The following is a 54,331-nucleotide window of genomic DNA, read 5'->3' as shown; positions in this document are numbered from 1 at the left end:
ACCCCGCGCCAGCGGCGTTCGAGCGTATAGCCGCCGCCTTCGACGGCCTCGACAGTCCACACCGCCTCGGCGCCGCCGGTCAGTGCACGCTCGGCGGCATTGAGCCACGTCGCGGCGGTCGCGGCGGCGCTGTGGCGGCCCGCCGTGTCGAGTTCGGGGTCGAGTGCGCCGGTGAGTGCGAGCGCCTCGACGAGCCCGTGATTGAGGTTGCGCGGGACGTAGCGCATCAGCGCGCGCAGGCGTCGGCCATGGTCGATCAGCCCGCGCAGATCCTGTCCCGACCGAGCGCCGCCCGGCGTTTCGAGCAGCAGCGCGTCGATGCCGGCATCGACGAGGTAATTTTCGAGCGCGGTATCGTCCTTCAGATAGACCTCGCTCCGCCCCTTCGCGACCTTGTAGAGCGGCGGCTGGGCGATGTAGAGATGGCCCGCCTCGATGATTTCGGGCATCTGGCGATAGAAGAAGGTGAGCAGCAGCGTGCGGATATGCGCGCCGTCGACGTCTGCGTCGGTCATGATCACGATCTTGTGGTAGCGCAGCTTTTCGAGGTTGAACTCGTCGCGGATACCCGTGCCGAGCGCCTGGATCAGCGTGCCGACTTCCTTCGACGAAATGATGCGGTCGAAGCGTGCGCGCTCGACGTTCAAAATCTTGCCCTTCAAGGGCAGGATCGCCTGTACGTGCCGGTCGCGGCCCTGCTTCGCCGATCCGCCTGCCGAGTCACCCTCGACGAGGAAGAGTTCGCACTTCGAGGGATCGCGTTCCTGGCAGTCGGCGAGCTTGCCGGGCAGGCTCGCGATATCCATCGCGCCCTTGCGCCGCGTCAGTTCGCGCGCCTTCTTCGCGGCTTCGCGCGCCGCGGCGGCGTCGATCACCTTCTGGATCACCGCTTTCGCATTTGCGGGATTTTCCTCGAGCCATTCGGTCATCCGGTCGGCCATCAGGCTTTCGAGCGGCTGGCGGACTTCGGAGGAAACCAGCTTGTCCTTGGTCTGCGAACTGAACTTGGGATCGGGAAGCTTGACTGAAACGATCGCGGTCAGCCCTTCGCGCATATCCTCGCCGGTCAGCGAGACCTTTTCCTTCTTCAGCATCCCCGACTTTTCGCCATAGCCGTTCAATGTGCGCGTCAGCGCGGCGCGGAAGGCCGCGAGGTGCGTGCCGCCGTCGCGCTGCGGGATGTTGTTCGTGAAGCAGAGGACGTTTTCATAATAGCTGTCGTTCCACTCGAGCGCGACATCGATGCCGATGCCGTCGCGCTCGCTGCTGATCGCGATCGGATCGGGCAGCAGCGCATTCTTGTTGCGGTCGAGATATTTGACGAACGCCGCGATCCCGCCCTCGTAAAAGAGATCATGGCTTTCATGCTCGGCGTGGCGCGCATCGACGAGCTTGATGCGGACGCCCGAATTGAGGAAGGCGAGCTCGCGGTACCGATGCTCGAGCTTTTCGAAATCGAATTCGGTGACATTCTTGAACGTCTCGGTCGATGCCATGAAGGTCACACGCGTGCCCTTCTTGCCCGCGGGCGCGGGACCGTTGACCTTCAGCGGCGCAACCGAATCGCCATGTTCGAAGCGCATCCAATGCTCTTCGCCGTCGCGCCAGATCGTGAGTTCGAGCCATTCGCTGAGCGCGTTGACGACCGAGACGCCCACGCCGTGCAGGCCGCCCGAAACCTTGTACGCATTGTCGTCGCTGGTGTTCTCGAACTTGCCGCCCGCGTGGAGCTGGGTCATGATGACCTCGGCGGCCGAAATGCCTTCCTCGGCGTGGATTCCCGTCGGGATGCCGCGGCCATTGTCCTCGACGCTGACCGATCCGTCGCTGTTGAGCGTGATCAGGACGAGGTCGCAATGCCCCGCGAGGGCTTCGTCGATCGCATTGTCCGACACCTCGAACACCATGTGGTGCAGGCCCGACCCGTCGTCGGTGTCACCGATATACATGCCCGGCCGTTTGCGCACGGCGTCGAGGCCCTTCAGGACCTTGATCGAATCGGCGCCATAGGCGTTGGTGTTGGGCTGATTTGCGGGCGCAACCGGCGCCGTATTTTCTGGGGTGTCCGTCATAGCGATTATATAGGGTCGAAGGCCGCAAAACCCAAGCGAAAATGCGGCTCTCGGCTATCTGGCGACGAACGTTGCGCCGTCGCGCCACGGCGGCTAGTTTCCTGTCCATGAAACATCGTATCGCTTTGCCTTTCGTCGCCCTTTCCGTTGCCGCGCTCACGGCTTGCAGCCAGCCCGCACCGCCCGCCGACAATGCGCCGGCGCTCGCCGGCGAGCCCATCGCAACGCGCGCGGTGATGATCGGAACCGAAGGGCCGAGCCTGCCCGCCTGTTCGAGCATCAGCCGCGTCAAGGCGGGCGGCACCGACGTTTATTGGGCGCCGGGCGAGGCGCGCGCGGTCAAGGCGAAGCTCGCCGGCGGAGCGCGCGTCTCGCTGTGCGAGGCGGCCGACAATGACGCCTGGTTCGGTATCGTCTTCGCGGCGCCGGGAACCGATCCCGACATGTGTGGCGTCGGCAAGTCGGTGCAGAACGTCCGCGAATATCAGGGCCCCTGCCGCTGGGGCTGGATCAAGGGCGGGACGGTCCAACTGGGCGGTTAAAGCCACAAAAGCCCCGCATGCGCCTGTCAGGTTTGTCTCCTTTGTGGCCTTAAGGCGACAAAGGATACGGACAAGCGCGCCGAAACTGTCTCCTTTGTCGCTTTAGGGGCGATGGGGAAGCGCGCCGCTGGCGGATGATAATCGACGATCCAAAGAGCCAGCGGTCAGGCTGACACAGCTGGATAATGTAGGAAAGCACTCTTTCTTTCGTCGCCCCGAGATAAGATGGGGGGTGACGAATGACTGGAAACGAGCGGAAGCTGACCTCTCCACCGTCGTCACCCCGGACTTGATCCGGGGCCTGCCTTCTTGAAGGCAAAGGCGGATCCCGGGTCAAGCCCGGGATGACGGAGAGAGGGAAGCGGCCGATAGAGATGTGAACCCCGGCGAAAGCCGGGGCCCGGTAGCGCCGTGGGAAGATGGGCCCCGGCTTTCGCCGGGGTGCACATAAGAGCTGCGGACGGCAGCTTTCCACCCCTAAGCCGACATCCCGTCTATCGGCAATCCTCGATCACGCGCCCGATTTCCGACTGCACCGGTAGCGTCAGCGCGCTGCCGCCCGGCGTTTCGAGCGCAAAGCGGCCGCGGCTGAACGCGATGCGGTCGAGCCGCGGATCGCGGTTGGTGAGGCTCGCGCTGCCGCCGTCGAACCGGATCTGGTCGGTACCCGCGCTCGTGCGCAGGCTGACATTGCCCGAGAGCGACGAGGTCATGCGGATGCCGCCGCCGTCACACGACATGCTGAGCAGCGGGTTCGCGCTGCCGGTCGGGATGAAAGCGGCGGTGCGGCTGCCCGCGTCATAACGCCAGGCGCCGCGATCGACCGCACGGTCTTCCCATCCTGCGGTCGGGGTCGGCAGCGGTGCGGGCGTCGGCGCCGGGGCGACCGGGCGCGGCGCGGGCGGGGGCGGTGCCTCCGGCGTCGGGATCGCGGTGCAGCCCGCGACGGCCAGCGTCAGCGTCGCTGCCATCGCAAAGCGAAACCCGGACTTGCTCATCCCCTAAAATCCCTTCCAGTCGATCACTTCATCGAGCGGCGCGCGCGGCACCGCCCACTGGTTCACCGCAGCGTCGGTATCGGCATAGCCGATCGCGAGCCCGGTGAACAAAATCTGCCCGTCGTCCAGCCCTAGCGTTCGGCGGATCGTCGCGCCGTACATTGCCCAGCATTCCTGCGGGCAGCTGGCGAGGCCATGTTCGACGAGCAGCAACATCACCGATTGCAGCCACATGCCCATGTCCGACCATTGCGGCGGGCCCATGATGCGCGAGCAATGGAGGAAAAGCATCACCGGTGCGTCGAAACCCCGGTAATTGTCCATGAACCGAGCGAGCCGCCCCGCCTTGTCCTCGCGCGGAATGCCGAGCGACGCGTAGAGCGCCTCGCCGACCCCGAACCGCCGGTCGGTCCAGGGTTCGGTCAGTGCGCGCGGGTAGATGTCATATTCGGGTTCCTGCCCTTCGCGCCCCATCGCGATCCGTGCGGCGACCGCATCCTTGACCGCCTGCCAGGGTTCTCCGGTCAGCACCGTCACCTGCCAGGGCTGCAGATTGCCCCCCGACGGCGCGCGCTGTGCCGTGGCGAAAATCTCTTTCAGCAGCGCGGGGTCAACCGGCCGGTCGGTGAAAGCGCGCACCGACCGGCGCGCGTGAAGGGCCCCGGTAACGCTCGTATCAGTCGCTGGCATATTTATCCTCTCGACGCTTGCCGAACAGCAATTTGCGTTCGAGCCGGGCCTTCAGCTGGCGGTAATAGGAAAGGAGGAAGACGTCATCCTCTTCGGCGACGGGACGGCCGATCTTCGCGCGGATCGTATCGGCGACTTCGCGCATTGCGCGTGGGTCGCGGCTGCGCAGCACGCGTTCGAGCTCCTGCAGTTCGAAAATACCGTAAACCGACAGCTCGGCTTCGGTAAAGGCCATCGCCTCGCCTGCGGCGTCGACCCCGATATCGGCGTCGAGTTTCGCGCGCCGGGCCATTACCACCCAGGTCCCGGCGATCAGGTCGCCCATCCGCATCCGGTCGCGATTGAACAGCAGGAACAGGCTGAGCGTCAGCGACCAGGCGATGCCCGCGACGATCGTCCACGCCGACGCCATGTCTTCGGCCGCAGCGGTGCCCATCATCATCAGCGGCAGGAAGAGTTCGAGTTCGCGGATCAGGTTGCGCGCGACGACGGCATCGGCGGTCAGACGGCCGCCGTCGCGTGCGACGACGCGAATGCCCATCAATCTTTTGCCCGGCGTCGCTGCGCGAGAGCCCAGTTCGAACCCGATGAACCAGAAGGTCCGCAGCACAAAGGCGCCGAGCATCCAGATGACGACGGTAACGTCCGATCCGGAGCCGACGCCGATCCAGATCATCAGCAGGGTGAAGAGGATCAGCGCCACGAGGATCAGGACGACATCGACTATCAGCGCGCCGAAACGCAGACCCGAACTTGCGATCTTCAGTTCGAGGTCGACACCTTCGGGGGTGATGAACTGGCGGATCTTTTTCGCCCCGGCGGCGCGCTGTTTCGCATTGGTGGTAGCAGCGGTCACGTCACATCCTCGCGCCGCGGGATGTAATAATAGGCGAGCCAGAACAGCAGCATCAGCGATCCGATCGCATAGCGCAGCATCGTATCGGTAATGAGCTGGCGCCCGAATCCTTCGAGCAGCCCGGCGACGAACAGCATCAATATGACCCCGACCATCACCTTGCCCGCGGTCCGCCCGGCATCGGCCGCCGCCTGCAGCCGTCCGCGCGCGCCGGGAAAAACCACCGCAGTGCCGATGCGCAGCCCCGCCGCGCCCGACAGCGCGGCGGCGAACAGCTCGGTCGTCCCGTGGATGAACAACCAGCCGCCGAAATCGAATCCGAGACCCTTGGCGGAAAAGACCGCGATCATCGCGCCGAGCCCGATCCCCTGATAATATTCGAGCATCATCGTCGGCACGCCGAACGCGAAGCCGAGCGCGAAGGACAGGATCGACACGCGGCTGTTGTGTGTGAACAAATAGGTCGCGAACACGTGCAGCCCGCTTTCCTTCTCGTCGGTCGCCGCCTTTCCATGGCCGAGCGTCGATTGCAGATATTCGGCGGTCGCGCGCGGATCGCGCCCGCCCGACATCTCTTCGTCGACGAAATTGAAATACCATTCGGGATTGTTCGCGACGAGCGAGTAGCTGGTCAGTGCGCCGAGCAGGATGATCAGCGAAATGACGATCGTTTCCTTCCACACCGACCGTATCGCGGCGGGCCAGTCGTAGAGGAAGAAACGGCGGATTCGGTTCCAGCGGCTTTCGCGCACGCCATAGACGAGGAAATAGCCGCGGATCGACAGCGCTTCGAGATGATCGAGCAGCGCCTTGTCGAGACTCGTCGCGCGCGCGATCGACAGCGACGACAGCGTCGCACGATAGAGCAGGGGCAATTGCAACAGCTCGTCGCTGGTGAGCGCCGTCGCGCCTTTCTTCTCGAGCTTGGTCAGCAGCAGGTCGAAGACGATCCAGTCGGCTTCGCGTTCGGCGCGAAAGCGGCCGCTCGAAAAGCTGGGCGCTTCGATCGTACGGGCGGTGGCGGCGGGCGGGATCACAGGCTGCCCGCCCTTTTGATGCCGAGATAGGCCTCGACCGCGGTTGCCCCCATTGCGTCGGCCGGGACCTCGATGACATCCGCCCCCAAACGCTGGAGCCGCGCGATCACGAGCTGGCGGTCGCGTAGCATCGCCGCGGCGACGTTCGACCGCGTGACGTCGGCACCGGTTTCGGGGCGTCGCCGTTCTTCGCTCTCAAGCTCTTCGTCGCGGATCACGACGAACAGCAACCGGTGCTTCTTCACCAGCCGCCCGGCCGCCCGGATCATCAGGTCGGCGCTCGTCGCATCGGTGAATTCGGTGAACAGGATGATCAGCGACCGGCGGTTGAGCTGCGCGCTCAATGTGGTGAGCGCGAGGGTGAAATTGCTTTCGACATGCGCATAGTCGATCAGGCTGGCGGCGCGCTGCAGCGCTGGGAAATCCTGCGTGTGCATATAGGCGGGAGTCAGCGTGTGCGGCTTGGCGGCGAAGGAGAAGAGGCTGATCCGGTCGTTCAATTTGAGCCCGACATAGGCAAGCAGCAGCGCCGCCGAGACGGCGCGGTCGACGCGCGGCATGCCGCCGACGGGCTCGGCCATCGTGCGTCCGCCGTCGATCGCGAGGACGACGCGATTGTCGCGCTCGACGCGATATTCCTTGGCGAGCAATTTGACGTGGCGCGCCGACGCGTTCCAGTCGATCGCGCGCCGGTCCATCCCCGGCTGAAATTCGGCAAGCGCCTCATATTCGCTGCCCTCGCCGCGAAGGCGCTGCTGGCGAAGCCCGAACCAGCTGTTGCGCTGGAACAAGCGGCTGCCCTCTTCGGTCACCGCGCGCAGGCTGGGGACGACATTGATCGCACCGTCGATTACGAACTTTCGCTGTTTCCACAGGAGGCCGAGCGGCCCGGCCCAGCGAATCCACAGCGCCTCGATCTGCGCCTGTCCGCGCCGCGACGCGGCGAGCGGGATCGTGCGCAGCAGCATGTCGCCGGCGTCGGTCCGGCGCATGTCGCCGGCAAGGCGACCGCCCTCGGCCAGCCGCTCGTCGAGCGCGAGCGCGATCTCGGCACGCGGCGGGATCGCGCTGCCACCGGCCGCGAGTGACAGGTCGAAGCCGTCGCCGACACCTACCTGGTGTGGAAAGCGCGCGTCGAGGCTGAGCCGGCGCGGGCTCGACCCCGCGATGGCGTCGAGGAACAGGCAGGCGAGGATGACGGCGATCCAGCCCGGCGCGACGAGCCACAGCTCGGGCCGCACGAGCCCGAGCGCGAGCGCCATCGGGGCGCCCAGCAGCAGCAGATATATCGCGCGCCGCGTCGGATAGATCACCGCGGGACTTCCTCGCGTTCGAGCAGTGCCGCGACGATCTGCTCGACATTGCGTCCCTCGATCTCGGCCGCCGCCGACAGGATGACGCGGTGGCGCAGCACCCCGGCAGCGAGGCGCTGGATATCGTCGGGGATCACATAGTCGCGCCCGTCGAGCGCCGCCGCGGCGCAGGCAGCGCGCGCCAGCAACGTCGCGGCGCGCGGGCTGGCGCCGCACTCGAGGTCGGCGCTCTCGCGCGTCGCGCGGACGAGGCGGACGATATAATCGACGATCTCCTCGGCGAGCCGGACATTCGCGATCGTGTCGATCGCGGCTTCGATCGTCTTCGCATCGGCGACCTGCGTGACCCCGAAATCGCCGACCACCGGGCTTTTGAAGCGGCCGCCATGGTCGGCGACGATGCGGCGTTCCTCGGCGGCGTCGGGATAGTCGACGACGAGTTTGAACAGGAAGCGGTCGAGCTGCGCTTCGGGCAGCGGATAGACGCCCTGCTGTTCGATCGGGTTCTGCGTCGCGAGCACAGTGAAGCGCGGGCTCATCGCGTGCGGCTCGCCGTTGATCGTCACGCGCCGTTCCTGCATCGCCTCGAGCAGCGCCGCCTGCGTCTTCGGCGGGGTGCGGTTGATTTCGTCGGCGAGCAGCAGCTCGGTGAAGATCGGCCCCTTGGTCAGGCTGAAGCTCGACGTCTGGAAGTTGAACAGGTTCGACCCCAGGATATCGCCGGGCATCAGGTCGGGGGTGAACTGGATGCGCCCGAAATCGAGCCCGACCGCGCGGGCAAAAGCCTGTGCCAGCAGGGTCTTCGCGGTTCCCGGCGGGCCTTCGAGAAGGACATGCCCGCCCGCGAGCAGCGCGATCGTCACCATGCGGGTCAGCGGCCCCTGCCCGAACACGACCTTGGCGACTTCGCCTTCGATCGCGGCACCGAGCGCCTGGACGCTCGCGACCCCTTGCGGGGCGGGATTAGTTGTCACGGAGCAGATCCTTCCTGATGTCGTGCAGCGCCTGTGCGTCTGCAAGGAATTCATGGGTGTTGCGCGCGAGCGGCAGGCGCCGCGCAAGGCTGGAGAAAAGCTCGCTTCCCGCACGCAAATGCCGGTCGATCCAGCGATCGGTCGCGGCATCGTCGAGCCCCGCGGGGGCGTGCAGCCGCCGCGCGATCGCTGTGCGCTGGCTCTTCACATACGCATCGGCGCCGTCGAGTTCGCGCCGCGCCTGCTTGATCAGGTCGGCGCTGTTCGCGATCAGCGCCGCCTTCGACACGGGGATGGCGCGCCCCGGTTTCAGCGCCGGACCAAAGCGCATCCACGCCTGCCACAACGCCAGCAGCCCGGCCGCGATCAGGCAGAGCGTGATGCCGATGAAGGGCGGGACAAAGGCGAAGCGGAGCAGCGAGCGCCCTCCGCCGAAACCGTTGAGCGTCAGGTCGAAGGCGAGACCGCTGGCGTCGGCGTCCTCGCCGACGGCATCGACAAGCATCACCGCGGCACGCGCCTTGTCGCGCGATGCAAAAGCGAAATTGTTGATCAGGTCCGGATCGGCGAGAATATAGATATCGCGGTCCTGCAGGCGCGCCAGCACCGCGCCGCCCTGCGGGCCAGCGATCAGCGTTTCGAGCCGGTCGCCTTCGACTGTCTGGATCTTGTCGGGAAGGATGGCGGTAAAACGGTGGCTCGCGATATCCACGGGCAAGGGTTGTGCCTTGCTGGCCGCCGCTTTCACCGCGACGGTGCCGAAATAGTCGGTCGGTAGGAGGCTGCCGGGAGGAGTCGTCGCGAAACCGCCCGCGACCCATCCCGGTTTGACGTCCGCGTTCGGAACGCGCGCGGTGACCCATTTGGGCAGCACGACGAGAATCCGGCCCTCCTGCGCCGCGAGCAGCTCGGCGAGTTCGCTCGCCTTGGTCCGGTGCGTCGGCGTCAATACCAATAGCGGTTCATATGCCTCGTAAACGACGGGCGTGGTGGTGCGTCGCAGCTCGACCGTCGCGCCCGAACGCTCGACCAGGTCGACGATGCCGGCATAACCGGGCGCGGCCTTCGACAGCGCGTGGCCGCCGCCGTCATTGCCGCTCGAAAGCTGTGGGCCAAGCGCGATCAGCGCCCAGAGTGCGATGAAGGCGATGACGCCGACCGCCACCAGCCCGGCCATCAGGCGCGGGTTGAAGCCATGATCGCTGGCGTCCGCATGGTTCATGCCCGCGCCCAATTCTTCGGTACCGTCATTTCGGCATAGGCCGCGCGGCACTGGTCCCATGCGCCGCTGTCGATCGCGCGGCCGCCGAACAGGCTGATTTCGACGGCGCGCGCGATGCGGCTGAACGCGTCGCGCGCGACCGAGGGCAGGTCGCGCGCTTCGGCAAGGTCGCGCGATGTCATCGCGGGTTTCACCAGCCCCGGGCGCCGGCCTTCGATATCCTCGACGCTGCGATAGAGCAGCAGGTGGACCGCTTCGGCAAAGCGCCCTTCGGCGGCGAGGGCATCGGCCTCGGCAAGCAGCGCGCGCGCGGCGCCCGCTTCGACCAGGCCGATCCCGTCGTGGGCCTCGTCATCGTCGGCCTTGCGCCGAAACCGCAGATTGTCGACCCAGCGCGCAAAGGGTGGCACGAAGAAATAGAGGAGCAGGAGTATGATGACCGCAACGGCGATCCAGAGCAGCGGTGTCGCCGCAGGCGCGCTCCATCTGAAAAAACTGGCGATCGCCTCGGCCAGCGATTTCAACCATTCGGGCGTCTGTGGAACCGGTGGCGGTGGGGGGAAGGCGGTCTGGATCTGGCCGCCGGCGATCGTCTGGCTATAGCCGGGGTCGACGAGCTCGGGATCGACCAGCCAGCCCTCGCGGGGCGGGTCGGATGCGGCCGAGGCTTGTGCAATCCACAAGGATATCATGTTGAAATTGTGGCCCCGCCCCGGTCGTTCATCGTTTATGGTGGTAGCGCGAGCGGGTGAGGCAAGGCAAGAGATGCTTGCGCGCCGGACGGCCCCGTTATAGCGCGCGGCGAAATCGGCCGGTTCGTTACGTTCGTAACCAGGGCTGCGAGACAGGAGAGACAGGTGGACGCGGCGCAAGCGGTACATGAAAAATTCCTCGCGGCGCTGGCACAGGGAAGTTTGCCCGACCGGGCCGACGCGCCCGATCCGGCGACCGCGGGCCTGTCGCGCGCGGACGCCACCGACATCTTCCTGTCGCAGCTCACAAGCCGCCAGATGGACCGATTGTCGCGCCATCTGCAGGCGCGCGGCGAGGGTTTCTATACGATCGGATCGTCGGGGCACGAAGGCAATGCCGCGGTCGCGGCGGCGCTGCGCGTCACCGACATGGCCTTCCTCCACTATCGCTCGAACGCCTTCCAGCTTCACCGCGCGCGCCAGCTGCCCGGGCAGAATCCGACGTGGGACATGCTGCTGAGCTTCGCCGCGTCGAGCGAAGACCCGATTTCGGGCGGGCGGCACAAGGTGATCGGCTCGAAGCCGCTCGCCATCCCGCCGCAAACCTCGACCATCGCCTCGCATCTTCCCAAGGCGGTCGGCGCGGCCTTCTCGATCGGCATCGCGCGCCGGCAGGGGATGAAGGACTTGCCGCTTCCCGACGATGCGGTGGTGCTGACCAGCTTCGGCGATGCGTCGGCGAACCATTCGACCGCGCAGGGCGCGTTCAATACCGCGGGCTGGGCGGCGTTCCAGGGCTCGCCGATGCCGCTCATCTTCCTGTGCGAGGATAATGGCATCGGCATTTCGACGCGCACGCCCACGGGCTGGATCGAGGCGCAGTTCCGCCACCGCGCGGGGCTCCACTATATCAAATGCGATGGCACCGACCTCGTCTCGGCCTATGCCGGGGCGTGCGAAGCCGCCGACTATGCGCGCCGCTATCGCAAACCCGTCTTCCTCCACATGGGTACGGTGCGGCTGTATGGCCACGCCGGGTCCGACGTGCAGGGCGCCTATCTGCCCAAGGCGCTGATCGAGGCCGACGAGGCGCGCGACCCGCTGCTCGCCGGCGCGGCGCTGATGGCCGAACAGGGCTGGATGACGCGCGCCGAGATCGCCGAGGCCTATGAAGAGATCGGCGCTACCCTCGCGCGGCAGGCCGAGGCGGCGATCCTGCGCCCGAAGATCACGACGCCGGCGCATGTGATGCAGAGCCTGATCCCGCCGAAGCGCGAGGTGGCGCGCGTCAACACGCCGTCGGACGAGGATCGCAAGGCGATGTTCGGCAGCGACGCGGGACAGATGGACAAGCCGATGCACATGGCGCGGCTTTTGAGCTGGGCGCTCGCCGACCTGATGCTCGCGCACAAGGAAATCGTCGTTGCCGGCGAGGATGTCGGGCCGAAGGGCGGCGTCTACAACGTCACCGCCAAGCTGCACCAGCGCTTCGGGTCGGCGCGCGTCGTCAACACGCTGCTCGACGAACAGGCGATCCTCGGGCTCGCGATCGGCATGGCGCACAACGGCTTCCTGCCGATGCCGGAGATTCAGTTCCTCGCCTATGTCCACAATGCCGAAGACCAGATCCGCGGCGAGGCCGCGACATTGAGCTTCTTCTCGGACGGCCAATATACCAACCCGATGGTGCTCCGCATCGCGGGGCTCGGTTACCAGAAGGGGTTCGGCGGGCATTTCCACAACGACAACAGCCTTGCGGTCTTCCGCGACATTCCGGGCGTCATCCTCGCGGTGCCGTCGAACGGGCGCGATGCGGTCGCGATGCTCCGCGAATGCGTGCGTCTCGCGCGCGAGGAACAGCGCGTCGTCGTCTTCGTCGAACCGATCGCGCTCTACATGACGCGCGACCTGCACGAAGAGGGCGATGGCCTGTGGACCAGCGTCTATGAAGCGCCCGGCTCGGAAACGCCGATCCGCTTCGGCGACGTGGGAGTCCATGGCGCTGGCACCGACCTCGCGATCGTCACCTATGGCAACGGCTTTTATCTTTCGCGCCAGGCCGAGAAGTTGCTCGCCGCCGATGGCGTCAAGGCGCGCGTGATCGACCTGCGCTGGCTCGGCCCCGTCGACGAGGACAAGCTCGTCGCCGCGGTCGGCGATGCGAAACGCATCCTGATCGTCGACGAATGCCGCATCACCGGCTCGCAGAGCGAAGCGCTGATGGCGACTTTCGTCGAGCGCACGCCGGACAAGAAGCTGAAGCGCATCGCCGCCGACGACAGCTTCATCCCGCTGGGCAGGGCGGCGACGCTGACATTGCCGAGCCGCGATTCGATCTATGCCGCCGCGAAGGAGCTTCTGGCATGAGCGCGCGTAAGACCGCACTCGTCGTCGCGCCCGGCCGAGGCACTTATGGCAAGGGCGAGCTTGGCAGCATTGCGCGCCTCCACGGTGTGCACTTCGCCGACCGGATCGCGAATTTCGACGCGCAGCGCCGCGAGCGCGGCCAGCCGACGGTCAGCGAACTCGACGGCGCCGACCGCTTCAGCGTCGCGACCCATATGCGCGGCGATGTCGCGGCGCCTTTGATCTACACCGCCACCGCGCTCGACTGGCTCAGCATCGACCGCGACAAATATGACGTCGTCGCCGTCGCGGGCAATTCGATGGGCTGGTACAGCGCGCTCGCGCTCGGCGGCGCGGTGTCGGTCGAGGATGGCTTCCGCATTTCGAACGCGATGGGGCTCAACAGCCAGACGCACGGCCCCGGCGGGCAGATATTGCTGCAGGTGGTCGACGAGGACTGGCGCCCCGTTGCGGGGCTGCGCGAAAATCTGTTCGACCTTGTCGCCGACATCGGCACGCGTCCCGGCCATGCGCTCGCACTGTCGATCGACCTCGCCGGCATGCTCGTGTTCGCGGGCAATGAAGAGGGCCTTGCGGCCTTGCTCGCCGAAGCGCCGCCGACCCCCGGACGCGACCCGCTGCGCCTCGCGGGCCACGGCCCGTTCCACACGCCGTTGATGTTCGGCAGCTCGGACAAGGCAAAGGCCGAACTCCCCGCCTCGCTCTTCTCCGGCCCTGCCATCCCGATGGTCGACGGCCGCGGCCATATCTGGCGCCGCTTCTCGTCCGATCCGGCCGCGGTGTGGGACTATAGCTTCGGCCACCAGATCCTCGCGCCCTATGATTTCGCGTTGTCGGTGCAGGTGGCGATGCGCGAATATGCGCCCGACGTCGTCATCCTGCCCGGCCCCGGCGACACGTTGGGCGGCGCGATCGCGCAGTCGCTGATCGGCATCGGCTGGCAGGGCATCGCCGGCAAGGCCGACTTCGCGGCACGGCAGGCGGCCGATCCCATCCTGCTTTCGATGGCGCGCGCCGAACAGCGCGCGATCGTCGCCGGACCGCAATAGGGCCGACGAAGAGGAACGTCTCCGCCGGCCCTGTCGTTTGCGCGGGGTCAGGTGGGGTTGACCCCGCGCGGATGAACGGCAGCGCCCATGGGGACCAACTCAGGGGCGGTACGCCGTTCATCATCCTTATAGGCAACGCGCGGCATCGCTGGCCGGTATCGGCGACGATCATGCACCGAAACGGACCGGATCGGGCGGCACCGTGCCCGCATAGGCCGCGACGAAATGCAGGTGCAGCAGCTCGGCGACATTGCCCGCGCCCGCGCGGCGCATGATATTGGCGCGGTGCACCTCGACCGTTCGCGGGCTGAGGTCGAGCCGCCGCGCGATCGCCTTGTTGCCGAGCCCTGCCGCGATCGCGTCCAATATGTCGCGTTCGCGCGGCGTCAGCGTCGCCAGCCGTTCCTCGGCCTCGCGATGCCATTGCAGCCTGTCGCGGCGGAGGCGCCAGTCGCCCAGCGACTGGTCGATCGCCCGGCGGACGAGGTGCGGATCGAGCGGCGCGGGCAGCAGGTCGCGCGCACCGCCGCGCAGGATCGCGCGCGTTTCTGCGATATCGAGCCGCTCCGCGGCAACGAAAATCGTCGTTCCCGCGCGTCCCGCGACCCGGTCGAGCAAGGCCGCGCCGCTCGTCGCGCCGGGCTGGCGCCAGTGAAAGAGCAGGATGCCGCCGTCGCGATCGGCATCGGCGGCTATCCAGTCGTCGGCAGACGCGAAACTGCGGACGACTGCATGCCCGGCGCCCGCAAGCACGCGAAAACAGGCCGCGCGCTCGATGGGGTCGGGCAGGACGAGATGGATATGGCTCCCGGCGTCATTCACCCGGCGATGCTGCCGCGCGCCGCGCGGCAGGCCCAGCGCAGGCCGGTCGGTTTTCGCGTCATTGCGGAGGCAAGGATGCTGGCTTGACCAAAATCGTATACGATGTACTAAGGCGCTCCCGCACGAACAGCCGAGACGCCCCTTGACCCCGGATTCGCACGAAACGCCTGCAAACCCGCTCGCCACCGCGGACATCCTGCTGGTTGGCTGCGGCAATATGGGCGGCGCGATGCTCGCGGGCTGGCTGCGCAGCGGCATTCCCGCTGCGTCGGTAACGGTGATCGACCCCTCGCTCGCGCAGGGTCCGGCCGGGGTGCGGTTGTCGCGGTCGCTTTCGCCGGACATCGCACCCCCGACCGTGCTGGTGCTGGCGGTGAAGCCGCAAAAGCTTGCCGACATCGCGCCGTCGCTCGCTGCGCTGGCAGGCGCCGATACGATGATCGTCTCGGTGCTCGCGGCGGTCGAGTTCGCGACGCTCCGGCATCAATTCCCTGCGGCAGGGTCGCTGGTGCGCGCGGTGCCCAATCTGCCGGCGGCGATCGGGCGCGGGATCACCACGCTCGTCGGCGAAGACATCGACGATGCAGCGCGGGGGCAGGCCGAAACGCTGTTTACTCCGCTTGGCGTGGTCGAGTGGATGGAGGATGAGGGGCTTTGCGCCCTCGCGACGACGGTCTCGGGCGCGACGCCCGCCTTCTTCTTCCGGATTGCCGACGCGATGGCGCAGGCGGCGGAGGCGCAGGGGATGGACCGCACCCGGGCCCTCCGGCTGATCGCCGAAACGATGGCCGGATCGGCGGCGATGCTGGCCGAGGCCGGGGCGGACCCCGCCGACATCGCGCGCCGCGTCGCCAGCCCCGGCGGCGTCACGCTTGCGGGCCTCGCCATGCTCGACGAAGGCGGCGCGCTCGTCCGGCTGATGGCCGACACCATCGCCGCATCGGCGGCGCGCAACGACGAAATGACCCGGGCTTTCCGGCCCGACGCCCTCTCCCAGGAACAACGAAGGATAACCGAATGATAGCTGGTACGATTCTTGTCGGCGCGGCCGAAGACAGTGCAAGCGAGACCTTCCTCGCGATCGACCCTTCGACTGGGCAGACGATCGAACCGCCGTTCGGTGTTGCGGACGCGCGCCATGTCGACCGCGCCTGCGCGCTGGCCGATGCCGCCTTTGCCAGCTTTTCCGAAACCACGCTCGAAGCGCGGGCGGCCTTTCTCGACGCGATCGCCGATGGCATCGCCGCGATCGGCGACGATCTGATCGAGCGCGCGATGGCCGAAAGCGGCCTGCCGCGCGCGCGGCTGGAGGGCGAGCGTGGGCGCACGATCGGCCAGCTGCGCATGTTCGCCGCCTTCGTTCGCGCGGGCGACTGGCTGCACGCGACGATCGATCCCGCCATGCCCGACCGTGCGCCGCTGCCGCGCCCCGACCTCCGCCGCCGCCACGTCGCGCTTGGGCCTGTTGCGGTGTTCGGCGCGAGCAACTTCCCGCTCGCCTTCTCGGTCGCCGGCGGCGACACGGCGTCGGCGTTCGCGGCAGGCTGTCCCGTCGTCGTCAAGGGCCATCCCGCGCACCCGGGGACGGGCGAACTGGTGGCGCGTGCGATTCAGGCGGCGGTGAAGTCGTGCGGGCTCCACGAGGGCGTCTTTTCCTATCTTCCCGGCCCGTCGAATGCGCTCGGCGGCGCGCTCGTCGCCGATTCGCGGATCAAGGCGGTCGGTTTCACCGGCTCGCGCGGCGGCGGCCTCGCGCTGATGCAGATCGCGGCGGCGCGCGCCGAACCGATCCCCGTCTATGCCGAGATGAGCAGCATCAACCCCGTTCTCCTCTTCCCCGCGGCGCTCCGGAACCGGGCCGACGCGCTCGGCGAGGCGTTCGCCCAGTCGCTGACGATGGGCGCCGGACAATTTTGCACCAACCCCGGGCTGCTGATCGCGCTGGAAGGCCCCGATCTCGACCGCTTCGCCGCCGCGGCGGGCGCGGCGCTGTCGGCGATTGCGCCGGCAACGATGCTGACGCCGGCTATCCACAAAAGCTTCGAAAGCGGCGTCGATGCGTTCGAGCGGCACGCGGCGACGCAGCTCGTCGCGCGCGGTGCCGAAGGGCCGGGCGGCTGCGCCGCGCGGGGGGCGCTGTTCATCACCGATGCGGCGGATTTCCTCGCCGACGCGGCGCTCGGGCATGAGCTGTTCGGTTCGTCATCGGTGATCGTCCGCTGCCGCGATATCGACGAGGTCGCGGCGCTGATCGCCGGGCTCGAGGGACAACTCACCGCGACGCTCCAGATCGACGCCGAGGACGAGGCGCTCGCCGCGCGGCTGCTGCCGCTGATCGAACGCAAGGTCGGACGTATCCTCGCCAATGGCTGGCCGACCGGAGTCGAGGTGTGCCACGCGATGGTGCATGGCGGGCCCTATCCGTCGACCTCGGACGGACGCAGCACGTCGGTCGGCACGCTCGCGATCGAGCGTTTCTTGCGTCCCGTCAGCTACCAGAATTTGCCCGAAAGCCTGCTTCCGGCGGCGCTGAAGCCCGCCAATCCATGGGGGATCGCGCGGCGCGTTGAAGGCGCGCTTGTGGCGGCCGATTGACAAGGCGGCGCTCGCGCCCGGCGGTGGGCGCGAGCACTGTCTCCCCCTGTTCAGTTGCCTCCGCTCGCGCTGTCGTAAAAGGCGTCGAGGTCCTTCTTGAACTGCCCGATGACCGCCGGGTTGATGTACACCATGTGGCCCGATTCATAATAATGATAGGTCAGGTTCTGGCGCAGCGACGGGTCGATCTGCATATGCTTCAGATCATATTCGGCACCGAAGAACGGCGTCGCCATGTCGTAATAGCCGTTGAGTGACAGCACTTTGAGATAGGGGTTCTGGCGCATCGCCGCCGACAGGTCGAGCGCGGTGTTGGCGAGCGCCATCTGTGCGCCGCCCTGCCGACCGCCCGGCGCGCGGTGGCGCTGGTCCCAGTTGCCGCCGCCGATCTTGACGTAATAATTGGGGCGGTAAGCAAGTTTGGTTTTATAGCCGAGCGTGCCGAACAGATATTTGTTGAGTGCGCCCACATAAGGACCGCTGATCGCAGCGTCGGTGGTGTCGAACTCGGGGCCTTCGCCCGCCGCGTCGACGTCGATGCCGACGAAACGCGAATCGAGTCGGCCGACCGTGCGTTTCTGGTCGCGCATCAATTCCTTGCGGAAGCGCGACAGCTCGACGCGCAGGTCGGCGTCGAGGATATATTTGACCGACAGCCCGGTATAGGCGCTCATCTGCTGCGCGACGGCGTTGCGTTCCTCATCGCCGAGATCGGAGCCCTTGGCGAGCGCCGAAGCATAGGGACCCGTCGTCCATTGCCGCACTTCGGTCAGGAAGGGCTCGAGCGCCGCGGGCTTGTTCGGCAAGCGGTTATGATACCAGGCGGTCGCGGCATAGCTCGGCAGATAGGTAAGGTGGATCTGGTCATACCCCGGCTGGCGCACACCATAGTTGAGGATCGACGACAGCAGCACGACGCCGTTCATCTGTACCCCGCGCTGCTGGAGCGCATAGACGAGCCCCGCGCCGCGCAGCGTGCCATAGCTTTCGCCGAACAGGAATTTGGGGCTGTCCCAGCGGTCGTTGATCGTGAGGTAGCGCATGATCGCGCGCGAAAAGGCATCGATGTCCTGATCGACGCCCCAGAATTCGGGCCCCTTCGACTTGCCGATCGGGCGCGACAGGCCGGTACCGATCGCGTCGAGGAAGACGATGTCGGTCTTGTCGAGCATCGTCTCGGGATTGCTGCGGATGCGGTACGGCGCGGGGGCGGTGCTGCCCGCGGTCGGGGTTTCGACGAGCACGGGGCCGATCGACCCCATGTGCAGCCACATGCTTGACGATCCCGGTCCGCCGTTGAAGGTGAAGGTCACCGGACGCGGTGCGCTGCCTTTGGGGCGGTCGGCGACATAGGCGACATAGAACATGCTCGCGACCGCCTCGCCGTCGTCGTCACGGATGGTGAGCGTGCCGGGGGTTGCGGTATAGGCGATCGTCCGCCCCTTGACCGTCACGCTGCCGCGTTTGGGCTGCGCGTCCTCCTCGGCGCTGGCGCGTGCAATATCCTCTTCGGGTTCGTTCGCGTCGGCCCTTGCGCTCTCGCTCTTGCCGGTTTCGGCTTTCTTCTCCTGCGCGGCGACGGGCAGGACGAGTGCTGCGGCGAGCGCGATGACCATCGGGGTGCGGTTGGTACGCATAGTCTCTCCTGGGGATGTCTGTTCGGAAGGAAATCAGGGAGCGACGGCATTCGGTCCTTCGCCGCCGTCGGCGATGAATTTTTCGAGCTGCTGTTCGAGCACCGGCAGTGGCACCGACCCCAACGCGAGGAAGGTGTCGTGGAATTTGCGCTGGTCGAACTTCGGTCCCAGCTCGGTCTCGGCCTTGGCGCGCAGCCGCCGGATCGTGATCTCGCCGAGCTTGTAGGCGAGCGCCTGTCCGGGCCAGCTGATATAGCGGTCGATCTCGGTCTCGACATCATGCTGCGCCAGCGCGGTGTGGCTCGCCAGATAGTCGATCGCCTTTTCGCGGCTCCAGCCATAATGGTGGACGCCGGTGTCGACGACCAGCCGCGACGCGCGCCACATCTCGAACGACAGCCGCCCGAAATCCTCGTACGGCGTGCGATAGATGCCCATCTTGGTCCCCAGCCATTCGGTATAGAGTCCCCATCCCTCGCCATAGCCCGAGAAATAGGTCTGGCGGCGGAACGCCGGCCATTTCACCGTCTCGAGCGCGACCGCAGCCTGGAAACTGTGCCCGGGAACGCATTCGTGGAGCGTCAATGCGGGGATCTGGTAGAGCGGCCGCGACGGCAGGTCATAGGTGTTCATCAGGCACGCATCGAGCCCGCCGCGCCCCGCGGTGTAGGTCGGCGCGATCGCGTCGGGCACCGGCAGGATCGTGAAGCGGTAGCGCGGCAGGAAGCCGATCGTATATTTGAGCTGGCCGTCGGCGCGCTTCGCGACGAGCGCCGAGAAGGCGAGCAGTTCCTCGGGGGTCTTCGCATAAAATTGCGGGTCGGTGCGCAGGAAGTGAATGAAGGCGGCGAGGTCGCCCTTGAAGCCTGCCTTCTCCTTCACCTGCTCCATCTCGGCGGTGATCCGCGCGACCTCCTTGAGGCCGATCTGGTGGATCTCTTCGGCGGTCAGCGCGGTCGTCGTATATTCGCGGATCTGCGCCTGATAAAAGGCCTTGCCGTCGGGCATCGCCTCGGCCGCCAGCGTCGTACGCGCCTTCGGCAGATATTCTTGGCTGAAGAAGGTCAGCAGCTTCGCATAAGCTGGCGCGACCGTTCCCGAAATCACCTGCTGCGCTTCGGCGCGCAGCCGCTCCTGATCGGCCGCGGGAACCGCCGGCGGCATTTTGACGAAGGCGCTATAGAAGGGGTTCTTCGCCGGATCGGTGTCGACATAGGCGGCGATCGTCGCGTCGCGTCCTTCGAGCGAGGCGCGCGGCACGCTGAACCCGCGCTTGAGCCCGGCGCGCATATTGACGATCTGTTCGTCGAAATAGCGCGGGATGTCGCGCATCCGGCCGAGGTAGCGTTCATATTCGGCAATCGAGGGCAAGCTGTCGCGCGCGCTCAGCCCCGACCAGAACTGGCTGTCGGCGTTGAACGGCATTTCCCACATCCGGTACTTGCCCTCGGCGACGAAGGCCTCGAGGCTGGTGCGGAAGACCGCGGCGTTGATCTTTTCATTCTCCGAAAGCTGGTCGACGGGAATGGCGTCGAGCGCCGCCAGCGTCTTTTGCCAATAGGCCTGCCGCGCCGCCTGCGTCGCCGCATCGACGCGCGGCAGATGGTCGGCCGATGCGGTAAAGGGCGGGTCGCCGACGCGGCGCGCAAACTCTGTCTGCCGCCAGGCCCATTCCTCTTCGTAAAGCGCTTTCAATCGGGCGTCGGCACTACCCGGCGTGGCCGCCGCGGCCGAAGGGGCAGCCGCGGCGGGCGCCTCTGCCGCAGCGGGCGCCAGCGGCAGGAAGGCAAGGGTCGAAAACAGGATCGTGCGGGTGAGCAATTCTTCTCTCCTCATCGGAAAAATCAGGCGGCGGGTTCGGGGTTCGGGTTCTTGCCCCCGCCCGCGATCCATTCGTCCAATACACGTTCGAGCGTCGGCAGCGGCACCGATCCCAGTCCAAGCAGCGTATCGTGGAACCAGCGCTGGTCGAAATTGGCGCCGAGCTTGGCTTCGGCCTCGGCGCGCTTGCGGCGGATCAGCATCTCGCCGAGCTTGTACGCGAGCGCCTGCCCCGGATCGTTGATATAACGATCGACCTCGATCGTGACCTCATGATCCGACAATGCGGTATGCGCCTTCATGAAATCGAGCGCCTGCTGGCGCGTCCAGCCCTTGTGGTGCAGCCCGGTGTCGACGACGAGCCGCGCGGCACGCCACATCTCATACGTCTCGCGGCCGAACTCGTCATAGGGCGTCTCGTAAATGCCCATCTGGATGCCGAGCCATTCGGTGTAGAGCCCCCAGCCCTCGCCATAGCCCGAGAAATAGGTGGTGCGGCGGATCTGCGGCCGGTCGGGTGCTTCGAGCGCGAGCGCGGCCTGAAAGCTGTGCCCCGGCGCGCATTCGTGCGCGGTGAGCGGCGGGATCGTATAGAGCGGGCGCGCGGGCAGATTATAGGTGTTCATCAAACAGCTCTCGAGCCCGCCGTTGCCGCCGGTCGCGAAGGGCGCGATATTGTCGGGCGTCTGGCGGATCGTGAAGCGATAGCGCGGCAGATGGCCGACGAGGAATTTGAGCTGGCCGTTGATCTTGTTCGCGACATAGGCCGACTTCGCCATCAGCTCGTACGGTGACTTGGCGGTGAATTGCGGATCGGTCTTGAGGAAGTGGAGGAAGCCGGGGAAATCGCCCGTCCATCCCGCCTTCTTCATCGTCGCCTGCATGTCGGCGTCGATCCGCGCGACCTCCTTGACCCCGATTTCGTGGATCTGCTCGGGCGTCAGGTCGAGCGTCGTATATTGGCGGATCTTGGCGGCATAATAGGCCTTGCCGTCAGGCAGCGCCTCGCCGGCGATCGGCACGCGCGCGTTCGGGATATATTCGTCGCGCACGAAGGCGCGCAGCTTGGCGAAGGCGGGTGCGGCGGCGGCGACCGCGGCGCGGCCCTCGGCGACGAGCGCGGCGCGCTCGCTTTCGGGGATATTGCCGGGGATCGCCGCGAAGCTGATGAAGAGCGGATTCTTGTCGACATTCGCCTCGGCGAGCGGCGCGATCGGCGCGTCGCGGCCCGCAAGCGACACGCGCGGTTTGGTGAAGCCGCGCTTCAGCCCGGCGCGCATATTGACGATCTGCTGATCGATATAGCGCGGCATATCGCCCAGCCGCTTGATATAGTTGCGATACGCCTGCGCACCCGACAGCCCGCCGCGCGGTGCGATCCACGTCCAGAAACCGAAGGGATCCTCATATTCGCGATATTTCTGCTCGACGCCGAATTCCTCGAGCGCGGTCTTGAACACTTCGGCGTTGATCTGTTCCTCGGGCGAGAGCTGGTCGAAGGGGATCTTGTTCAGTTCGGTCAGCGCGTTGTTCCAATAGGCGGCGCGGCGCGCCTGGCTTGCCGCGTCAACGCTCGGCAGCCGGTCGCTGCCTTCGCGTTCACCGTCGGAATCGAGCGCAAGTTCCTGCGTGCGCCATTGCCATTCGGCGTCATAGAGCGCCTTCAGCCGCGCGTCGGCCGATTGTGCGACCGATTGCGGAGCTTGCGCGAAAGCGGGGGCGGCGAGGGCGATGGCCGAGGCGGCCAGCAGCGCGGGAGCGAGATATCGCATCGAAATTCCTCTCTGTTGATCAGTAACCGGCGGCGAGGCCGGCGCGGCGGGGATCGGCGACGCCGGTCAGGCTGCCGTCGGGATTGCGCTGGATCGCCTGGATCGATCCGAAGTGCCAATTATAGGGCGCGGTCGGGCGGACATTGACCCCGTACCGCGTCTTGAGTTCGTCGCGCACGGCCTGGCTGACGCGGCTTTCGACCACCATCGGCACGCCCGCCTGCGATCCCTGAAAGCGCGGCGCGTCGACCGCCTGTTCGAGCGGCATGCCGTAACCGAGCAGGTTGATCAGCGTGATCGTTACCGCGCGCGACGACAGGCCCGGCGACCCGATCGTCATCCACGGCTTGCCATCCTTTGCGACCATCGTCGGCGGGAAGGGCGAGATGACGCGGCGGCCGGGCCCCGCGGTGTTGCCGGGGAAATTATTGCCGCTGTTCATCGCGATCCCGTCGACGACCATGCCGGTCGCGAAGGTGCTGCCGTAAACCGAGTGGGTGACCGAGGCCATATTGCCCTGTGCGTCGACCGCGACGAGATGGTTGGTGTCGGTCGAGTGGCGGTCGTGCGTGCTGAAATCGGCCGCGAGTTCGAGCGCGCTTCCCGGTGCCGTTGCCGCCTGCGGCGCTACCGCGGGTTTGGGCAGACTCGCGGTCACCTGCGCCGCGTAGCGTTTCGCATTGTCTTTCGACAGCAGCATCTCGGTTGGCACGTCATAGCTGAGCGGATCGCGAACGAACTCGTCGGTCGCGGTCTCGGCATAGCCGAAGGCGCGGCGGATCAGTTCGAGCGCTTCGGCCGACTGCGAATAATGCGGGCGCGCCTTGAGATCGTAATTTTCGGCGACGTTGAGGGTCATCGAGATGAGCGTGCCCGCGGTCGACGGCGGCGGTGCGCCGATGATCTCGTAACCGTTGTACGTCGAGCGCAGCGGGGTTTCCCAGCGCGGCTTGTAGGCGGCCAGTTCTTCGGCGGTCAGCCCGCCGCCGGTCGCGCGCACCGCGGCGACGAAGCGCTGCGCCCATTCGCCGGTATAGATATAGGCCGGCCCCTCGGCCGAAATGCGGCGCATCGCCTGTGCGAGGCGCGGATGCTTCACGATCGTCCCGACTGGCGGGACATAGCCCTGCGGCAAATATTCCTCGCGCCCCGACGGGTAAGCCGAAAGCCGCGTCAGCGCCGCCTCGGCGAGTTCGCCATAGAGGAAGCTGTACATCGGGTAGCCGTCGTCGGCGAGCTTGATCGCGGGCGCGAAATAGTCGGCCCATTTGAGCGTGCCGAAGCGATCAGCCGCCGCCTTCAGCCCCGCGACGGTGCCGGGAATGCCGATGCGCTTGCCCGACGTATCGGGCAGCCGTTCGCCGCCGCCACCGGTATATTGCGCCCAGCCGCCGCCGACCTGCGCGTCCTTTGTATGGTCGAGCTCGGCGTCGAGATAATGATATTCGCCGGTCTTCGCGTCATAATAGAGGATCGACACGCCGCCCGCGAGCGTCGTCATCTGCGGTTCGATCACCGCCTGCATCGGGACCGCGGTCAGCACGGCGTCGAGCGCGGTTCCGCCCTTCTTCATCACCTCGACCATCGCCTTGGTCACGGTCGGGTTCGACGAGGACGCCATCGCCGATTTGGCGTGGACCGCGGGCTTGGCGCCCTGTTCCTGCGCGAGCGCCGGCTGCGCAAATATCACAAGCCCGAGCGTCACCAGCAATCGATAGCGTCTGTCCATTTTGCGACCCCCTGTTTCATTGTCGGATTAGGCGTGCGTCAAACCGTCCCTTTGGCTGTTTCGGCGGCCGAAGCGGGTGTGAAGATGCGGACGCCGAAAACGGGGCCGCAGCGCGTCGTGTCATTGGCCGGCTGGAAGCGGACGATGACGCTGTCCTTGCCGCGGGTCAGTTCGGCGGGGATCGCGTAATCGATTTCGAAGAATTCGCCGGGATGGCCGCCGTCGAGCGCCTGCGTCGCGATTTTCGTCCCGTCGATCAGGATGTCGAACAGCTTGTTCCGCTCTTCGCCCCAATAGCTCGCCTGCAGCACTAGCGATCCCGGGCGCACCTTCGCCCGATATTCGAAAAAGCCGAAGGTCCGCGCGTCGCGCCCGTGGCGCCCGCGATAGGTGACGGCATAGCTGTTCTTCGCGGTCAGCCCATGGTCGCGTTCGGGCTGCATCTCGCCCAAATTCATGACATCGACCGAGCGGCGCGCGAGGTCCTGCTGCCGCGCCTGTTCGGCGGCGAAGGCGACCTGCTCGCGTGCCCAGCCGGCGTCGTCGAAGCTTTTGAAATAGACGGCGGTGCGACGATCGCGCTGCTGGAAGAAGGGCGCGAAGCGGAGGTCGGCGGGGCGTGCGATGCCGGTGGTGCGGAACGTCCCCGCCGCCGCGTCGACGGGTACGAAGCCCGCGAGCAGGTCGGATGCGACCAGCGCGGGGGCGGGGCCCTCGAACGGCCGGTCGGCGGGGCCGAGGTCGGCGGCAAGCACGACCGGGCCATGCAGCAAGGCGACGGTCGACGGATCGTCGTTCGCGCTTTCGGTGCGCAGCCGCATCGGCAGGGTGAGCGCGATCCGGTCGCCTTTCGCCCAGCGGCGGCGGATCACCGCATAATCGCCGGGGGAGCCCGCGGGCGCCGGCTTGCCGTTCACCGTCAACGCCGCGCCCTCACACCATCCGGGAATGCGCAACGCGACCGCGAAGTCGCGCGGGCGGTCCAGCGTCTCGAGCGTCAGATCGACCCGGTCGCCGAACGGATAGGCGGTTTCCATCCGGAAACCGGCGTGCTGGCTTTCCCACGTAGCGGTCGACGCGATGTAAAGGTTCACCAGCAGCGTATCGCCGCTCTGCCACCACACCGAATCGCCGTGCTTGGCGTGGCTTTCCATCCCCGACCCGACGCAGCACCAGAAATCGTCGAAGGGTTTCGAAAATTTGCGCGCCGTTCCCGACATCAGCGGGACCATATAGGCGAACATCCCTGTCGCCGGGTCCTGATGCGCGAGGATATGGTTGGTGTGTGCGCGCTCATAATAATCGAACAGCCGCGCCTCGGGCCGCCAGCCGTAAAGGTGGCGGGTGAGCTTGAGCATATTATAGCTGTTGCAGCTCTCGCACGTCTGCTCGGTGATATGTTTCGAGATCGTCCGCGGTGCGGGGAAATATTCGCGGTCGGCATTGCCGCCGATGACATAGGTATAATCGCGGACGACGGTTTCCCAGAAGAAGCGAGCCGCATCGGCGTCGCCCGCCTTCCCGGTCAGCTCGTGCAGCCGGGCCAGCCCGATGATCTTCGGGATCTGCGTATTGGCATGGATCCATGGCAGCGAATCCCGGCCCTCGCTCAGTGGGTCGAGTATCGTGCGATGACGCAGCCGTTCGGCGAGGCGCAGCCAGCGCGGGTCTTTCGTCCGCGCATGAAGTTCGGCGAAGCTTTCGTTTATCCCGCCATGTTCGCAGTCGAGCACCTGCTGGACCTGCGCGTCGTCCAGTGCCGCGAACACATCGTCGATATAGGCGCCGAGGCTGACCGCGACGGGCAGCGCCTGCGCATTGCCGCAAAGTTCCTGCGCATCGAACAGGCCAGCGAACAATTTGTGCCAGTTGTAGAAGGGAACCCAGCAGCCGTTGAGGTCGAATCCCATCGAGCGGATGTCGCCGCGCTTCAGCTCGGCGAACAGCAGCTTGCCATCCTCGACGACATCGCCGCGCTTGCGCGTGAAGCCCGCGACATAACCGTCGCCATGCGCGGCCTGCGCTGCGGCAAGTTCATCAACGATATAGTCGGCGCGCCGCTTGCACTCGGCATCGCCGGTCTGCGCATGCATCAGCGATACGGCGGTCAGATAATGGCCGAGGCTGTGCCCCGCTATCGTGTCGCTTTCCCAGCCGCCATAAACCGCTCCCTTCGGCGCAAGTCCCGCGCTGGTCCGGAAATTATGGAGCAGCCGGTCGGGTTCGAGCGCATGGAGATAGCGAAGATTGCCCACGATCGCATCGCGCCACGGCGAATCGAGCAGGCGCACGGCCGAGAGCGGCAGCGGCTCGGCCGGGCCGAACGTCGCGGATAGCCGGGGTACGGCGCGTGCGAAAACCGGGACCAGCGCCACCGCGGCGGCGCCGGCGAGCAGGGTGCGGCGGTTGATATGCGAATGATGCATCACGCTCCCCTGAGTCTTCAGCCCGCCTTGGCAACAGCATATTATACAGTATACGAAGTTTGCAAGCGGCTATGTGGCCAACCGGAAATTTGGTGGAGGATCGATGCAAGAGGACGAAAAGGTCCGGCTTTCGCTGGGCGAAGTGGCGGCGCTGTCGCGCGATATCCTGACGCATCATGGCCTCTCGGCGCGCCATGTCGAGGCTGTAACGGCAACGATCGTCGCCGGCGAACGCGACGAATGCGCGAGTCACGGTATTTATCGCCTGCTCGTGTGCGTGAACACGCTCAAGACCGGGAAGGTCGTGAAGGACGCTGTCCCCGTCGCCCATGATGTCGCGCCCGCGCTGGTCCGTGTCGACGCGGGCGGCGGCTTTGCCCAGACCGCATTTGGCGAGGGCTTGCCGCTACTCGTCGAAAAGGCGCGCACGAACGGCATCGCCGCGCTCGGGATCAATCATTGCGTCCATTTCGCCGCGCTCTGGCCCGAGGTCGAGGCGGTCGCCGCGGCGGGACTCGTCGCCTTTGCCTGCACGCCCAGCCATGCGTGGGTCGCCCCGGCGGGCGGCATCAAACCCCTGTTCGGGACCAACCCGATCGCCTTCGGCTGGCCGCGGCCCGGCGGCTATCCCTATGTCTTCGATTTTGCGACGAGTGCGGTCGCGCGCGGCGAGATCGAACTGCACCGCCGCGCAGGCAAGCCGATTCCCGAGGGCTGGGGCATCGATGCCGAAGGGCGCCCGACAACCGATGCCAAGGCCGCCCTCGATGGTGCGATGCTGACCTTCGGCGGGCACAAGGGATCGGCGCTCGCGACGATGGTCGAACTGATCGCGGGGCCGCTGATCGGCGACCTCACCAGCGCCGAATCGATCGCGCTCGATGACGGTGCAGGTTCATCACCGATCGGCGGCGAGTTCATTCTCGCGATCGACCCGGCGGGCTTCCTTGGCGCCGAGGCGGCGAAACATATCGAACGCGCCGAGGCGGTGTTCGACGCGATCACGGGACAGGGCGCGCGCCTGCCGTCACAACGCCGCTTCGAAGCCCGCGCGCGCAGTCTTGCGAATGGCGTGCAGGTGCCGCGGAAGCTGTACGACGACGTACGGGCGCTGCTGGACTGAACTCAGCCGAACGGCCGGTCGATCGCCGGCGACGGCTCGGTGAACCATTTGGCGCCGCTCTCGGTCATATAGAAATGATCCTCGAGCCGGACGCCGAAGCGGTCGGGCAGGACGATCATCGGCTCGTTCGAAAAGCACATTCCGGGCGCGAGCGGAGTCGTGTCGCCGCGTACCAGATAGGCGGGTTCGTGGATCGACAGGCCGATGCCGTGACCCGTGCGGTGCGGCAGCCCGGGCAGGCGATAGTCGGGGCCGAGCCCCGCCTTTTCGAGCACCGCGCGCGCCGCCGCGTCGACCGTCTCGCACGGCGCGTCGGGCCGCGCGGCGTCAAACGCCGCCGCTTGGGCTTCCTTTTCGAGTGCCCAGATGTGGCGCTGCTCGTCGTTCGCGTCGCCATAGACATAGGTGCGCGTGATATCGGAATTATAGCCTTCGATGACGCAGCCGACATCGATCAGGACGACATCCCCGTCCTGCAACTGCGCATCACCGGGCAGCCCGTGCGGAAAGGCGGTCGAGCGGCCGAACTGGACGATGCAGAAGCTGTTGCCGCCGGGTGCGCCGATCGCGCGGTGCGCCTCGTCGAGGAAGCGCGTGACTTCGCTCGCGCGAATGCCGGGCGCGAGGATGCGCGCCGCGCGGCGGTGGACTTCGAGCGTCATCGACTTCGCCTGCTGGAGCAGCGCGAGTTCGGCCGCGGATTTATACATCCGGCAACCATCGACGATCGGCCCGCCGTCGACGATGTCGAGCGATGGCCCGGCGCGGCGGATGCGGTCGACCAACAGGAACGCCATGGCGGGATCGATCGCGAGCGTCGTCGCGCCGATCTCGCGCAAGACGCCGACGACCAGGTCCGACGGACTCTCATCCTCCTCCCACAAGCGCAGCTCGACCTCGATCTTGAGGTCGGCCTCGAGCGTGCCGAGTTCGAAGGCGGGAGCAATGACAATCGGCGTGCCTTTCGCGGGCAGGAGCATTGCGACGAGGCGCTCGCTCGCGCCCCACGGGATACCCGCGAAATAGCGCAGGCTCGCGCCCGCGCCGATCAGCAGCGCGTCGGCGCCATTCGCGTGCATCAGCCGCCGCGCCTTGTCGAGGCGGGCTTCGCGCTCGGTGGCGGCGATCGGCGGCGCACGATCCGGCCATGGGGTGAGGGCGGCAAGTTCCTGTGCGGCGGTCGATCCGCCGATTCCGCTGGTCATGTCAGGCTCCGAAACGTTTGAGGTCAAAGGGGGAAAGGTCGAAAGGCGGCGCCTCGCCCGCGACGAGCGCCGCGATAGCATCGCCTGTCGTTGCGGCAAGCGTCAGGCCGAGATGCTGGTGGCCGAAGGCATAATAGAGGTTTGCCGCGCGGTCGCTCTGCCCGATCGCGGGCAGATAGTCGGGCAGCGTCGGCCGCGCCCCCATCCATTCGGTGCCAGGAAGGACGAACGACAGGCCGAGCGCGGCGACATGGCGGCGCAGCCTTGCCCATTTGCGCGGATCGGCGGGGCTGGCGCTGCGTCCGAATTCGACGAAGCTTGCGGCGCGAAGCCCCGAGCGGAAGCGGGTGACGATCACCGACCGATCCTCGAACACCACCGGCGGCATATCGTGCGGCCAGTCGGTCGCGGCCGACTGGATATGATAGCCGCGCTCGGCGATGATCGGCACGTGCTGGCCGATCGACGCCATCAGCGCGCCCGACGCGGCACCCCCCGCGATCACTATCGCATCGCCGGTGTGGCGCGTGCCGTCGGTGGCGACGGCGACGGCACGGCCGTTCGCGATCTCCAGCGTCTCGATCTTCGCCTCGATTCGCAGCCCGCCCGCCGCGTCGAACCCGGCGCGTAGCGCCTTGTCCAGTGCGCCGAGGTCTGCGATCTGGCCCGATCCCGAGATGTGCACCGCGCCGGCAACCGGCGCCGAGGTCAGCGCGGCGAGCCGTTCGAGTTCGGCGGATGTCGCATCGCGCATCGCGGCTTTTCCGATGTCGGCCGCCGCCCAGTGCGCACGGCCGGCTTCAGCGCTCGCGGCGCTTTCCCAGACGATGAAATGACCATCCTCGACCAGCAGGTCGCCTGCGCCGATTCGGTCGAGCAGCCGGCGCCAGGCCCCCATCGCGTCACCAAGCGCATCGGACAGCGCCGTGCGTCCGCGTTCGAACCGCGCCGGGCGCGCTGCGGCGACCAAGCGCAGCGAAAAGGGCAGCCACGCGCCGATATCGCGCCACGGCAGTGACAGCGCGCCGCCGCGCCAGAACAGGCGGCGCGGCATCGAGCGGATCGTCGCGCGCGAAGCGAGCGGTTCGACCTGCTCGATAGCGATATGGCCGGCATTGCCCCATGATGCGGTCGGGGACGGCGGGGGCGAATCGATCAAGGTAACTGCAATATCACGCTTTTGCAGAGCGATGGCGGTGGCGAGGCCGACCACCCCGCCGCCAATGACGACGGCATTTCGGGGGGCGGACGGGCGAACTAGAAAATCATTTGGCATCTTGTATCATATACCGTATACGATCTGAAGCTTCAACGGAGGTAATGAATGAGCGTGATAAGGACACTGTGGGAAGGCGTATATCCCGCAGCTACCACCCAGTTCGCCGAAGATCTCTCGGTCGATTATGATGCAACCCAAGGCGTGCAGAGCGCGCTCGTCGACGATGGCGTCACCGGGCTCATCATTCTCGGCACCTGCGGCGAGAATAATTCGCTCGAACCCGACGAAAAGCGCAATGTGCTGAAGGGCGCGGTCGAGGCGGTTGCGGGGCGCGTTCCCGTCGTCGCGGGGGTGTCCGAATTCACCACCGCGCGCGCGATCCAATATGCGAAGGACGCCGAAAAGCTGGGCGCCGACGCGCTCATGCTGCTCCCCGCGATGGTCTATGTGCCGACCCCCGAAGAACTGCAGGCGCATTTCCGCGCGGTGGCCGAGGCGACGGCGCTGCCGATCATGCTCTATAACAATCCCCCGGCGTACCGCGTCGACGTCGATTTCGCGACGCTCGAAGCGCTGCGTGACGTGTCCAACATCGTCGCGATCAAGGAAAGCGCGCCCGATCCGCGCCGCTTCACCGACGTCTTCAACCGCTTTGGCGATCGCTACACGGTGATGGCGGGCCTCGACGACGTCGCGCTCGAGGGCCTGTTCCTCGGTGCCAGCGGCTGGGTCTCGGGCCTCACCAGTGCCTTCCCGACCGAATCGGTCCGTCTTGTAGAGGCGTTCAACGAGGGCAAATATGACGAGGCGCTGGCGATCTATCGCTGGTTCATGCCGCTGCTTCACCTCGACGCCGACCATGACCTCGTCCAGTCGATCAAGCTCGCCGAGGAGATCATGGGCCGCGGCTCCGAACGCGTCCGCATGCCGCGCCTGCCGCTTGCCGGCCAGCGCCGCAAGGATGTGATCGCGATGGTCGAAAAATGCGCGGCGACCCAGCCGAGCAAGGTCGCGGCCTGAACGAACGGGCGGGGATGTCCATGCGCCACACCTTCTTCTGCATCGACGGCCATACTGCCGGAAATCCGGTCCGGCTGGTCGCCGGTGGCGCGCCGCTCGTTCGCGGAGGGTCGATGGGCGAGCGGCGCCAGGATTTCCTCGACCGGTTCGACTGGATCCGGACCAGCCTCTGTTTCGAACCGCGCGGGCACGACATGATGTCGGGCGGTTTTCTCTATCCGCCGACGCAGGCGGATAGCGATATCGGCATATTGTTCATCGAAACCAGCGGCTGCCTGCCGATGTGCGGCCACGGGACGATCGGCCTCGTCACCTTCGGGCTCGAGAACGGGCTGATCACCCCGCGCACCCCCGGCAAGCTGCGCGTCGAGGTCCCCGCCGGGACGATCGACATCGAATATGGCACCGAGGGCGACCGGGTGGCGTGGGTGCGCATCCGCAATGTGCCGTCCTATCTGGCGGCCGAAGGGATTGAAATCGACGTCCCCGGCTTCGGCCGGCTCAAGGTCGATGTCGCCTATGGCGGCAATTATTACGCGATCGTCGAGCCGCAGGGTCCCTATATCGGTCTCGACGCGCTCGGTGCGTCGCGGATCGTCGAATTGAGCCGGACCGTCCGGTCGCTGATGCAGAAGGTGTGCGAACCGGTGCATCCGGTCGACGAACGCATTCGCGGGGTCAGCCATGTCATGTGGACCGACCGGCCCCGGGGCGAAGGCGCCGATGGCCGCAACGCGGTCTTCTATGGCGAGCGCGCGATCGATCGCAGCCCCTGCGGTACCGGCACATCGGCGCGGATGGCGCAACTCGTCGCCAAGGGGCGGCTGCAGGTCGGCGACCGTTTCGTCCATGAAAGCTATATCGGCAGCCGCTTCATCGGCCGCGTCGAGGACAGCGCCATGCTCGGCGATACGCCGGGCATCATCCCATCAATCGAAGGATCGGCGATCGCGACCGGATTCAACACGATCTGGGTCGATCACGCAGACAGCTTCTGGAATGGATTTTCGGTGCTATGAGGCGTGAATGAGCCTCATCATCCGAAACCTCTCCGACCAGCTGGTGGACCTCGTCCGCGACCGTATCCTTTCGGGTGCCGTTTCCAGCGACCATGCCATCCGCCAGGACGCGCTCGCCGCCGAGCTCGGGGTCAGCAAGATCCCGCTGCGCGAGGCGCTGGCGCGCCTCGAAGAAGAAGGCCTCGTCCGCTCGCAGGCGAACCGCGGCTTCTTTGTCCGGCCCCTCAGCGCCGAAGAGGCGAGGGAAGTCTATGAACTGCGCATCAAGCTCGAGCCCGAGGCGACCGCGCTCGCGGCGCTCCGCGCGACCGAGGCCGACCATGCCCATGCGATCGAAACGCTCGAAACGCTCGACCATGTCACCGACGAACATGGCGACGGCGTCGGTGCGTTCAACCGCGCGTTCCACCGCGCGCTGTTCCGCCCGTGCGGCCAGCCGATCACGGTCAGCATCCTCGAACGGTTGCAAGTGCTTTCCGAACGCTATGTGCGCGTCCACCTCGAACCTTTGGGGCGCGACGAGCGCGCGAACGAGGAACATCACCAGCTGCTCGAAGCCTGGCTCGCGCGCGACGCCGGCAAGATCACGACGCTGGTCGATGCACATATCCGCAAGACGCTGGACGACCTCAGGCAGCAGCTCGTCGACGATTGACAGGGGGGCCGGCTGCCGTCGGCTCCGATATATGGGAGGAATAGGTGGCAGCAGGTTTTTTCGGGCCGATAAAGCCCATCGCGGTTTCGCAGCAGGAGGCCGGGCATAGCCTGCGCGCCACGCTCAGCTGGCCGCATCTTGTAGCGCTCGGCGTGGGCGCGATCGTCGGCACCGGCATCTACACGCTGACCGGCGTTGGCGCCGAACGCGCGGGCCCGGCGGTGATCCTCGCCTTCGCGATCGCCGGCGCGGTCTGCGCCTGCGCGGCGCTTGCCTATGCCGAACTCGCGACGCTGATCCCGACATCGGGCAGCGCCTACACCTACACCTATTCGGTCCTCGGCGAAGCGCTGGCGTGGATCGTCGGGTGGAGCCTGATCCTCGAATATTCGCTTGCCTGCTCGACCGTCGCGGTCGGCTGGTCGGGCTATCTTGTCGGCTGGATTCAGTCGGCGGGGATCCATCTGCCGCCAGCCCTGTTATCCGGTCCGCATGCGGGGGGCATCGTCAACCTGCCCGCCGTCCTCGTCGCGCTCGGCGTTTCGGGCATGCTGATGGCGGGGACGCGCGAAAGCGCGACGCTCAACATCATTCTCGTCGTGATCAAGCTTGCGGCGCTGTCGATCTTCGTCGCCTTCGCGGCGCCCGCCTTCAACGCCGACAATCTCCAGCCCTTCATGCCCTACGGCTTTGCCAGCCATGTCGACGCAAGTGGCGCGACCAAGGGGGTGATGGCAGCTGCGGCGATCGTCTTTTTCGCCTTCTACGGCTTCGACGCGGTTGCGACCTCGGCCGAAGAAACGAAGAATCCCAAGCGCGACCTGACGATCGGCATTATCGGGTCGATGGCGATCTGCACGCTGATCTATATGCTCGTCGCGATCAGCGCGGTCGGCGCGATGCATTATACGACGCTCGGCAATTCGCCCGAACCGCTCGCGCTCGTGCTGCGCACGCTCGGCCATCCGGTCGCCTCGCACCTCGTCGCGCTTGCGGCGCTGATTGCCCTGCCGTCGGTCATCCTCGTGATGATGTACGGGCAAAGCCGCGTCTTTTTCGTGATGAGCCGCGATGGCCTGCTGCCGCGCTCACTCAGCCGCGTGTCGGCGCGCACCGGTACGCCGGTGTTCGTCACCGGCGTCACCGGCGTCTTCGTCGCCGCGGTCGCCGGTTTCTTCCGCCTCGACGAGATCGCCGAACTCGCCAATGCGGGAACGCTGATAGCCTTCATCGCGGTCGGCGTCTGCCTGATGGTGCTCCGCAAACGCGCGCCCGACCTGCCGCGCGTGTTCCGCTGCCCGGCGCCCTATGTCGTCGGATCGCTGGCGGTGCTCGGCTGCCTCTATCTGCTGTTCAGCCTGCCCAGCATGACGCTCGTCCGCTTCCTCGGCTGGAACATCCTCGGCATCCTCGTCTACCTCGCCTATGGCCGCGCGCGCAGCCTTGCGCGGCGCGACCAGCCCGTCGTCGGGATCTGACGACCGGGCCGTGTTTCCGTCCCATCGTCGATGTCGGCTGTGGGACGGGGATCGGTTGTCGCGGGCGAGGGGACTGGACAAGCGCATGCCGCTCTGGTGAAGCGCGGGGCATGGCCGAGGTCAAACTGCATCCCGACTGGCTCGCGCGCATCGGCGGCGAGTTCGAGCAGCCCTATATGGCGGCGCTGAAGGCATTCCTTGCCGAAGAGCGCGCGAAGGGGAAGGCGATCTTTCCGCGCCCGCGCGACTGGTTCGCGGCGCTCGACGCGACGCCGCCGCAGGATGTGCGCGTCGTGATATTGGGGCAGGATCCCTATCATGGACCGGGGCAGGCGCATGGGCTGTGCTTTTCGGTCCAGCCCGGCGTGCGGACGCCGCCGAGCCTCGTCAACATCTACAAGGAAATGCGCAGCGATCTGGGCATTCCGCCCGCACCGCATGGCTATCTGAAGCATTGGGCGGAGCAGGGCGTGCTGCTGCTCAACAATTGCCTGACCGTCGAAAGCGGCATGGCCGCATCGCATCAGGGCAAGGGGTGGGAGAAATTCACCGACGCGGTCGTCGCGGCGGTCGCGGCCGATCCGGCGCCCAAGGTCTTCATCCTCTGGGGCAGCCATGCGCAGAAAAAGGCGGCGAATGTCGCGGGGCTGGGCGTGGGAAGCCCGCACCTGATCCTGCGCGCGCCGCACCCCTCGCCGCTGTCGGCGCATAACGGCTTTTTCGGATCGCGGCCGTTCAGTCAGGCGAATGCGTTTCTCGAGGCGCAGGCGCGCGGGCCGATCGACTGGCGGCTGCCCGATACGGTGGGCGCGACCGACGCATGAACCTGCTCGCCGATCCGCTGACGCTGATCGTCGTCGCCGCCGCGGTGGTCCTGCTCGGGCTCGCCAAGGGCGGCCTCTCGGGCGTCGGCGCGCTCGCGACCCCGCTCGTCGCCCTCGTGCTGCCGCCGACGATCGCCGCCGCGCTGCTGCTACCGATCCTGATCGTGCAGGATGTCGTCAGCGTCTGGTCGTTCCGCAAGACGTGGGACGGCTGGGTGATCGCGTGGATGCTGCCCGGCGCGGCCGCCGGCATCGCCGCGGGCTATTTTTACGCCGAGCGCGTTAATGAGGCGAAGCTGATGGCGGCGCTGGGTGCGATCACGCTGGCGTTCGGGCTTTACCGGCTTTGGGTCGAGCGCGGCGGGCGCGTCGTCGCGGCATCGACTTCGCCCGGCTGGGTCGGCAGCCTGTTCGGGGTCGCGACGGGCTTCACCAGCCAGATCGCGCACGCGGGCGGGCCGCCGTTCCAGATGTGGGTCACGCCGCGCCGCCTGCCGCACCTCGTCTTCGTCGGCACCAGCTCGATCCTGTTCGCGGCGATCAACTGGATGAAGGTGCCCGCCTATATCGCGCTCGGCGCCTTTCCGCACGAAGTGCTCGTCGCCGCTTTGCTGTTGATGCCGCTCGCGATCGGTTCGACCCTGCTCACCGTGCGCTGGCTGAAGCGCATCGACGGCGCGCGTTTCTATGTTATCATCTATCTGCTGATGGTCCTGCTCGGCGCCAAGCTGGTGTGGGACGGCCTGGCAGGCTGATGCGGGAGGCGGGTCGATGGTGCAGGCAGTGTGGAACGGCGCGGTGATCGCCGATAGCGACGACACGGTTGTGGTCGAGGGCAATCATTATTTCCCGCGCGGCGCGGTGGCCGCGGGCGTGCTGTCGGACAGCGCGACGACAAGCATCTGCCCGTGGAAGGGGCTCGCCCATTATCATCATGTGACCGTCGACGGACAGATGAACAGCGACGCGGCCTGGTATTATCCCGACCCCAAGGAAGCGGCGGAGGCCATCAGGGACCGCATCGCCTTCTGGAAAGGCGTCGAGGTCGGCTGACCTCCTTCTTATGTCCAAACCCATCCAGATCCTTGTTGATGCCGACGCCTGTCCGGTGAAGGACGAAATCTATCGCGTCGCCTGGCGGCACGAGGTGGCGGTGAAGGTCGTGAGCAACAGCCGGCTGCGCGTGCCCGAGCACCCATCGATCGAACGGATTGTCGTGTCCGACGGCTTCGACGCCGCCGACGACTGGATCGCCGAGGCCGCGAATGCCCGGTCGATCGTCGTCACCGCCGATATCCTGCTCGCCGACCGCGCCCTGAAGGCGGGGGCGATCGTGCTCGGGCCCAATGGCAAGCCTTTCACCCTGGCGTCGATCGGCCCGGCGATCGCGACGCGCGCGATCATGGCCGACCTGCGTTCGGGAATGGGCGAGAGCATGGGTGGTCCGCCGCCGTTTTCGAAGGCCGATCGCTCGCAATTCCTGCAGGCGCTCGACGCGGCACTGGTCCGGCTGAAGCGCGGATAGTTTTTCTTTCGTTTCTTTTCAGTGCTTTGTGAAATTTATTCGCGCCAGTGACGGCGATCACGGCCACGCTTGCGGCGGCGCGGCATAAGCCGGTCATCGGGAACGCCCCGAGCCCAATTTTAGACATTCGAACCGATTTGAAAAGGAAATGACCATGACCAGGAAGCTGATCCTCGCCCCCGTGCTCGCGCTCACAATCCTCACTTCGGCGACCCCCGCGATGGCACAGTCGGCGCAGCCCGCGCAGGGCAGCATGACGGTGACCTCGAACCCGGTGCAGATTTTGATCGGCCTGCTGCTCCCCGCCGTGCAGAAGGTTCGCGAAGCCGCCGCGCGCTGACGTGCAACCCGCGATTTTCGTATTGGGACCGGCGCAATCCGCCGGTTCCGGACCGCAGCCCTTCCGCCCCCGCGACCCGGGCGGGAGGGCTGTGCCGTTTCGGGGGCTAGTTGCCCGCGCGGCGGTGCGTGACGAAGGCGAGCAGCAGAACCACCGAGATCAGCCCGACGAGCATGCCTGCGGTCGTCGTCACCATCGTGATCGATCCCGCCGGGTCGTTCGAATTCCACGCCCCGCTTTGCGTGCGGTCGATCATCCACCAGGCGCCGGCAACGACGATGAGGTCGAGCAGGACGAGTCCGAGCAGGGCACGCGTCGATTTTTTCATGATATTCCTCTCCCCGTTCCCGCCAGCTTTCTTCGCTGTCGGCCATTTGACGGGCATGGTAACTTCGGCTTTCGCAAAATTCTACCGGAGTCGGTATCATGGCTGCACTTCCTACGATCATCCTCGTTCACGGTTTCTGGGGCGGCGCGGCGCACTGGGCGAAAGCTATCGTCGAGCTCGACCGGCTCGGGCATAAAGGCATGCGCGCGGTCGAGCTGCCGCTGACTTCGCTCGCGGGCGATGCCGCGCGGACGCGGCAGATTGCGGCACAGGTCGAAGGTCCCGTGCTGCTCGTCGGACATAGCTATGGCGGCGCGGTGATCACCGAGGCGGGGACCGCGCCGAACGTTGCGGGGCTCGTCTATGTCGCGGCCTTCGCGCCCGACGCGGGCGAAAGCCCCGGCGCGCTGACGCAGCAGCATCCGCCGGCAGGTGCGGCGAATCTTGCGCCCGATGCCGACGGCTATCTGTGGATCAAGCCCGACAAGTTCCACGAAAGCTTCTGTCAGGATCTCGGCGCCGACGAGGCGCTCGTGATGGCGGTGACGCAAAAGGCACCGCTCGCGTCGACATTCGGCGAGGTGGTGAGCGATCCGGCGTGGCGGTCGAGGCCGAGCTGGTACCAGATTTCGGGCGCGGACCGGATGATCGACCCCGCGAACCAGACGGCGATGTCGGGCCGGCTTGGCGCAAGGAAGGTCATCACGCTCGACGCCGGCCATGCCTCGCTCGCTTCGCACCCGGCCGAGGTTGCGGCGCTGATCGACGAGGCGGCGCGTAGCCTCTAGTTGACCCCGGCCGCGGCGAAGGGCAGCATGAAACGATGGCGCGCCAATATACGACCTTCGCCGAATTCTGGCCCTTTTACCTGCGCGAGCACAGCAAGGCATCGACCCGCGCGCTGCACTATGTCGGGACGAGCCTGGTCGTGCTGATCGCGGTTACCGCGGTCGTGGTGGGGCGCTGGGGGTGGCTGATCGCCTTGCCGGTCGCTGGCTATTTCTTCGCGTGGGTCGCACATTTCGGGGTCGAAAAGAACCGGCCCGCGACCTTCACCTATCCGCTGTGGAGCCTTGCCGCCGATTTCAGAATGTGGGGGCTGTGGCTGACCGGGCGGCTGGGGCCCGAACTCGACCGCGCGGGCGTCGTGCGGGAAAATCGATCAGACTGACCAAAAGGTCGGTCTGGCACTTGTTGCGAATCATTCTTAACTTTCTGCTTCGTCCCCCCGGAGAAGCGCCATGCCCACCGACCTGATCAAGACCTTCACCTACCTCACGATCCACCTGACGATCGGGTTTAGCGTCGCCTATGTGCTGACCGGATCGGTCGCGCTCGCGGGCGGGATCGCGATCATCGAGCCCTGCATCAACGCTGTCGCCTTCTTCTTCCACGAAAAGGCGTGGAAGCGGGTCGGCGCGCGGCGTAAGCTGCTCGCTGCCTGAGGCTTCCGAGTCCCCGCGCCCTTTCCGCTTCGCCCCCCGAAGGAGATTTGAACATGACGACCAATCGCGCATCGGCCCGCTACGAAGGTTTCGGCAAGGACGGCAAGGGTTCGATCACGACCAAGTCGGGTGTCCTCGATGCACAGCCTTATGGTTTCGGGACGCGCTTCGAGGGCCAGCCGGGGACGAACCCCGAGGAACTGATCGCCGCGGCGCATGCGGCGTGCTTCACCATGGCGCTGTCGTTCGGACTCGCACGCGCGGGCTATAACGGCGACACGCTCGAGACGAGCGCCGTCGTGACGCTCGACCAGGTCGACGGCGGTTTCCAGATCACCAAATCGGCGCTGACGCTGACCGGCAAGGTGCCCGGGATCGGCGCCGACGAATTCGCCGCGATCGCCGCGGAGGCCGAGAAGAACTGCCCCGTGTCGAAGCTGCTGAATTGCGAAATCACGCTCGATCACAGCCTCGAGAATTAAGCGGCGTACCGCAGCGGCGGGGGCATTTCGTCTTCCATGAAGGCGAAAGCGCCCTGCGCCGGCGGCAGCAGTGTCCAGCTTTGCAGGACGCGGTGGCGGCGATGGCCGACATGGCTTTCGATCAGGACGAGTTCGCGCGGGGTCCACCGCCATGCCGCGGGGACCGGTTCGAAGTCGCAGGCGCCATAGCCGAGCGTGATGTGCGGCCGCAGCCCCGACTTGCGATGCATCGGCTCGATCCCCTGCGCGCCCAGAAGTGCGACGATGCCATCATAAAGATGGCGCACCCCGCCGATGCCGCCGATGGTGGTGAGTTCCGCTCCCATTTCGCGGCTCATGATGCGGCCGAAGGGAATATGGCTCGCCGCGGGGAGGCCTGATGCAAAGGCGGCCGCGACGCGCTTGCCAAGAAAGGGCTGCGGCTCGGCGGTTTCGGCGATCGTGCAGAGCGTGAGGTGATAATTTTGCGGCTTCAGTCCCGCGAACAGGTCGCCCGGAACGGGCGGCAACCGGCGCGCGAGCCAGCCGGCGCGGTCGGCGGCCACCTGAAAGCCGAGAAAATAACGGAACATCGGGTCCATCGTCCATTCCTCCGAATCGGATCAATGTTCCTATTATGTTCTCATGCTGGCCGAGAGTCGAATCCTATCCTGCGGCGATGATCGCGGCGGCGCCTGAACCCGCCATCAGCCCTTTTCGGTGGCGCAGTCGCCCTTGCGCCTTTCTTCCTTGCCGCCGGCGAGGAACCAACGCGATTCATTCGTCATAGCGGGATCGTTGACATAGCAGACATCGGTCGCGCCGCTGGCAGGATCGACGAAGACGGCCCATTGATGCTCGCCGCATTTATGCTGCTGACACGCCCATGACGCGACCTTGCCATCGATCATCTCGATCGGCGAGGAGGGGCCCTGCGTGGTCATGATCGCTTTCAGGACACGCGCGTCGGTGACGGTCGCCGCGATGCCCGCCTTGACGAGCGGATGGTCGCCGAAGGCGACGCCGTCGACCTTGTCGAACGGATATTTTCCGACATAGGCGGCAAGGTCGGGCGCGCCCGCCTTGACCGGCGCGGCAGTCGCCGACGCTTTGGCTGCGGGGGCATCCGTTGCGGTCGCAGCCGGCGCTGCTTTGCTGTCCGTTACCGGCGCGGTGGGCGCCTTTTCGGAACCGCAGGCGGAAAGGGCCAGCGCGGTACTGCCGATCAGCAGCGCGGCGGCGAGGGGCGAGCGGGAACGGTGCATGACATGTCTCCTGCGGGAATGATCATTCGACTATCGACGCAATGCGGTGCCAAGGCAATCGGCTGCGCGACGGTCAGGGCGGCGGGCTGTCCGCGATCGCCATCCGCGTGACGTGGATATAGCTCGCCTGCCAGCCGTCGCCGTGACGCCGGAAGATGTCGGTGAAGCGGATGCGGACACGGAACCGCTTGCCCGCCGAGCGGCCCGAGAGGATCGCCTCGGCGCCGGCAAGGCCGGCGTCCCGGCCGAGCGGCAGGATGACGCGATCGGTCAGCGCGACCGGGTCATAATCGTCGTCGGCGCCGGTCCAGCCGGCGATGAAGGCCGCCTTGCCCAAGCGTTGGCCGCTGCCGTCGATGAAGACAAGGTCGTCGGCGACCATCTTTTCGAGCGCGGCGCGATCCTGCGCGATCTGCGCTGCGTCGAAGGCGTCGGCGAACGCGCGGAGGCTCGCGGTCTCGCTTTCGGGCGCGTCGGCCGCAACGACGGGTGCCGCCATGCCGAAAGCCAGCACTGCCGCTATCGTTCCACGCATGGCGTCCCCTTCCGTCGCTATCGGACTCTGGTCATTGCGCCGGGCGGCAATCCTTCAGCCAGATCACATGCTTATATTCGTCGAAATCCTCGACCGTTCCGGTCAGCTTGATGCCCTTGTTCGGCTTGAGCTGGAGCGAATAGGCGGCCTGCCCCGGCGCCATATAGCAGACGATGTCGGTCTTGAACGGCGCCTGATTGGGCAGGCGGATCGCCTGTTCATAGGGCTCGGGGACCTTGTAGCCGACGCGGAAATCCTTGCCGTCCTTGGTCACATAATCGACCGATCCGTCGATCGTGAATTGCTTGCCCTTGTAGCGCGTCAGCACGCCCGCGGCGTTGCGTTCGGTGTCTTTCGACACCTGCTGCGAAAAGCCGAGCGCGCTGATCTTGACGGGGGCGGCAGCGACGGTGGTCGCGGTCGCACCCTTCTTTGCCGCGGCGGCGCCCGCCTTGCCGCCCTTGATCTGGTTCAGCATGCCGCACATTTCGGCCATGGCGGCCTCGCTCTTGGTCGACTGGCCGGCGCGCAGCTTGGCTTCCATCACGACGGTACCGATGCCGCCGGTCTGCGTCGCGGTGATCTGGATCGGAAAGGCGCGCGCGCCGCCGGTCATCGGCTGTTCGATCAGCATCGAACCATATTCGGCTTCGTCGGCCATGATGTCGTAACCCTTGGCGGCGACGAGTCCGCGCATCTGGCCGATCGCGACCGCAGGCGGCAGGTCGGCGACGGTCACCGCGGCGGTGAAGCGCAGCCCGGTGATGGCGTTGCCCTTTTTGACGAAGGCCTCTTCGCAAGTGGCGGCGTTGGCGGTGCCTGCGGTGAAGAGGATGGCGGCCGGCACGAGCGCGGCGGCGAGGCGGATTGAGATGTTGGTGCGCATGGGGGCTCCTGGACGATTATATGGTCTGCGACCTTATGTTGTCCCGCAGGTCTGCCGCAGCGAAAGGCTGCCTGCAATGGCCAAGTTACCAAGATGATGGCGCTTTGCGCGACGGACGGATTTGCGCGATCCGCGCTTGACCTCAACCGGGCTTGAGCTTTCATAAGGGCCGGACAGTTGATTCGCGAACGGAGCCTTGTCCATGCTGCACTACCCCGCCACGCCCCTGTCCGATGCCGTCGATATGGATGTCGATGCCCCCGCCGCGTCCCTTCTGACACGCTATCTCGCGCGGATCGGTTATCGCGGACCGGTGGCGCCGACGCTGGAGGTGCTCGCCGCCCTGCAGGCGGCGCATATCGCGGCGATCCCGTTCGAGGCGATCGACGCGCTGACCGGCGCGGGGATCGACATCGGTGCCGACGCGGTCGACGCCAAGCTGATCGGGCAGCGGCGCGGCGGTTATTGCTTCGAGCAGAACGGCCTGTTCCTGCGTGTGCTGCGCGCGATCGGTTTCGAGGCCGAAGGGCTGCTCGGCCGGGTGCGCTGGATGCTGCCCGACGATGCGCCGCCGACCCCGCGCACACATATGGTCGTGCGCGTGACGCTGGGCGGGCGGCGCTGGCTGGCCGATGTCGGCTTCGGCGCCGCGGTGCCACCGCAGCCGCTGGCGATGGACAGCGAAGAGGCGCAGCCGACGCGGCACGAAAGCTATCGCGTCGTGCGGCAAGGGGCCGAATGGCAGGTCGCGCTGGCAATCGAGGGCGAATGGCGGACATTGTACCGGATCGAGGACACGCCGCCGCCCGCGATCGATTACGAACTCGGCAACTGGTACACCTCGGCGCACCCCGAATCGCATTTCCGCCACCAGTTGATCGCCGCGCGCACGACCGCCGAGGCGCGCTACGGGCTGCGCGACAACCGGCTGACGACGCGGCTCGCCGACGGGCGCATCGACCGGCGGTACCTCACCGCCGACGAGATCGCCCGCGTGCTGGCGGAGATTTTCCTGCTGCCTGTCCGGCCGCACTGGCGCCCCGCAATCGAGCGCGCCGCGACGGCGGAGATCGTCGGCTAGCCGCACCGCGGCTTGACTCGCCGCCGCCATGGCATTCTCATGCTCCGACAAGATAATAGCAGGAGCGGAACGCCATGGCCGGGGTTTTAACGCAGCAGGTCTTCGAGCGGCTCAAGGTCGCGCCGCTGACGCCGTCGATCGGCGCCGAAATTTCGGGAATCGACCTGGCGCAGGAGCAGGACGATGCGACGATCGCCGAAGTCCGCGCCGCGCTGCTCGCGCACAAGGTGATCTTCTTTCGCGACCAGTTCATCACGCCCGAACAGCATATCGCCTTTGCACGGCGTTTCGGGCCGCTCGAAATCCACCCCGCGACGCCGAAAGGGCAGGCCAACCCCGAGGTGCTGCACATCGCGCACGGCCCCGATTCGCGCGGGCGCGAGAATGAATGGCATTCGGACGTCACCTGGCGCGCCGAACCGTCGCTGGGATCGATCCTGCGCGCGATCGAGGTGCCAGAGGTCGGCGGCGACACGCTGTTCGCCGACATGGCGGCGGCGTTCCGCAGCCTGTCGCCCGCGATGCAGGACTGGTGCCGTTCGCTGAGCGCGGTACATGACATCGCGCGCGTCTTTGCCAAGAGACTGGGCAAGAGCGTCGAGGAACTGCACGAACAATATCCGCCGCAGCTCCACCCGGTGGTGCGCACGCATCCGGAAACGCGCGAACAGGCGCTCTACGTCAACACCGCCTTTACCAGCCATATCGAAGGCGTGTCGGCAAAGGAGAGCGAGTGGCTGCTCGCGCATCTTTATGCGCAGGCGGCGGTGCCCGAAATCCAGTGCCGCTTTCGCTGGCGCGCGGGGTCGATTGCCTTCTGGGACAATCGCGCCGGGCAGCATTATGCGGCGTCGGACTATTTTCCCGCAGTGCGGCGGATGGAGCGGGTGACGATCGCGGGCGATCGCCCCTTCTATCGCGACGAGCGCTGAGGTCGCCGTGGTCGATTCCAGACCCGTTCTGCTGTCGGGCGGCAATCCGCAGATTCCGAAGGGTTTCGGCGACGCGCCGGTGCAGGCCTATATCGCGGCGATGCCGGGGTGGAAGTCTGCCGTCTGGGTGCGGCTCGACAAGCTGATCGACAAGAATGTTCCGGGGGTCGCAAAGGCGGTCAAATGGAACTCACCGCTCTACGGTCCGCCGGGGCAGGGCGACGAACCGGCGCACTGGTTCCTGAGCATCCATTGCTTCGACCGCTATATCAAGGTCGCCTTTTTTCGTGGCCAATCGCTGACGCCGGTGCCGCCGGTCGCCTCGAAAAGCGGCGACACGCGCTATTTCCATATTCATGAAGACGATCGGGTCGACGAGGCGGCATTCGCCGACTGGGTCAAACAGGCCGCGGCACTGCCGCCCGAGAAAATGTGAGGGAATGATATGGCGGCGGATCTGATCGACGCGAAGATTAAGGGGCTGGGCGACTGGCGCGGCGCCATGCTGGCGAAGCTGCGCGCGCTGATCCATGCCGCCGACCCCGACGTCGAGGAGACGGTGAAGTGGCAGAAGCCGACGAACCCCGCCGGCGTGCCGGTGTGGGAACATGCCGGCATCCTGTGCACCGGCGAAACCTACAAGGACAAGGTCAAGCTGACCTTTGCCAAGGGCGCGGCGCTTGCCGATCCCGCGAAGCTGTTCAATTCGAGCCTCGACGGCAACACGCGGCGCGCGATCGACCTGTTCGAGGGCGATGACGTCGACGAGGCGGCGTTCGGGGCGCTGGTGCGTGCGGCGGTCGCGGCCAATCTGGAAAAGCCGGCGCGTCCGAAGAAAGGATGAGCGGCGACAGGGCCCGGTCGGTCGTCGCGGCGGCGGCGCTGCTCGATGCGATCGAGGCCGATAATCGCGACCGTGAGGGGTGGAGACCGGCAATTCCGCGCGACAGCGCGGCGGCAATCCTCGACGCGCTGGTCTGGCTTTATGGCGCGCGGTCGGGATCGGCGGCGAGCATCTATGCCGCCGATGCGCTGGGCAAGGCCGCCGAGGCGGTCTGGGCGCCGCCGGGCGAGCCCGGCGACGGCGCCTAGTCGCAGCCCATGCCTTCCTTGCGCGCGGCCCATGCGATCGCGCCGTCGACCATGCGCAGATGGACCGGGTCGGACCAGGCTTCGGCCTTGTGCCCGAGCGCCGAATAAAAGATGCGCGCACGGCCTTCGCAGCGCCACCAGACGAGCGCATGGTCGCCCATTTGCAGCTTCGGTTCGAGCCGCATCGTCGTTTCGTCCAGCCGCAACAGGATATGCGCGTCGGCGGCGGGCGGAGCGTCCCAGCTGTAATATTCGTCGGTCCACGGCCAGAGCGCGGGCAGGTGTCGCGTCGCGGGGTGGCTGCGGTCGGCGGCGATCAGGTTGGTCGCCTGGAACTGGTCAGCGCCGCCCGGGTGGCCGGTGAAATTGCCGTTGCCGCGCATCTTGACGAACCAGTCGGGGTGGCTGCCGTCGCCGGCGCTGTGGAGCCCGACGAAGCCGCCGCCGCGTCCAAGGAATGCCTCAAACGCCTCGCGCTGCGCCGTCGTATAGATGTCGCCGCTGGCGTTGGCGAAGACGATGACGTCGAATCTGGCGAGGCTTTCGGGGTTCAGCACCGCGGCATTTTCGGTCGCGAAACTGCTCCAGCCGCGCGCCTTGGCGAGGCGTTCGATCGCCGGCACCGCCGCCGCGATGCTGTCGTGGCGATAGCCGTTGGTCTTGCTGACGATGAGCACCGCAGGGCGGGTGAGCTTGGGAATCTCGGGTGCAACGCTGTCGAACGTCGGCGCCGGGCGGCGCGGGTCGGGCGCGGCTGCGGGCGCCTGGAGCGCGAACCACAGTGCGGCGGTGAGCGCGAGCTTCACTTCGCCGCCTCGCGCGGCTTCATGTGCCACATCGCGTTGACGATCACCCAGCGCCCACCGAACTTGCCCATGTGGAAATAGTCGACGAACCATGGCGTTTCGACGCGCACCGCCGCGGCGTCGCCCGCGACGTCGAGGATGCGGCACGACCGGTCCCACTCGGCCTTTGGCGTCTTGAGCGCGCCGCGCTTCGTCAGGTCGACCAGCTCCTCGCGGCTCATCCGCTGCAGGCCGAGCCGCTCGTCGGGGGTGTCGCCGAGCACGCGGCGCTTGGCGAGGTCGGGATGGAGCGCGCGCTTGACGCGTTCGGGATCGCCCTCGAGCTGGCCGTCGACATAATCGAAGCAGGTCGCCTCGATCGCCGCGAGGTCGGCGGCGGGAACGGGGATTGCGGGTGTCGATACGGCTGCGGCAAAGGCAAGCAAGCTGTTGAGCATCGGTGACTCCTGAAACCGGAAATCGTGACAGCCGGCTTATGGCCGGTTTCAGCGATTGACCAGCCGCGATGAAGTGTATTATCTGAATATATCACTTCATCGCGGCAGGATGGGCACATGACGGGACGCAAGAAGGGCATATCCGCTTTTACATGGGTGTTCGCCGCGACGCTTGCGGCCGCGCCCATGCCGGTTTCCGCGGCGTCGCCGGCAGTCTGTGCGCTGGTGCAGGCGGCGCCCGCCAACGCATTGCTGCGCGTGCCATTCCGCACCGTCGACGGGCGCATCTATGTCGAGGCGCATGTCGACGGCAAGGGGCCCTTCACCTTCGCCGTCGACACCGGCGCGAGCGGTATGGGCCGCGCCGATGCGGGCCTCGTGGCGCGGCTGGGCCTGCCGGTCCATGGTTCGGGCGAGACGTCGGACGGGGTCGCGACGGCGAAGGTCGATACGGTGCGGTTCGCCTCGCTCACACTGGGAGAAATGGCGCGCCGCGACCTCGAGGTTATCACGCGCGACTATGGCAGCCGGCTGGCGGCCGATGCGAAGTTCGACGGGATTATCGGGCGCGAATTTTTCGCCGACGGGCTGCTGGTGATCGACTATCCGAACCGGCGGCTGAGTTTCACCCGGCACGCCGGGCTGGCGCGCGGCGACGCGGGCGTGCTCGCCTATGAACGCGCGTTCCGCGTGCCGGTGACGATCGGCGGCGTCGCGGCGGAGGGAAATCTCGACACCGGCGCCAATGTCGCCTTCGTGCTGCCCAAGGGCCTGTTCGAGCGCGCCGGCGGCGGCGAAACACAGGCCGCGGGCGCGGGCCAGCTGATGAACACGGCGGTCGAGACGGGACGCGCGACGATGCCGGGGCCGTTCCGCATCGGTGCCGCCGAATTGCGCGATGTCGAGGTGCGCGTGTCGGAAAAATATCCCGAGCTGCTCGTCGGCGCGCACGCGCTGCAGCATTTCGCACTGTTGATCGACCAGCGGACGCAGAGCGTCGCGCTGTGCCCGGCCACCGGCGATTAGTCGATAATCTCCGCGCCTTCCGCCTTCAGCCGTTCGAGGTTCGCCTTCATCGCGGCGAGGACATCGGGGGCGTGCGGCGTCCAGCTTTCGACTTCGCCGACGATGCGCAGCGGCGCGCGGCTGCGGTAGCTGCGCGTCGGGTTGCCGGGGAATTTCTTGTCGGTGAGGTTGGGATCGTCGAACCAGTCGCCCGTTGGCTCGACGATATAGATGCGCTCGCGCCCTTCTCCGGCGGCGAGTTCGCAGCCCCAGACCGCCGATTCGAGCGCCGCGGAGAAATATATCCACGACAGCGGTGTGCGATCGGCATAGTTCGACGCCCGGCCCGCGGCGAGCAGGTCGCCGACGGCGAGGTCGGCGCGTGTGCCGTGATAGAAGGTCGCGCCCGCATCGGGGCCGGTGGGAACAGTGCCGGCCATCAATATTCGTTCCGGGTCGTGCGCAGCACCGCCTTGCCGCCCTTCCAGTCGACCTCGGCGGCGGGTTCGTCGGCCTTGCCCGGGGCGAAAAGTTCATAGACGACCGTGCCGTCCTCCTGCGTGCTTTCGATGACGCGTGCGGGGGTGAAGGCATCGGCCGCGGCGGCAGCGGCGGTCCGTACCGGCGCGGGGGCGTCGGCCCAGGCGATGTCGCGCTGCATCTCGACCACCCGATATTTTCCCGCCTCCTCGATCAGGTCGAGTTCGACCGGGCTGCCGTCGGGGCGCGTGCCCTCGACGTCGAAGAAGATCTTGCCGCCGCGTTCCTTGCGCTCGGCCTCGGCGATCGTCATGCCGGGGACGCGGGCGAGCACCGCATCGCGCACCCCGGCGGGCAGGTCGGCCGCGGCGACGCTGCTGATTTCAGCGGCAGGCCCGTCGGCGAGCACCGATTTTTCGGGCGCCGTGGTTTCGGGCGCCGCAGGCGGCTCGGCCTTGCCGCAGCCGGCGAGCAGCAGCACCGCGCCCATCATCGGCCAGACCTGTCCGCGCATCGTCGACCTCCTTCTGTCGGTAACCGATGTCAGCCTATCGGACCCCGCAGGGCGAGTCGAGCCGGGGACGCGTCACTCGTCTTCCTTTTTCCCCGCTTCCATCGCCTTTTCCATATGGCTGCCGATCGCGAGCCGCTGGCGCGTGCCGAGCCGGTTTTCGGGCGCGGCGTAAAAGGCGGTGAGGAAGCTCATGTCCCACTCGGTCAGCGTGATCGGGATTTCGCTGTCCATCGTCGAATCAAGCAGGGTCAGGATCGTCGGCGCGTCGCTACCCTTCATCCGCGCCGGGTCGGCACCGGTGAAGGCGCGCATCGCGGCATAATCGGCGACCTGCGTCGCCGACAGCCCCTCGAGCGCGCCGCGTTCGATCACGACGACCGAGGCGATGAAGACCGGGCGCACCGTCGCATTGATCCGCGACGGGCCGAGCGTCGAATTGACGACATGATAGCCCGCTTCGGCATCATAGGCGACGGGCCTGCCGTCGCGGTCGACATAGCCGCTGAGATACCAGGCGGTCGCGGGTCCCTTGCCCTTGGGCACATCGACCGACATGCCGTCGGCGCCGAGGAAATAGGCGGGATGTTCGCGGCGGAGCGCGCGGATCATCTCCGCCTTGTCGTCGGCGAAGAGGACGAGCGCGTTGGTGCCGCAGCCCTCGGGCGCCAGCGGCACCTTGGCCGCGGCGGCGACGCGCCGCATCCGCGCCGTGATCTCGGCGTCCAGCCGTGCGCCGAGCCCGGCGGCGGCGGGGCAGACCGGGGCATAGGAAAAGCGCGCCAGCGGATCGTCGGCCTGCTGGCGGGGCGGCAGCGCCTTGACGAAGTCGCGCGCGGTCTCGCGCGTTTCCTTGCCGATGACGATGATGTCGTCGGACGATGTCTCGCCGCCCTTGTCCTGCGCTGCGGCGGGCAGGGCGAGGAGCAGGCTGACGGCGGCAAACAGCGCGATACGCATGACGAACCTCCCGGCACGGCCCGACGGGGCCGGCAGCACCGGCACGCTGCCCCCGGCCCGGCGCCGCGTCACGCGCGCTTCGACAAGAGGCGGGCAGGCGCCGACCAGCGGGCAGGCGATCCGGGGCTTTCTTGACGATGGGCTGAAACCCGCATCTTGACGCCGGCACGCCGTCGGGGGATGTCGGGGCAAAGGGGGAGGGCGGTGATGATCGACGATGTGCCGGATATGTTGCTGCGGCATCGCCGCGCGGTGGGGGCGGCGGCGATCCTGCTGGCGATCCTGACCTGGACGGTCGACCTGACCGATCTTGTCTATCACTGCCCCTATTGCCGCGTGCAGCGGACGATGATCGGCGCGCTGGGGCTGCTGCTGCTGCTGCCCAACCCCGCGCACTGGCTGGTGCGCTATCTGTCGGCGATCTTGGCGCTGTTCGGCCTCACGGTCGCGAGTACGCAGCATTTCCGCGGCTGGGCAAAGATCATGGGCGGCGAGTTTACATGGGGCGAGCAATGGTATGTCAACGCGTGGATGCTGTCGGGTTTCGCGATCTTCATCCTGACCGCGCTGCTGCTGCTGATCTGGCGCTGGCGGCCGGCGAGTAGCTGAGCCTCATTCGCGGTCGTCCGACGGGTCGAGCCGCACCGTCCACACCGGATGCCCCGCCTCGCTGCGCCCGATATCGTGGCTGGGGACCATGTCGTCGCCGGTCTCGATCCAGCCGCGCCCGTCGCATTTGGGGCAGGCGTGGCGGATCGAGCGGTGGCTGACGAGGTCGATCTGGACGTTCCACTGGCCATAGCCGCTGCACACGGGGCACAGCTTGTCGAGATTGCCGCTGCGGTGGCGCCGCGAAATGCCGTCGAGCGCGTGCGGGTCCCCGGGGCCGGTGCAATGGACGATCTTCGAGGGGTGCGACATGGGGAAATCCTTTCGCGCGCTAATCCCGGCCCGGCCGGAACATCGGGGTCAGGACCGGCGAGCTTTGGGTGCGGATCTCGCCGATGATGTCGAAGCCGAAGCGCTGGTAGAGCGGGATGTTGCGGGGGTTCGAGCTTTCGAGATAGGCAGGGCGGCCGTCGGCGTCGATCACCGCGATCGCCGCCTCCATCAACGCGGTGCCGAGCCCGCGGCCGCGGTGCGCGGGATCGGCGGCGATCAGCGGCAGGTACCAGACGGGCTCCGTGGGGTGGAAACGGTCCATCTGTCCGACGAGATCGTCGAGTTCGGCCTTGCGGTGCGCGGGGGTCTGTTCGTCCATGATCGCCCCCATGACCTCGCCGTCGGGCTCGACCCCCGGCGGCAGCCAGGTCGCGACCGCGGCACCGTCGTCGGCGACGAACGCGGTGCCATGATCGAACGCCGCGCCGCCGAAGGCGCCGAAAAATTCGTGGCGGCGGCTCATATAGGTCGCGGCGTCGGGCGAGGCCCAGCGCGCCACCGGGTCGGCGGCAAAGCCGAGCACGAGCGTGTGGAGCAGCCGCGCCCTGTCCGCAGGTGTGCCGATACTGATCGTCGCCATGGCTGTATCTCTCCTTCGCCGCGTGCCGCGCTCAATCACCCGGCGGCGTCAGCGCCCAGCGGCCGTGCTCGATATGCGTCGTCTTGCCGACAACGCTTTCCATCAGCAAGATTTCCCGGACCGTCCATGCGATCGGCGGCAGTTTCAGCGCGCCGAACGTCTGCGAACCCTGCCGGTCGCCGCGATAGTTGATCGTGATGTGCGGTTCGGGGGTGGTGCCGTCCATGATCGGCGCCTTTTCGCGCAGCAGATGGTCGACCAGCGCCTTCTGGAAGGCGCGAGCTTCGGCGAGCGGCTCGCGCGTGCGCAGCGTCACCGCCTTGCGGTTCTCGATCCGGTCGAAGCGGAGCGGAAAGGGGTTCGCGGCGAAGCCGTCCAGCGCGGCGATGGTCGCGGGCAGCCACTCGGGCGGCGCATGGTGGAGGTCGTAGAGCGAGATGAGCGTGACATGGAGCAGCTCGGGGCCGCGCCCGGGATCGTTGCGCGGCAACGCGGCGATCGCCGCCTGCACCTCGGGCGGCGGCTTGGCCATGACATAGAGGGGGTTTCGGGCGCGCATCGGCGCGAGTGTAGCATGGTGTCGGGACGGGGACGATGGGTGGGCCGTCGCGGGCCGGAAGGTCACAAAGGTCACGCTACACCCCCCTCTTATGCTCCGCCTTCCGCGGGCTCCTGCAACTCCGCCGCGTCATCCGCCTTTTCATCATCGCCGAAATCGAAGACCAGCGTCGTGCCGGCGGCGGCGCGGCGGGCTTCCTCCAAAGCGATCTGGCGATGGAATTCGGCGTCGGTCAGCCCATCGGCCGCGATGCCGAGCACCCTGAGCCGCTTCACCACCGCGATGGCGGCGATCAGCCGCGCGTCGGTTTCCTCCTGTGTCGCATATTTGGGCGCCGACGCCGCGGCGTCGGCCAGCGCCGCCTCTTCGTCGGTCAGCCATAGCGTGCCGTCCTCCTCGCGCGCGCGATCGACGAGGGCGCCGCTGGTCCGATCATGGGCATCCTCGGCGACATGGTCGGTCCAGCGGCCGAGCACGATCGCCTGCGCATCGGGGCGGCGGCGCGGTTCGCGGCGGTCGCGCCACGCGCCATAAGTGTCGGGGTCGCGATAGCGCAGCAGGAACATCGTCAGCCGCTCGTCATAATAGCGCCGCTCACCGACCTGTTCGCCCTGGAACCACACCGGGCGCGTGACCCCGTGCAGCGCGCGCGAAAAGGCGGCGTCGGACAGGCGGCGGATCGCATAGTCGAGCGCGGCATCCCATGCGGCGCGAAAGCTGTAGGCATCGACGCGGCGGCGCAGGCGATAGGCGGTCGACGGCGACAGGCCGACGCGCTCGCACGCCTCGGTCACGCAGCCGCATTCGCCGAGCGCATCGATGAATTCGACCTGCTTTTCGGGTGTCCAGCCATCGCGGCGTTCGCGCGGGGACGCGGGGACGAATTCCGGCGCCGCGGCGAGCGTGCGTGTGTCGTCGGGCGGCGCCCGGCGCGCCTTGGTGATGCGGACGGGACCGGCCGCCTTTTTCGCGCGCGCAGCGCGGGCGCGAACGGCGGCGAGGTCGGGGAGGGTCTTGTCGTGCTTCATCTGGAAGGATGAACCAGACGGGGATTTTTTAGGAAAGGGGTTTTTGGGGTGTGGTGTGCGAAATAGGATTTGCGGGGGTCGCCGCTGTCTTGGGCGTAGTCAGCAAATCCATGCTAGAGGGGCGTATTGTGATCAGCTAGCGAAGGGCATCGTGCCTATATGAATTAAGCTTTGCATGGCCACAATAATCTAGAGATATAGAAACGTCTTGATCTGACATTTTATAGCCAAGTATTGAGCAAATTCTGCTATGATATGATTTGTCAGATAGAAATTTATTCTTCATATCAAATAAAACTCTATATTTTCTATATCTAAACCTGTCAATTATATACTCTATCGGCTTTGAAATTATTATATCTGTTGCTTTTTTAATTGTAAAATTTTCACTGTCAAGTATACTGTCTTTAATATTTTCTACAAAAGAAGAGTATGATTGAATGCTCTTTTTTGTGTCAATGGAGGCTGTTGGAGAAAGTTTGAGCATTAATCTTTGTATTTCTTTTCCGACGCGTATGCGCTTATCAACAGATACGTCTTCGTCTAACATCGTGCTTTGAAGTCCATTTAAATGATGTCGTATCTCTTTAAGGTTATCTCTAAGTTGCAAGGCGACCAAAATTAGATCTTCCTTGTTCTTCGCTTCGCGTAAAATGTGGGCGGCAACTGGGGATGGCGGTAGCTGGATAGAAGTGCCCAGAACCTCAAGGGCTTCAACTTCTTTTTTTGCTCCCGCAGACAATCTATCTGCTATTTTTGCGACGATACTCGCCTGTATTCTATTCTCCACATCGTCAAGTGCTTCAATGTCGACATTATGTGAAACGATCGGAATGTGACTGAGTAACTTCGCGCGTTGTGCGAAATCGGTAAGTGCACAGGCATTTCCATGGTGCATTGTATACCAAATCAGACTCTTTTCATCTTCTTCTGTCCAATTACTCAAATCAATACCAGGCCTAAAATTCTCTCGATAAGAAGGGGAGGCGGCGAGGAGTCTTCTGACGTATATATCTGGTCGAAGTGCATCAGGATCTGAGGTAAGGGCACGTGTTTTAATAATTTTCTCTTCGGTTAAGCGCGATATCGCTTTTTCTTGAATATTCGCAATGCCAGAGTGCTGACCAAACTTCCCACATGATTTTATAAGTTTCCTGGTGATTTTCTTGGGAGGTAGCATGGTAGTTAACGGCATAACGCCGATCACAGCTTCTTCGCACCAGCATATTAATTCTAGAAACCTAAGATACTCCTCGAAATATTGAATCTGAATTTTTATCTTTCCGTTTTCCGTTTCTATAACGGAAGCGTCGGCTTCGGGTAAAGAATGGGTATCGATAATCAACGCCCCAGTGCCCTCCATATCAGTAGGGGCCAGCTGTGGTCCGAAGCTCGGTAAAGGAGAAAGAACGGTTACATTCATAGAACGATTTTATTGATGTCCTTCACTTTCGAGTCAAGGATGCGGTGACGGGCACAGGAACCTATTCTCGATGGCCGATACCATTCGCTGGAGCATGACCATATTCGGCTTAGAGTTCCAGTAGCTGCTCCCGGCTGATCCTTCCTGCTGTGCAATCGCCAGCTCATGTTCCGCATCATCAAGACTGGTCACCGGCCGTTGCCGCCCCAATTGCGGATGGACCCAGCAGCCTTGGTTGATCGTGTCGGGGGAGCCCTTGAAGGCTGTTCCCGAACCAGCCCCACCACGGGCCCATGTCACTGTATTTGCCATCGTCGAAGCCGTCGACGTAGCGGTCGAAATTCTCGCGCATTTTCAGTGGGCGGATCGCAAGATTTCGAGCGCGGACGGTTTGCGCGGTCCGAACAGCTTTTGACGTGCTCCCCTGAAATGTGACCGATTTTGAGTAGAGTCCGACGCGAAGGAGTCGGACAGAATGAAACGAAGCAGGTTCAGCGAAGAGCAGATCATCGCGATATTGAAGGAGCATGAGGCGGGGATGCCGACGGCGGAT

58 protein-coding genes and 1 pseudogene (1 of these 59 cut by a window edge) are annotated in these 54,331 nt (G+C 66.1%); 26 read left to right on the top strand and 33 right to left on the bottom strand.

The features are described 5' to 3' along the window. A protein-coding gene (gyrB, locus tag VGU00_RS17590) for a DNA topoisomerase (ATP-hydrolyzing) subunit B (RefSeq protein ID WP_327470868.1) crosses the window boundary here: on the bottom strand, positions 1–2,072 show its 5' portion. Its footprint begins 475 nt before the window's first position; the window shows 2,072 of its 2,547 coding nt (coding positions 1–2,072); the start codon lies at positions 2,070–2,072; its stop codon lies beyond the left edge, outside the window. A gap of 107 nt (positions 2,073–2,179) precedes the next feature. Between gyrB and VGU00_RS17585 the strand changes: the two genes are divergently transcribed. After that, the gene (locus VGU00_RS17585; RefSeq protein WP_327470866.1) at positions 2,180–2,614 is read left to right on the top strand and encodes a hypothetical protein; all 435 of its coding nucleotides are present in this window, start codon (positions 2,180–2,182) and stop codon (positions 2,612–2,614) included. Between the two features lie 494 nt (positions 2,615–3,108). Here VGU00_RS17585 and VGU00_RS17580 read toward each other — a convergent pair whose 3' ends face one another. From VGU00_RS17580 to VGU00_RS17545, 8 genes are all read right to left on the bottom strand, one after another. Continuing rightward, positions 3,109–3,612: a hypothetical protein gene (locus VGU00_RS17580; protein WP_327470864.1), complete on the bottom strand. Its 504-nt coding sequence runs from the start codon at positions 3,610–3,612 to the stop codon at positions 3,109–3,111. 3 nt (positions 3,613–3,615) lie between these two features. Then, positions 3,616–4,302 carry a nitroreductase gene (locus VGU00_RS17575; RefSeq protein WP_327470863.1) on the bottom strand — a complete coding sequence of 229 codons (687 nt, stop codon included), beginning with the start codon at positions 4,300–4,302 and terminating at the stop codon, positions 3,616–3,618. Further along, positions 4,289–5,158, bottom strand: a complete 870-nt coding sequence (locus VGU00_RS17570) for an RDD family protein (RefSeq protein WP_327470861.1) — start codon at positions 5,156–5,158, stop codon at positions 4,289–4,291. The genes VGU00_RS17575 and VGU00_RS17570 overlap by 14 nt, the downstream gene beginning before the upstream one ends. Next, complete coding sequence (locus tag VGU00_RS17565; protein WP_327470859.1) at positions 5,155–6,195, bottom strand: stage II sporulation protein M; 1,041 nt, start codon at positions 6,193–6,195, stop codon at positions 5,155–5,157. The genes VGU00_RS17570 and VGU00_RS17565 overlap by 4 nt, the downstream gene beginning before the upstream one ends. Then, positions 6,192–7,508, bottom strand: a complete 1,317-nt coding sequence (locus VGU00_RS17560; RefSeq protein ID WP_327470857.1) for a DUF58 domain-containing protein — start codon at positions 7,506–7,508, stop codon at positions 6,192–6,194. Before VGU00_RS17560 ends, VGU00_RS17565 begins: the two co-directional genes overlap by 4 nt. After that, a complete protein-coding gene (locus tag VGU00_RS17555) occupies positions 7,505–8,374 on the bottom strand; it encodes an AAA family ATPase (RefSeq protein WP_414713585.1) in 870 nt (289 codons plus the stop codon). The genes VGU00_RS17560 and VGU00_RS17555 overlap by 4 nt, the downstream gene beginning before the upstream one ends. A gap of 97 nt (positions 8,375–8,471) precedes the next feature. Further along, entirely contained in the window at positions 8,472–9,704 is a 1,233-nt protein-coding gene (locus VGU00_RS17550; protein WP_327470855.1) for a DUF4350 domain-containing protein, read from the bottom strand. Continuing rightward, positions 9,701–10,396 carry a DUF4129 domain-containing protein gene (locus tag VGU00_RS17545; RefSeq protein ID WP_327470853.1) on the bottom strand — a complete coding sequence of 232 codons (696 nt, stop codon included), beginning with the start codon at positions 10,394–10,396 and terminating at the stop codon, positions 9,701–9,703. The genes VGU00_RS17550 and VGU00_RS17545 overlap by 4 nt, the downstream gene beginning before the upstream one ends. A 165-nt stretch (positions 10,397–10,561) precedes the next feature. Here VGU00_RS17545 and VGU00_RS17540 point away from each other — a divergent pair, with 165 nt between their 5' ends. Both VGU00_RS17540 and VGU00_RS17535 read left to right on the top strand, forming a co-directional pair. Beyond that, the gene (locus VGU00_RS17540) at positions 10,562–12,763 is read left to right on the top strand and encodes a dehydrogenase E1 component subunit alpha/beta (RefSeq protein ID WP_327470851.1); all 2,202 of its coding nucleotides are present in this window, start codon (positions 10,562–10,564) and stop codon (positions 12,761–12,763) included. Then, the gene (locus VGU00_RS17535) at positions 12,760–13,812 is read left to right on the top strand and encodes an ACP S-malonyltransferase (RefSeq protein ID WP_327470849.1); all 1,053 of its coding nucleotides are present in this window, start codon (positions 12,760–12,762) and stop codon (positions 13,810–13,812) included. The genes VGU00_RS17540 and VGU00_RS17535 overlap by 4 nt, the downstream gene beginning before the upstream one ends. 168 nt (positions 13,813–13,980) lie before the next feature. On the opposite strand, the gene VGU00_RS17530 is transcribed toward VGU00_RS17535, so the two are convergent. Next, the gene (locus VGU00_RS17530; RefSeq protein ID WP_327470848.1) at positions 13,981–14,634 is read right to left on the bottom strand and encodes a response regulator transcription factor; all 654 of its coding nucleotides are present in this window, start codon (positions 14,632–14,634) and stop codon (positions 13,981–13,983) included. A 142-nt stretch (positions 14,635–14,776) separates the two neighbouring features. On the opposite strand from VGU00_RS17530, the gene VGU00_RS17525 reads away from it, so the two are divergent. Continuing rightward, positions 14,777–15,655 carry a pyrroline-5-carboxylate reductase gene (locus VGU00_RS17525; protein ID WP_327470846.1) on the top strand — a complete coding sequence of 293 codons (879 nt, stop codon included), beginning with the start codon at positions 14,777–14,779 and terminating at the stop codon, positions 15,653–15,655. Continuing rightward, positions 15,652–17,229 (top strand): aldehyde dehydrogenase (NADP(+)), encoded by a 1,578-nt coding sequence (locus VGU00_RS17520; RefSeq protein ID WP_327470844.1) that lies wholly within the window; start codon positions 15,652–15,654, stop codon positions 17,227–17,229. Before VGU00_RS17525 ends, VGU00_RS17520 begins: the two co-directional genes overlap by 4 nt. A gap of 50 nt (positions 17,230–17,279) precedes the next feature. Here VGU00_RS17520 and VGU00_RS17515 read toward each other — a convergent pair whose 3' ends face one another. From VGU00_RS17515 to VGU00_RS17495, 5 genes are read right to left on the bottom strand one after another with little or no spacing between them, the layout of a single operon-like run. Next, entirely contained in the window at positions 17,280–18,866 is a 1,587-nt protein-coding gene (locus tag VGU00_RS17515) for a S10 family peptidase (RefSeq protein ID WP_327470842.1), read from the bottom strand. Between the two features lie 33 nt (positions 18,867–18,899). After that, positions 18,900–20,702, bottom strand: coding sequence for a DUF885 domain-containing protein (locus VGU00_RS17510; protein WP_414713568.1), 1,803 nt, complete (start codon positions 20,700–20,702; stop codon positions 18,900–18,902). Between the two features lie 8 nt (positions 20,703–20,710). Continuing rightward, positions 20,711–22,459: a DUF885 domain-containing protein gene (locus tag VGU00_RS17505; protein ID WP_327470838.1), complete on the bottom strand. Its 1,749-nt coding sequence runs from the start codon at positions 22,457–22,459 to the stop codon at positions 20,711–20,713. 19 nt (positions 22,460–22,478) lie between these two features. Beyond that, entirely contained in the window at positions 22,479–24,188 is a 1,710-nt protein-coding gene (locus VGU00_RS17500; protein ID WP_327470836.1) for a gamma-glutamyltransferase family protein, read from the bottom strand. Between the two features lie 38 nt (positions 24,189–24,226). Further along, positions 24,227–26,614 (bottom strand): glycoside hydrolase family 127 protein, encoded by a 2,388-nt coding sequence (locus VGU00_RS17495; protein ID WP_327470834.1) that lies wholly within the window; start codon positions 26,612–26,614, stop codon positions 24,227–24,229. A 103-nt stretch (positions 26,615–26,717) separates the two neighbouring features. Here VGU00_RS17495 and VGU00_RS17490 point away from each other — a divergent pair, with 103 nt between their 5' ends. Then, positions 26,718–27,737, top strand: a complete 1,020-nt coding sequence (locus VGU00_RS17490) for an Ldh family oxidoreductase (RefSeq protein WP_327470833.1) — start codon at positions 26,718–26,720, stop codon at positions 27,735–27,737. Positions 27,738–27,739: 2 nt separating this feature from the next. On the opposite strand, the gene VGU00_RS17485 is transcribed toward VGU00_RS17490, so the two are convergent. Then, positions 27,740–28,942, bottom strand: coding sequence for a Xaa-Pro peptidase family protein (locus tag VGU00_RS17485; protein WP_327470831.1), 1,203 nt, complete (start codon positions 28,940–28,942; stop codon positions 27,740–27,742). 1 nt (position 28,943) lies between these two features. Further along, positions 28,944–30,218, bottom strand: a complete 1,275-nt coding sequence (locus VGU00_RS17480; protein WP_327470829.1) for an FAD-binding oxidoreductase — start codon at positions 30,216–30,218, stop codon at positions 28,944–28,946. Positions 30,219–30,266: 48 nt separating this feature from the next. Here VGU00_RS17480 and VGU00_RS17475 point away from each other — a divergent pair, with 48 nt between their 5' ends. The 9 genes from VGU00_RS17475 to VGU00_RS17435 all read left to right on the top strand — a co-directional run bounded on the left by VGU00_RS17475 (position 30,267) and on the right by VGU00_RS17435 (position 37,022). Continuing rightward, a complete protein-coding gene (locus tag VGU00_RS17475; RefSeq protein WP_327470827.1) occupies positions 30,267–31,181 on the top strand; it encodes a dihydrodipicolinate synthase family protein in 915 nt (304 codons plus the stop codon). 20 nt (positions 31,182–31,201) lie between these two features. Next, positions 31,202–32,200, top strand: coding sequence for a 4-hydroxyproline epimerase (locus VGU00_RS17470; RefSeq protein ID WP_327470825.1), 999 nt, complete (start codon positions 31,202–31,204; stop codon positions 32,198–32,200). Between the two features lie 7 nt (positions 32,201–32,207). After that, positions 32,208–32,855, top strand: a complete 648-nt coding sequence (locus VGU00_RS17465) for a GntR family transcriptional regulator (RefSeq protein WP_327470823.1) — start codon at positions 32,208–32,210, stop codon at positions 32,853–32,855. A gap of 44 nt (positions 32,856–32,899) precedes the next feature. Beyond that, positions 32,900–34,333, top strand: a complete 1,434-nt coding sequence (locus VGU00_RS17460) for an amino acid permease (RefSeq protein ID WP_327470821.1) — start codon at positions 32,900–32,902, stop codon at positions 34,331–34,333. A gap of 110 nt (positions 34,334–34,443) precedes the next feature. Continuing rightward, positions 34,444–35,157 (top strand): uracil-DNA glycosylase, encoded by a 714-nt coding sequence (gene ung, locus VGU00_RS17455; protein WP_327470819.1) that lies wholly within the window; start codon positions 34,444–34,446, stop codon positions 35,155–35,157. Continuing rightward, on the top strand, positions 35,154–35,912 hold the full coding sequence (locus VGU00_RS17450) for a sulfite exporter TauE/SafE family protein (protein ID WP_327470817.1): 759 nt from the start codon (positions 35,154–35,156) through the stop codon (positions 35,910–35,912). Before ung ends, VGU00_RS17450 begins: the two co-directional genes overlap by 4 nt. Positions 35,913–35,928: 16 nt before the next feature. Then, a complete protein-coding gene (locus VGU00_RS17445) occupies positions 35,929–36,210 on the top strand; it encodes a DUF427 domain-containing protein (RefSeq protein WP_327470816.1) in 282 nt (93 codons plus the stop codon). Positions 36,211–36,220: 10 nt separating this feature from the next. Beyond that, positions 36,221–36,682 carry a YaiI/YqxD family protein gene (locus VGU00_RS17440; protein ID WP_327470814.1) on the top strand — a complete coding sequence of 154 codons (462 nt, stop codon included), beginning with the start codon at positions 36,221–36,223 and terminating at the stop codon, positions 36,680–36,682. Positions 36,683–36,836: 154 nt separating this feature from the next. After that, positions 36,837–37,022, top strand: coding sequence for a hypothetical protein (locus VGU00_RS17435; protein WP_327470813.1), 186 nt, complete (start codon positions 36,837–36,839; stop codon positions 37,020–37,022). A 106-nt stretch (positions 37,023–37,128) separates the two neighbouring features. Here the strand turns inward: VGU00_RS17435 and VGU00_RS17430 are convergent, their stop codons facing one another. Then, positions 37,129–37,350 carry a hypothetical protein gene (locus VGU00_RS17430; RefSeq protein WP_327470811.1) on the bottom strand — a complete coding sequence of 74 codons (222 nt, stop codon included), beginning with the start codon at positions 37,348–37,350 and terminating at the stop codon, positions 37,129–37,131. A gap of 98 nt (positions 37,351–37,448) precedes the next feature. On the opposite strand from VGU00_RS17430, the gene VGU00_RS17425 reads away from it, so the two are divergent. The 4 genes from VGU00_RS17425 to VGU00_RS17410 all read left to right on the top strand — a co-directional run bounded on the left by VGU00_RS17425 (position 37,449) and on the right by VGU00_RS17410 (position 39,277). Next, on the top strand, positions 37,449–38,138 hold the full coding sequence (locus VGU00_RS17425; protein WP_327470809.1) for an alpha/beta hydrolase: 690 nt from the start codon (positions 37,449–37,451) through the stop codon (positions 38,136–38,138). A gap of 35 nt (positions 38,139–38,173) precedes the next feature. After that, a complete protein-coding gene (locus tag VGU00_RS17420; protein ID WP_327470807.1) occupies positions 38,174–38,521 on the top strand; it encodes a DUF962 domain-containing protein in 348 nt (115 codons plus the stop codon). Positions 38,522–38,591: 70 nt separating this feature from the next. Continuing rightward, complete coding sequence (locus tag VGU00_RS17415; protein WP_327470805.1) at positions 38,592–38,795, top strand: DUF2061 domain-containing protein; 204 nt, start codon at positions 38,592–38,594, stop codon at positions 38,793–38,795. A 53-nt stretch (positions 38,796–38,848) separates the two neighbouring features. Further along, complete coding sequence (locus VGU00_RS17410) at positions 38,849–39,277, top strand: OsmC family protein (RefSeq protein WP_327470803.1); 429 nt, start codon at positions 38,849–38,851, stop codon at positions 39,275–39,277. On the opposite strand, the gene VGU00_RS17405 is transcribed toward VGU00_RS17410, so the two are convergent. From VGU00_RS17405 to VGU00_RS17390, 4 genes are all read right to left on the bottom strand, one after another. Then, positions 39,274–39,858 (bottom strand): hypothetical protein, encoded by a 585-nt coding sequence (locus tag VGU00_RS17405; protein ID WP_327470801.1) that lies wholly within the window; start codon positions 39,856–39,858, stop codon positions 39,274–39,276. The two genes, VGU00_RS17410 and VGU00_RS17405, sit on opposite strands and share 4 nt — an antisense overlap. Positions 39,859–39,963: 105 nt before the next feature. Continuing rightward, the gene (locus tag VGU00_RS17400; protein WP_327470799.1) at positions 39,964–40,521 is read right to left on the bottom strand and encodes a hypothetical protein; all 558 of its coding nucleotides are present in this window, start codon (positions 40,519–40,521) and stop codon (positions 39,964–39,966) included. A gap of 73 nt (positions 40,522–40,594) precedes the next feature. Further along, positions 40,595–41,056, bottom strand: a complete 462-nt coding sequence (locus VGU00_RS17395) for a nuclear transport factor 2 family protein (protein WP_327470797.1) — start codon at positions 41,054–41,056, stop codon at positions 40,595–40,597. A gap of 31 nt (positions 41,057–41,087) precedes the next feature. After that, positions 41,088–41,942, bottom strand: coding sequence for a hypothetical protein (locus tag VGU00_RS17390; RefSeq protein ID WP_327470795.1), 855 nt, complete (start codon positions 41,940–41,942; stop codon positions 41,088–41,090). 202 nt (positions 41,943–42,144) lie between these two features. Between VGU00_RS17390 and VGU00_RS17385 the strand changes: the two genes are divergently transcribed. The 5 genes from VGU00_RS17385 to VGU00_RS17365 all read left to right on the top strand — a co-directional run bounded on the left by VGU00_RS17385 (position 42,145) and on the right by VGU00_RS17365 (position 45,047). Continuing rightward, positions 42,145–43,023 carry an arylamine N-acetyltransferase gene (locus VGU00_RS17385; protein WP_327470793.1) on the top strand — a complete coding sequence of 293 codons (879 nt, stop codon included), beginning with the start codon at positions 42,145–42,147 and terminating at the stop codon, positions 43,021–43,023. A gap of 74 nt (positions 43,024–43,097) precedes the next feature. Beyond that, a complete protein-coding gene (locus VGU00_RS17380) occupies positions 43,098–43,955 on the top strand; it encodes a TauD/TfdA dioxygenase family protein (protein WP_327470791.1) in 858 nt (285 codons plus the stop codon). 7 nt (positions 43,956–43,962) lie between these two features. Then, positions 43,963–44,391 (top strand): DUF1801 domain-containing protein, encoded by a 429-nt coding sequence (locus tag VGU00_RS17375; RefSeq protein ID WP_327470789.1) that lies wholly within the window; start codon positions 43,963–43,965, stop codon positions 44,389–44,391. Positions 44,392–44,400: 9 nt separating this feature from the next. Beyond that, positions 44,401–44,799, top strand: coding sequence for a DUF1801 domain-containing protein (locus VGU00_RS17370; protein WP_327470788.1), 399 nt, complete (start codon positions 44,401–44,403; stop codon positions 44,797–44,799). Then, positions 44,796–45,047, top strand: a complete 252-nt coding sequence (locus tag VGU00_RS17365) for a hypothetical protein (protein WP_327470786.1) — start codon at positions 44,796–44,798, stop codon at positions 45,045–45,047. The genes VGU00_RS17370 and VGU00_RS17365 overlap by 4 nt, the downstream gene beginning before the upstream one ends. Here VGU00_RS17365 and VGU00_RS17360 read toward each other — a convergent pair. Beyond that, entirely contained in the window at positions 45,044–45,853 is an 810-nt protein-coding gene (locus VGU00_RS17360; protein WP_327470784.1) for a ThuA domain-containing protein, read from the bottom strand. The genes VGU00_RS17365 and VGU00_RS17360 overlap by 4 nt on opposite strands. Then, positions 45,850–46,290 carry a nuclear transport factor 2 family protein gene (locus VGU00_RS17355; protein WP_327470782.1) on the bottom strand — a complete coding sequence of 147 codons (441 nt, stop codon included), beginning with the start codon at positions 46,288–46,290 and terminating at the stop codon, positions 45,850–45,852. Before VGU00_RS17355 ends, VGU00_RS17360 begins: the two co-directional genes overlap by 4 nt. A 117-nt stretch (positions 46,291–46,407) precedes the next feature. On the opposite strand from VGU00_RS17355, the gene VGU00_RS17350 reads away from it, so the two are divergent. Beyond that, on the top strand, positions 46,408–47,316 hold the full coding sequence (locus tag VGU00_RS17350; RefSeq protein ID WP_327470780.1) for an aspartyl protease family protein: 909 nt from the start codon (positions 46,408–46,410) through the stop codon (positions 47,314–47,316). Here the strand turns inward: VGU00_RS17350 and arr are convergent. From arr to VGU00_RS17335, 3 genes are all read right to left on the bottom strand, one after another. Further along, complete coding sequence (gene arr / locus VGU00_RS17345; RefSeq protein ID WP_327470778.1) at positions 47,313–47,735, bottom strand: NAD(+)--rifampin ADP-ribosyltransferase; 423 nt, start codon at positions 47,733–47,735, stop codon at positions 47,313–47,315. The genes VGU00_RS17350 and arr overlap by 4 nt on opposite strands. Further along, positions 47,735–48,289 (bottom strand): hypothetical protein, encoded by a 555-nt coding sequence (locus VGU00_RS17340; RefSeq protein WP_327470776.1) that lies wholly within the window; start codon positions 48,287–48,289, stop codon positions 47,735–47,737. The genes arr and VGU00_RS17340 overlap by 1 nt, the downstream gene beginning before the upstream one ends. Before the next feature lie 72 nt (positions 48,290–48,361). Next, the gene (locus VGU00_RS17335) at positions 48,362–49,246 is read right to left on the bottom strand and encodes a hypothetical protein (protein WP_327470774.1); all 885 of its coding nucleotides are present in this window, start codon (positions 49,244–49,246) and stop codon (positions 48,362–48,364) included. A 207-nt stretch (positions 49,247–49,453) separates the two neighbouring features. On the opposite strand from VGU00_RS17335, the gene VGU00_RS17330 reads away from it, so the two are divergent. After that, entirely contained in the window at positions 49,454–49,855 is a 402-nt protein-coding gene (locus VGU00_RS17330) for a hypothetical protein (RefSeq protein WP_327470772.1), read from the top strand. A 3-nt stretch (positions 49,856–49,858) separates the two neighbouring features. On the opposite strand, the gene VGU00_RS17325 is transcribed toward VGU00_RS17330, so the two are convergent. From VGU00_RS17325 to VGU00_RS17300, 6 genes and pseudogenes are all read right to left on the bottom strand, one after another. After that, the gene (locus VGU00_RS17325) at positions 49,859–50,167 is read right to left on the bottom strand and encodes a hypothetical protein (RefSeq protein ID WP_327470770.1); all 309 of its coding nucleotides are present in this window, start codon (positions 50,165–50,167) and stop codon (positions 49,859–49,861) included. Between the two features lie 19 nt (positions 50,168–50,186). Next, positions 50,187–50,768, bottom strand: coding sequence for a GNAT family N-acetyltransferase (locus VGU00_RS17320; RefSeq protein WP_327470768.1), 582 nt, complete (start codon positions 50,766–50,768; stop codon positions 50,187–50,189). Positions 50,769–50,799: 31 nt separating this feature from the next. Beyond that, entirely contained in the window at positions 50,800–51,300 is a 501-nt protein-coding gene (locus VGU00_RS17315; RefSeq protein ID WP_327470766.1) for a 2'-5' RNA ligase family protein, read from the bottom strand. Positions 51,301–51,416: 116 nt separating this feature from the next. Further along, on the bottom strand, positions 51,417–52,355 hold the full coding sequence (locus VGU00_RS17310; RefSeq protein WP_327470764.1) for a hypothetical protein: 939 nt from the start codon (positions 52,353–52,355) through the stop codon (positions 51,417–51,419). Between the two features lie 136 nt (positions 52,356–52,491). After that, positions 52,492–53,778 carry a hypothetical protein gene (locus VGU00_RS17305; RefSeq protein WP_327470762.1) on the bottom strand — a complete coding sequence of 429 codons (1,287 nt, stop codon included), beginning with the start codon at positions 53,776–53,778 and terminating at the stop codon, positions 52,492–52,494. A gap of 178 nt (positions 53,779–53,956) precedes the next feature. Beyond that, positions 53,957–54,331, bottom strand: a pseudogene (locus VGU00_RS17300) (hypothetical protein); the annotation flags it as partial.

Source organism: Sphingopyxis sp. (genome assembly GCF_035944815.1).
Lineage (GTDB): Bacteria > Pseudomonadota > Alphaproteobacteria > Sphingomonadales > Sphingomonadaceae > Sphingopyxis.
This window is presented reverse-complemented; position numbering and strand designations above follow the sequence as displayed.

Excerpts from the sequence above, each read along its gene's own strand:
- VGU00_RS17585 (WP_327470866.1), top strand. The coding sequence starts at position 2,180 with ATGAAACATCGTATCGCTTTGCCTTTCGTCGCCCTTTCCGTTGCCGCG.
- VGU00_RS17580 (WP_327470864.1), bottom strand. The coding sequence starts at position 3,612 with ATGAGCAAGTCCGGGTTTCGCTTTGCGATGGCAGCGACGCTGACGCTG.
- VGU00_RS17575 (WP_327470863.1), bottom strand. The coding sequence starts at position 4,302 with ATGCCAGCGACTGATACGAGCGTTACCGGGGCCCTTCACGCGCGCCGG.
- VGU00_RS17555 (WP_414713585.1), bottom strand. The coding sequence starts at position 8,374 with ATGGTGACGATCGCGCTGCTCGCGGGCGGGCATGTCCTTCTCGAAGGC.
- VGU00_RS17550 (WP_327470855.1), bottom strand. The coding sequence starts at position 9,704 with ATGAACCATGCGGACGCCAGCGATCATGGCTTCAACCCGCGCCTGATG.
- VGU00_RS17545 (WP_327470853.1), bottom strand. The coding sequence starts at position 10,396 with ATGATATCCTTGTGGATTGCACAAGCCTCGGCCGCATCCGACCCGCCC.
- VGU00_RS17535 (WP_327470849.1), top strand. The coding sequence starts at position 12,760 with ATGAGCGCGCGTAAGACCGCACTCGTCGTCGCGCCCGGCCGAGGCACT.
- VGU00_RS17520 (WP_327470844.1), top strand. The coding sequence starts at position 15,652 with ATGATAGCTGGTACGATTCTTGTCGGCGCGGCCGAAGACAGTGCAAGC.
- VGU00_RS17515 (WP_327470842.1), bottom strand. The coding sequence starts at position 18,866 with ATGCGTACCAACCGCACCCCGATGGTCATCGCGCTCGCCGCAGCACTC.
- VGU00_RS17510 (WP_414713568.1), bottom strand. The coding sequence starts at position 20,702 with ATGAGGAGAGAAGAATTGCTCACCCGCACGATCCTGTTTTCGACCCTT.
- VGU00_RS17505 (WP_327470838.1), bottom strand. The coding sequence starts at position 22,459 with ATGCGATATCTCGCTCCCGCGCTGCTGGCCGCCTCGGCCATCGCCCTC.
- VGU00_RS17500 (WP_327470836.1), bottom strand. The coding sequence starts at position 24,188 with ATGGACAGACGCTATCGATTGCTGGTGACGCTCGGGCTTGTGATATTT.
- VGU00_RS17495 (WP_327470834.1), bottom strand. The coding sequence starts at position 26,614 with ATGCATCATTCGCATATCAACCGCCGCACCCTGCTCGCCGGCGCCGCC.
- VGU00_RS17490 (WP_327470833.1), top strand. The coding sequence starts at position 26,718 with ATGCAAGAGGACGAAAAGGTCCGGCTTTCGCTGGGCGAAGTGGCGGCG.
- VGU00_RS17485 (WP_327470831.1), bottom strand. The coding sequence starts at position 28,942 with ATGACCAGCGGAATCGGCGGATCGACCGCCGCACAGGAACTTGCCGCC.
- VGU00_RS17480 (WP_327470829.1), bottom strand. The coding sequence starts at position 30,218 with ATGCCAAATGATTTTCTAGTTCGCCCGTCCGCCCCCCGAAATGCCGTC.
- VGU00_RS17475 (WP_327470827.1), top strand. The coding sequence starts at position 30,267 with ATGAGCGTGATAAGGACACTGTGGGAAGGCGTATATCCCGCAGCTACC.
- VGU00_RS17470 (WP_327470825.1), top strand. The coding sequence starts at position 31,202 with ATGCGCCACACCTTCTTCTGCATCGACGGCCATACTGCCGGAAATCCG.
- VGU00_RS17465 (WP_327470823.1), top strand. The coding sequence starts at position 32,208 with ATGAGCCTCATCATCCGAAACCTCTCCGACCAGCTGGTGGACCTCGTC.
- ung (WP_327470819.1), top strand. The coding sequence starts at position 34,444 with ATGGCCGAGGTCAAACTGCATCCCGACTGGCTCGCGCGCATCGGCGGC.
- VGU00_RS17450 (WP_327470817.1), top strand. The coding sequence starts at position 35,154 with ATGAACCTGCTCGCCGATCCGCTGACGCTGATCGTCGTCGCCGCCGCG.
- VGU00_RS17445 (WP_327470816.1), top strand. The coding sequence starts at position 35,929 with ATGGTGCAGGCAGTGTGGAACGGCGCGGTGATCGCCGATAGCGACGAC.
- VGU00_RS17440 (WP_327470814.1), top strand. The coding sequence starts at position 36,221 with ATGTCCAAACCCATCCAGATCCTTGTTGATGCCGACGCCTGTCCGGTG.
- VGU00_RS17435 (WP_327470813.1), top strand. The coding sequence starts at position 36,837 with ATGACCAGGAAGCTGATCCTCGCCCCCGTGCTCGCGCTCACAATCCTC.
- VGU00_RS17430 (WP_327470811.1), bottom strand. The coding sequence starts at position 37,350 with ATGAAAAAATCGACGCGTGCCCTGCTCGGACTCGTCCTGCTCGACCTC.
- VGU00_RS17425 (WP_327470809.1), top strand. The coding sequence starts at position 37,449 with ATGGCTGCACTTCCTACGATCATCCTCGTTCACGGTTTCTGGGGCGGC.
- VGU00_RS17420 (WP_327470807.1), top strand. The coding sequence starts at position 38,174 with ATGGCGCGCCAATATACGACCTTCGCCGAATTCTGGCCCTTTTACCTG.
- VGU00_RS17415 (WP_327470805.1), top strand. The coding sequence starts at position 38,592 with ATGCCCACCGACCTGATCAAGACCTTCACCTACCTCACGATCCACCTG.
- VGU00_RS17410 (WP_327470803.1), top strand. The coding sequence starts at position 38,849 with ATGACGACCAATCGCGCATCGGCCCGCTACGAAGGTTTCGGCAAGGAC.
- VGU00_RS17405 (WP_327470801.1), bottom strand. The coding sequence starts at position 39,858 with ATGGACCCGATGTTCCGTTATTTTCTCGGCTTTCAGGTGGCCGCCGAC.
- VGU00_RS17400 (WP_327470799.1), bottom strand. The coding sequence starts at position 40,521 with ATGCACCGTTCCCGCTCGCCCCTCGCCGCCGCGCTGCTGATCGGCAGT.
- VGU00_RS17395 (WP_327470797.1), bottom strand. The coding sequence starts at position 41,056 with ATGCGTGGAACGATAGCGGCAGTGCTGGCTTTCGGCATGGCGGCACCC.
- VGU00_RS17390 (WP_327470795.1), bottom strand. The coding sequence starts at position 41,942 with ATGCGCACCAACATCTCAATCCGCCTCGCCGCCGCGCTCGTGCCGGCC.
- VGU00_RS17385 (WP_327470793.1), top strand. The coding sequence starts at position 42,145 with ATGCTGCACTACCCCGCCACGCCCCTGTCCGATGCCGTCGATATGGAT.
- VGU00_RS17380 (WP_327470791.1), top strand. The coding sequence starts at position 43,098 with ATGGCCGGGGTTTTAACGCAGCAGGTCTTCGAGCGGCTCAAGGTCGCG.
- VGU00_RS17370 (WP_327470788.1), top strand. The coding sequence starts at position 44,401 with ATGGCGGCGGATCTGATCGACGCGAAGATTAAGGGGCTGGGCGACTGG.
- VGU00_RS17365 (WP_327470786.1), top strand. The coding sequence starts at position 44,796 with ATGAGCGGCGACAGGGCCCGGTCGGTCGTCGCGGCGGCGGCGCTGCTC.
- VGU00_RS17355 (WP_327470782.1), bottom strand. The coding sequence starts at position 46,290 with ATGCTCAACAGCTTGCTTGCCTTTGCCGCAGCCGTATCGACACCCGCA.
- VGU00_RS17350 (WP_327470780.1), top strand. The coding sequence starts at position 46,408 with ATGACGGGACGCAAGAAGGGCATATCCGCTTTTACATGGGTGTTCGCC.
- arr (WP_327470778.1), bottom strand. The coding sequence starts at position 47,735 with ATGGCCGGCACTGTTCCCACCGGCCCCGATGCGGGCGCGACCTTCTAT.
- VGU00_RS17340 (WP_327470776.1), bottom strand. The coding sequence starts at position 48,289 with ATGCGCGGACAGGTCTGGCCGATGATGGGCGCGGTGCTGCTGCTCGCC.
- VGU00_RS17335 (WP_327470774.1), bottom strand. The coding sequence starts at position 49,246 with ATGCGTATCGCGCTGTTTGCCGCCGTCAGCCTGCTCCTCGCCCTGCCC.
- VGU00_RS17330 (WP_327470772.1), top strand. The coding sequence starts at position 49,454 with ATGATCGACGATGTGCCGGATATGTTGCTGCGGCATCGCCGCGCGGTG.
- VGU00_RS17325 (WP_327470770.1), bottom strand. The coding sequence starts at position 50,167 with ATGTCGCACCCCTCGAAGATCGTCCATTGCACCGGCCCCGGGGACCCG.
- VGU00_RS17320 (WP_327470768.1), bottom strand. The coding sequence starts at position 50,768 with ATGGCGACGATCAGTATCGGCACACCTGCGGACAGGGCGCGGCTGCTC.
- VGU00_RS17315 (WP_327470766.1), bottom strand. The coding sequence starts at position 51,300 with ATGGCCAAGCCGCCGCCCGAGGTGCAGGCGGCGATCGCCGCGTTGCCG.
- VGU00_RS17310 (WP_327470764.1), bottom strand. The coding sequence starts at position 52,355 with ATGAAGCACGACAAGACCCTCCCCGACCTCGCCGCCGTTCGCGCCCGC.
- VGU00_RS17305 (WP_327470762.1), bottom strand. The coding sequence starts at position 53,778 with ATGAATGTAACCGTTCTTTCTCCTTTACCGAGCTTCGGACCACAGCTG.